The organism is Botryobacter ruber, from assembly GCF_003347595.2.
In the GTDB taxonomy this organism is placed as follows: Bacteria; Bacteroidota; Bacteroidia; order Cytophagales; family Hymenobacteraceae; genus Pontibacter; species Pontibacter ruber_A.
Genome location: NZ_QCZK02000041.1, coordinates 1 through 57,671 on the forward strand (window position 1 = coordinate 1; position 57,671 = coordinate 57,671).

The following is a 57,671-nucleotide window of genomic DNA, read 5'->3' on the forward strand; positions in this document are numbered from 1 at the left end:
CAAGCTCGTTTACCTGGTGGTGATGAATGTAGAGAAAAAATGGACGATGCCACTGCCTAACTGGGCCTTGACTTTCTCTCAGCTTTTTATCATGTTTGAGGAAAGACTCAGGACCCACCTGAGGGTTTGACTTTTTTGATGTTAGGCTAAAGCCGTAACATCAAAAAAGCCATTAAAAAAATGAGTGACACAGTTTCGTTTACACTCCCGACAAAAGCTGCATGAAAGGTAGTTTTTGTTCTGCTGCCCCTGCCACCACAGCCTCTGCTCTTTGCGGCTTTGCAAGCTGTTACACTTCCAGCAAAAAGAAAGACGACTTGTATCCTTCCTGCACCAGCAGCGGCTTCGACACATTATAAACTTTTACACCGCTGGCTGTTTCGCCTTCTATGGTCCCGATGTGGGCATGTCCATGAAAAGCGGCGACAACCTCTCTCCTGTCGAGCGGTTCGGCCAGGCGGGAGGAACCCAGGAACGGGAAAATATTTTCCGGCTCACCAACTACGGTGGCTTTGATGGGGGCATAATGCATCACCACCACTTTCTTTATATTACTGTGTTCACTGTCTAACCGGGCCAGGGCCCCGTCCAGTTTCAGCGATTCGTCTACGGCTTCCTGCACGAAGGCTTTCATGGCGTGTTCCCCGAACATCGACAGCATGCCCTGGTCGAACCCGCCGCCAAATCCTTTTACGCCGGCTATGCCCACGTTTCCGATCACGACACTCTCGCCATCCAGCAGGTGCATGTTACTTTCGGTAAGGGCTTTTACGATTCCCTCCTGCTGATCTTTGTCGTAGTCGTGGTTGCCCAGTACCCCTACTACCGGAATGGAGCAGGCCCGCAGTTCTTCGGACAGCACTTCCGCTTCTGCCACCCGGCCTGTGTCGGTCAGGTCGCCGCAGAGCAAAAGCAAATCGGCCTGTTCCGAAACTTCCTTAAAAAAACCAGTCCAGTGCCCGCGGTCGGTTTCACGTACATGAATATCGCCAACAGCGGCTATTCTTGTTTTCCCTTGAGGGTTCGCCTTATGCTCCATGTTGTTATATCGATTTCATTGTTACTACCTTGTAGTGCCATTCGGTACTGTCAGGCTCATACTGTGTCTGGTCGATCAGGGGGCCGCGGCAGATTTTCTCTAACGAGGTGGGGGCATCAAACTGCTCCTTTGCCCGCATCAGCAGCTCGTCAAAAAGCCAGCGCGGAATAATGTCGCGTTCGGAGGGGTACACGAACTGGAAATTGAGCAGCTGGGCCAGGAGCAGTTGCCAGTGCTGTTCCAGGTGCAGCCACAGGCGTTTCCAGTCGAGCTTTTTGCCATAGCGCAGCAGCGTGTGGTTGATGTCGGAGCCATCGTAGCGCTCACGGTTCTGCACATAAATTTTACACCAGATCAGCTCTTCAGCCGCAATGTAGCGCACTTTAAAATCGAACAGTTCTCCTTTTACAGAATTCTTAAACCAGTTTTCGTCCACAGGGCTCAGGCCGCTTGGGTTGTTAAAGATCATATCGATAAAATGATCTCCTTTTTTGGCTTTCGCCAGCCAGCGCGCATCCGTCAGTTCTGTCTCGTAGCCGTTATCGGAGAAAACTTTCATGATCCGGGGGCAGTCGCCCGCTTTGCAGAATATGTCCAGGTCTTTGGTATCGCGCTGTATGCCTGTATACAGCCGTAGTGCATAGCCACCTCCTACCAGGTAGGGCGCCTCACTGGCATTCAACAACTCTAAAGCTTCACAGTTAAACTTATGCGATGCTTTCTTTTCTTTTTCAGTTTTAGGTAGCATAATCTCTTTCCATGCGTTGCTTCAGGCGCAGGTAGTCCTGCTTTTTTCGCTCTTTTCAGATTTTCCTCCGGCACAGACGCAGAAGCAACTTGTCGTTTATAGTTAAATTGTTATAAAGCCGGAGTAGAAGCATTTACTTGGTTGTGACCAAATTTGTTGTTCCTACCTGTAAATATGGTTATCCCTCAGCAATTACCGTCTTAACTTCTGAAGAGGGTATCAAAAACGCACCTTACCTGCCTTGTTTAAATCCAAAATACCACATGAATCACTTTGTCTGCCCCAGCTCTTCTGCTGCAGTGGCGGGTGCAGCGCCTGTAGCCTATAGCGTACTTTTGCCGCCTTCAGCACCCGGGCTGCAGCGGATTCCGGGTTTTATGTAAACACTGTGCCGGCACCCGCCGTTAATAGTGGATAACAACACCTTATTATAAACTCTAAAAAACAAACTTATGAACAGATACCAGCCAGACCAGTACCGGCAAGAGGAATACGACTTTCATACACGCCGCTCCGAACGCTACCGTCATCCTGCGCAGGCTTCATCCGGTTATCAACGTTATCAGTTTGATGACTATGGCGCTTCTGCACGCGGCGGTTACGGCAACGAAGGCAATTTTGGCACCTTTGGCAACCAGGGAAATGAAATGGGTGGCTCGCGAAATACAGGGTACCGCGATACGGGTGGCACGTACGGCTCGTCGCGCAACTACGGCAACATGGGCAGCTACGGCGGCGCACAGGGCTTTGGCTCCACCCGCGCCGGCTACTCGTCGCAACGGCGGCACGACGATGGCCTGAACCATTCCTTCGACAGCGGCCACGGCTCCCTCGATTTCGACGACAACCCCTACCGCAATTTACATGGGCAGCAACGCGACTGGGACCGTCAGCGCGACTGGCAACAGGAGTCCCGTAACCGCAACCAGCATCCTGACTACGACAGTTTCCACAGCAGCCAGAATGACTACCGCGACAGAGACTGGAACAGCGACAGGGACCGGATAGACTGGAACAGCAGCAGAGGCTACAGAGACACGGGCGGCAGCAACCGCGACAGAAGCGACTGGAGCAGCAACCGCGACAGAGGCAATTGGGATAGAAACCGGGACTGGAGCAGCGACAGAGACAGTGGTGGCTGGAGCAGCAACCGAAACCAACGCAGCGACAGCGATCTCTATGGCACCTACACCTCCCGCAGGTTCCAGGACAGGCCGCAACGAGGCTATTATGACGAAGACGATTCTCCTTCGTACAGCTACGGCGGCGATCGCGGCAACTACATGGGCAGCGGCTACAACAGGGTAACCCGCGGCGACTACAGCTCTTCGGACGGCAACTATGGCTCGCTGGGCTGGTTCGATAGCAGCAGCAGGCAAGAAAACAAACCTTATGGCATGAGCGGCTACTACTCCGGCGGCTATGGCCCTGACAGGTTTTAATTAAAAATTGTTCAGGAAAAGCGGTGTGATCTATGTTCATACCGCTTTTCTTTTAGCTGCTACAAAATTACACCAGCAGCTGCCTTTGGGCAGGCACACCCGACAGGTGCTCCAGCCACTCCCCTTCCAGCGTCAGGTAGCCTTTCATCAGGTCGGCGGTCAGGCACGAGTGCACGGGCAGAATGTAGATCAAATCGCCCACACTATACTTCCGCAGCTGCTCATCCGAAGCGCGCACCACCCCATGCTCCTGCGACAGCGACACCACCTCCATCTCCTCCAGCGGCGCAGACCAGCCCTCCGGGTGCAGCTCCACTACCTCCCCGTACATTAAAGAGCTGTCTTCGAGCATAATGGCTTCTTTTGAAAAGTGCACGCTGCCGCCATAGATAATCAACTCCTGCCTTTCGGGGTGCAGGGCCACCACCGGGCAGGCCACACACACCGCTATATCCTGGTAAGCGCAGGAACCGATGCGCTGCTGCATGAGGTCGTAAAACACAAAATTGCCGGGCCTGATCTCATCTACCCCCGAGAGGTCTTCCAGGATGCTGCAGGAGGGCGTATCGCCGGTAGATAACTGAATTTGCGGAAACAGGCTATTGTAACGGCGGCGAAGCTGTTGCAGCAGGTAAACGCTGGTATTGTGAATGGTCTGGATGGCCTCCTTATCCGTCTGCTTATAGGTATGCCCGTCGTGCGACAAGAAACCCTGGAATACAAAACGTCCCTGGCTGGCGATAAACGCCATGAGCTGGTCCAGGTCCTGGTAGTTGTGGGGCAGCACGCCCGTGCGCCGGTAGCCGGTATCAATCTTAATCCAAATGTTGACTGGGTGCTGCAGCTGGCGGGCGAGCGCCTGTAGTGTTTCGATGTTAACCGCAATCAGATGCAGCTTAATGCTTCGGGCAAGGGCATTGATCGTTTCGATTTCGCGGATGTTTGCCGGCATGGCCACCATTATATCCTGCCAACCATGCTGGGCAAAATACACGGCCATTCGCAGGGAGGAAACCGTAATGGCCTCCACCCCCTGCGCCCGGAACCACTCCCCCACCTGCGCCGATTGGTGTGTTTTGAAATGCGGGCGAAGCCGAATCCGGTTCCGCCTGGCCTTTTCTGCCATGCGTGTTATATTGTTCAGGCACTTTGCTTTATCGAGCAGCAAAGTGGGTACTGTAATATTTAACATAGTTCAATTCGAATCAATGTAGACGATCTTACTCCTCATACGGAAAAAACAGCCAGACAAAGAACAGCCAAATCAAATACGAAGGACCGCAAAGACCTGTAGTAAGCTGAATTTTGCTTACAGCTGCTGCCATCAAACCCGCTGCTGGCCTGTTATTCCCTGTTTACACTTCTCAAACTTCTGCTTCACCTGCCACCATTCCTTCTGCTCCTCCCGCCCAGGTGCAGCGGGAGTGGTGACTGTGGCTGCAGAAAAATTTTCCGGCGATCTGCGGCAGAATATCAGTTATACCACTGACTTATGTCATTTCCTGCCGGGCATAAAGGCCGGAACTTTGCAATAAGATAAGTTCGAAAACTGTTTTCATTACAAAATAAAGAAAAAAATGGCTTTGTCCCTTCCTATACTTACACCTGCCGACCTGCTGGCCAAGTACGATGTACCCTCGCCACGGTACACCAGCTACCCCACCGTACCCTACTGGGACGAAAAGCCGCTAACGCAGCAACAGTGGTCGCTGCACGTGCAACAGGCATTTAGAAAGACAAACAGCAGCCAGGGCATCAGCCTGTACCTGCACCTGCCGTTCTGCGAGCAGCTCTGCACCTATTGCGGCTGCAACAAACGCATCACGAAAAACCATGCGGTGGAATCGCCTTACCTCCAGGCCCTGCTGCAGGAGTGGGACCAGTACCTGCAGCTGTTCGGCGAGCGCCCCCGCATTGCCGAAATGCACCTGGGCGGCGGCACCCCTACCTTCTTCAGTGCTGCGAACTTAAAATACCTGCTGGAAAAAATCCTGGAGAAAGCCGACGTAACACCCGATGCCGAATTCAGCATAGAGGTGCATCCCAACGCCACCAACACCGAGCAGCTGGAGGTGCTGTATGAACTGGGCTTCCGGAGGCTGAGCGTTGGCATCCAGGATTTTGATCCGCGTGTGCAGTTCGTGATCAACCGCATGCAGACCTTTGCCAGGACAAAAGAAATATTCGATGCCGCCCGGGCCATTGGCTACACCTCCATCAACGCCGACATAATTTACGGCCTGCCCTTCCAGACAGCCGACAGCGTGCGCGATACGGTGGAGAAACTGAAAGTACTGAAGCCGGAGCGCATCGCCTTTTACTCCTATGCCCACGTGCCCTGGAAAAGCAAGTCGCAGCGCCGCTACTCCGAAGCTGATTTGCCGTCTGCACCGGTAAAAAGAGGTTTATACGAGCTGGGGAAGGGGCTGCTGCTGGAGGCGGGTTACGCCGAAATAGGCATGGATCATTTTGCACTGCCTACCGACGAACTTTTCCTGGCTGCGCAGAACGGCACGCTGCACCGCAACTTTATGGGCTACACGCCCCGCCACACGGAGCTGCTCATTGGCCTGGGCGCCTCCAGCATCTCCGACACCGGCACCGCCTTTATGCAGAATGTAAAAGAAGTAGAGGCTTACGAGGAAAAAATTGGCGCCGGGGAACTACCCATCCTGAAAGGGCATGAACTGACGGAGGATGATTTGTTTTTCCGGGAACAAATCAGCAACCTGATGTGCCGGTTTCAGACCTCCTGGCACAGCGCCGATTTACCTAAAATGGCAGATGCCCTGATACGACTGCACCCGTTAGCTGCCGATGACCTGGTGTTCTTCAGCAATAAACAAATAAAGATTTTACCAGCTGGCAGAACGTTCCTGCGCAACATTGCCATGTGCCTCGATGCGCGCCTGTGGGAAAAGCAGCCGTCTACGCCGGTGTTCAGCAGATCGGTGTAGGTGCACAACAGGGTTTATCAAATTCCAAAGCCGTGAATGTATTGCCTGTGTACAACAGTAACAGGAAATAAATGCACGGCTTTTTTTCTAAAAATATCTCTAAAAACAGCACCGCTCACTTGAATCTTAACTTTTATCTACTAAGCAGGCAGCAGAAGTAAAGGCTACATGCCGGATAAATCAAAATATTACCGTACCTTTGCAGTCCATAAGACTTACCCTAACTTATGGCTTCTACTAAATACATTTTTGTTACAGGCGGTGTAACGTCCTCCCTTGGTAAAGGTATCATTTCCGCTTCTCTTGCAAAATTGTTACAGGCAAGAGGATTATCTGTAACTATCCAGAAATTTGATCCTTACATTAACATCGACCCGGGCACGCTGAACCCGTACGAGCACGGCGAGTGCTACGTAACCGAAGACGGCGCTGAAACCGACCTCGACCTGGGGCACTACGAGCGTTTCCTGAACGTGCCAACCTCCCAGGCTAACAACGTAACCACCGGCCGGATTTACCACCACGTGATCACACAGGAGCGCCAGGGCGCTTTCCTGGGTAAAACTGTGCAGGTGGTGCCGCACATTACCGACGAAATCAAACGCCGCATGCTCCTGCTCGGCGAAACCGGGGAATACGACATCGTTATCACTGAAATTGGCGGTTGCATTGGCGACATTGAATCGTTGCCGTTTGTGGAGGCCGTGCGCCAGTTGCGCTGGGACCTGGGCAACCACGAATCGCTGGTAATTCACCTCACGCTGCTGCCTTACCTGAAAGCAGCCGGCGAACTGAAAACAAAACCAACCCAACACTCGGTTAAAGCCCTTTCCGAAGCCGGTGTGCAGCCCGACATCCTCGTGTGCCGCTCCGAGCATCCTATCCCGGCGGAAATGCGCAAGAAAATTGCCCTGTTCTGCAACGTGAAAGTAAACTCGGTGATCGAATCGCTGGATGCCGAAACTATTTACGACGTGCCGCTGCTCATGCGCAAAGAGAAGCTGGACGAGCGTGTCATCAACAAGCTGAAGCTGCAGCCACGGTCCGAAGACCCCAACCTGGAAAGCTGGAAAGAGTTCTTAGGCCGCCTGAAAAACCCGACCGAAGAAATTACCATTGCCCTGGTGGGGAAATACGTGGAGCTGCACGATGCCTATAAATCCATCAACGAAGCGTTCATACACGCCGGCGCCTTCAACGAGTGTAAAGTAAACATCAAGTGGCTGCAGTCGGAGCACATCACCGACGACAACGTAGCCGAATTCCTGCGCGGCATGGATGGCGTGCTGGTAGCGCCCGGCTTTGGCGAGCGCGGGTACCAGGGCAAACTGGAAGCGATTCGCCACGCCCGCGAAAATTATATTCCGTTCCTGGGTATCTGCCTGGGCATGCAGTGTGCCGCTGTAGAGTTTGCACGTAACGTGCTGGGGCTGCAGGGCGCCGCCTCTACCGAGATGAACCCCGAAACACCACACCCGGTGATCGACATGATGGCCGAGCAGAAAGAGATCACCCAGAAAGGCGGTACCATGCGCCTCGGAGCTTACCAGTGTGAACTAAAAAAGGGTTCAAAAGCTTATGAAATATATGGGAAGGGAAAAATCTCGGAACGCCACCGGCATCGCTATGAGTTCAACAACAACTACATAGCTCCTTTTGAAGAAGCCGGTATGGCTGCCTCTGGCGTTAACCCGGACACGGGCCTGGTAGAAGTGATCGAACTGCGCAACCACCCTTGGTTTGTGGCGGCACAGTATCACCCGGAACTGAAGAGTACGGTGCTGAACCCGCACCCGCTCTTTGTTCATTTCATCCGGGCATGCATGCGGTACTCAAAATCTAAATAAGCATTTACACAAATCAATACTTTTTAAATGGATAGAAATCAAGCGATAGGCTTTGGACTGATTGCCGTGCTGCTGCTGGCTTACACCTTCTTTTTCAGTGGAACTGACAAAGAAACCAAACCTGCACAGCAACCGACAGCCCAGGTGGAGCAAACCACTGCGCCTGCACCGGCCACTGCCATAGATGATTCCGTAGCACAGGCCAACCGGGCAGCTGCACTGGGAGCTTTCAGCACAGCCGCTACCGGCGAGGCCCGTACAACTACCTTAGAGAACGAAAATATCCGCGTTACTTTTAGCACCCGCGGCGGCCAGGTAGAAGAAGTACTGCTTAAAAATTACAAAACGCACCGGGGCAATCCGCTGATCCTGTTCGACAGCGAAAGCAGCGAAACCGATATCTCCTTCACCACCAACGACGGCAAGACAGTTAAATTTTCGGATCTGTACTTCACGCCTTCCGAGGTTCGAAAAGATGCTTCCGGCAAAACACCTGCGCAGGTACTTACGCTTCGGGCAACTGTGGGCGAAGGTCAGTACATCGACCAGGTGTACACGCTGTTCGAAAACAGCTTCCAGTTAGGCTATAAACTCGATTTCAAGGGGCTGAACAACATGGTAAGCGGCAATACCCTCACCCTTACCTGGAATGACCGCCTGAAGCAGCTGGAGCGCGATATCAAGCAGAACCGCGCCAAGTCCACCATCAACTACTACACCGAAGAAGATGGCTTTGATAAACTATCTATCTCCGAAGACACTGAAACGGAAACGCTGGAAAAACCTGTAAAGTGGGTTGCCAACAAGCAGAACTTCTTTACGGCGGGCATTATCGCTACCAACAGCTTTGCCGGCGCCAGACTCGAAGCCGCCACCAATCCAGCCGATTCGGTGATCGTGAAGTCGCTTTCTTCGCAGATCCTGATTCCAACGCAGGATGTGCTGTCGGGCAAAGGAGACTTTATGTTCTACTTTGGCCCCAACGATTATAAAATCCTGAAGAACATCGGCAACGATTTTAACAAGAACCTGGACCTGGGCTGGGGCATTTTCTCCTGGGTAAATAAGCTGCTCATCATCCCGGCCTTCGACTTCCTGGAAAACTTCATCGGCAACTATGGCATCATCATTATCCTGCTGGTGCTCTACATCAAAACCATTCTGTTCCCGCTGACTTACAAGTCGTACGTGTCGATGGCGAAGATGAAGGTGCTCAAGCCGGAGATTGATGCCATTAAGGAGCGCAACGAAGGCGACATGCAGAAGACGCAGGTAGAGACGATGAAGCTGTACTCCGAAATGGGCGTAAACCCGATGAGCGGCTGTATCCCGATGCTGCTGCAGATCCCGATCCTGTTCGCGATGTTCAATTTCTTCCCGAACTCCATCGAGCTGCGCCAGGAGGCCTTCCTGTGGGCCGACGACCTTTCTACCTACGATATTTTTGCCCGGCTTCCGTTTGAAATTCCGTTCTATGGCAGCCATGTGAGTATGTTCACGCTCCTTATGACGGCCTCCACCATCCTGTATACCTGGTCAAACAACCAGGTAAACACCATGCAGGGGCCTATGAAGTTCTACAGCTACCTGATGCCGGTTATTTTCATGTTCGTGCTGAACTCCTTCCCGGCAGGCCTTAGCTTCTACTACTTTGTTTCCAACATCGTAACCTTCGGTCAGCAGGCGGCCATCCGCAAGTTCGTGGACGAAAAGAAAGTGCGGGCCAAGCTGGAAGAGAACAAGGAAAAGAACAAAGACAAGAAATCGGGTCCTTCCTTTGCCCAGCGAATGCAGGACGCCATGCGGGCAGCACAAGAGAAAGAAGCTGAAAAAAGAGCCCGGAAAACAAAAAAATAAAGACAGTTCATCAGTGCCCAGAAAGCCTTTCCGTTAAATGGAAAGGCTTTTTTTATTGGCTTTACTGCCGCTGATTCCGTATCTATTCCTACAAAGTTGCGCCATGAAAACAAACCTGACCACACCCGGATGCCTGCTATTGGCCTGTACCCTCTTCGCCTGCCAGTCCGGCGACAGCGACGACAAATCCCTGGGGAGCACCCACCCCAAACTGGAGAAGCAGCTGCGAAAAGATTCTGTCAGAACGCCTATCTCCTCGGACGAACGGCCCGACCTCTACCAGCGCTACCGCATCACGATGGAAAAATATGAAACCAAAAGCGACTTTAAAGTAGAAGAAAAGTATACCGGAGAACTGGCGCCGCTGGATGAAAAAAGTCACCCCGAAGCCACCAGGTACAAATCAGCCTTGCTGAAAGGCATGGAAGCAGGCATAAACTTTGCCGACAAGTACACAGTAGTAACGGTAGGTTGCGGCACGGCTTGTCAGTACCATTATGTGGTAGACAGGCAAACCGGTAAGGTAACCGATAAAATACAGAGCAGCGCCGGCGCCAGGTACAGTGTGAACAGCCGCATTTTCATCATCAATCCGCCGGATGCGGCTATTAATTACGAAGAGTGTACCTACTGTACCCCGGAAGCTTTTGTGATTGAAAACGGAAAATTCAGAAGGATTTCGGAAGAAGATTTGTAGAAGGATGTGTTTATGAAACAGGCAAAATTCTATTTCACCTCCGTCAGCAGGCTCCTTTGCTGTTTGCTGCTTGCAGCTCTTGCCGTTGTATCACTTATCGCTTGCAGAACGATGGTTCCGGAACAGAACCTGCAGCCACAAACAGGCGGCAAACAGCTGCTCCTGCTGTACCAGAAAACACCCTGCTACGGCACCTGCCCCGCCTTCGATGCCCACATCTACACCGACGGGACAATCATTTTTAAGGCCTGGGCGCATGTTCCCTTCACCGACACGTTGGCAAGCAAGCTAACCCCAAAGGAGCTGGAAAGACTGAAGCGGGACCTCAACCACCTGCCTTACCAGGGCTGGCGCACCACCTACCTCTCCCAGCGTACCGATCAACCCTCGACTATTACTACCTTTTATGAAGCAGGCCGCGAAGCTAAAAGCGTGAAGCACCAGGAAGGCGGACCGGAAGATCTCCAGCTGTTTCAGAAAAAAATGGATGCGCTGTTACTAGGTGTCATCAGCCGAAGTACAGCAGCGAAGGAGTAATCCAGTATAAAAAAGCTTTCTGCACCAGCCACCACTCCCACTGCTCCTTCAAATAGCCCAGTTGCTTCTACTCTTTTAGTAGCTGGTACGCTATTTTATCCCCAATAAAGTAGATACCATGTTTGTTTCCAGAGAACCCTTGCATTACCACTGAAGCTTCGAAATCCTTACTGCCTGGCTCCGTTTGCTGTGGCAGGTCATTCAACTTTAGAAAAGTGGCTTGAGCAGGGTTTGAAATGCTGATCAGATATAGCAGCTGTTTTTCTTCATCCAGCAAAACCAGCTTGTCTAAAGCAGGAACTAACTCCATTGGAACAGAATAATCCAGTTCGTTAGAAAAGCCATCGTACCGATAACCTGCCAGTTTCTTTCCTCCTGTATCATAAATAATAAGATTGTCAGATGTATTATCCCGCTCTTCGTGCAGATATTTAATTGTGTGAAGTTTGCCGTTATATGTTTCCTGTCTGGTCCTCATTTCAGATTTAGTCACGATATCTGTAATCGCAACAAAACTGCTATCGGTCAGGAAAGAGGTTACTACCATATTGTCCCTTCCAAATTTGATGCTTTCACCGTTAAGGGAATATAGGGTAGTACAGGTTAAGATATGATTTCTGTCATCTGAAAGTTGCAGACTACTGCAGCCACTTCCGCCGGAGCCACCATAAAAGTCTTTCAACACAAGATTTCCAGTTTCATCCAATGCAAAAAAAGCGATGCCTCCATAATCACTTTCATTAGCAACAAGCCATAAATCAAAAACAGCCCAGCCATTCGCTGCAACTCCAATTGGAACAGGTACAGATGGATAGCTTATTTTAACTGTGTAGTCACCACCCATGCCCATAAAGTCCTTCTTGGTCAGCATACGGTTGTAGAGTAGTTTCCCATTCTTACTGACCTTAACCTGATAGGCGTTGTTATGATACTTTTCTACATGAACTGTATGAGGAATGATTGTTGAGTCTGTATATACTTCTGTAAAAGCAGTATCACCCAAACTAAAAGCAACCACATCTACTTGGTAGCTATCAGAGCCGTAACTAAATTTTTTGCTTGTTTCCTGCTTCTCTGTAACTACATTATCAACATAAAAAATAGTGTCCAGCTGATGAGAAGCATTCTTTTCGATTGATGATACGATAGGCTCACTGGCAACAGAAGTTTTTTCACTGCCACAGCTCAGAAGAAAAAACACCAGGAAAATAGGAATCAAAAATTTCATGTAGAGATTGTGTTAACCAGACACAATCTCTACAACAAATATTAAATTTCCAACAATTATTCTTCACCATCCAGATTCAGGAAGTGATTCGTATTTAAAGACAAAAAAAAGCTTTCTGCACCTGCCACCACTCCCGCTGCTCCTGCAACTACTAATAATTCAGCAGTTCCCGCATCGCCGCTGCTACTTTATCGGCATTTGGCAGCATCATTTTCTCCAGCTCCACGCTTAACGGGATAGCTGGCAGATTCGCAGCGCCCAGCGTAAACACCGGCGCATCGAGCTGCTGGAAACAGGCTTTTGAAATACGTCCGGCCAGCGACTCGGCAAAGGAGTTCATCAGGGGCTCCTCTGTAAGCACCAGCACCTTGCCATGCCGCTGCACAGAGGCTGTGACCGCCTCAAAATCGAGCGGGTTGAGCGTGCGCAGGTCCAGGATTTCGATGCTGCCATTAAACTGTTCGGATGCCATTTTGGCCCAGTATATTCCCATGCCGTACGTTATAACCGTAAGGCTATTGCCGTTGCGCACCTGCTCTTCACTGGCATGCTGGGCAATGTGCGCCTTGCCCAGCGGTATAATGTAGTCTTCGCTGGGTTCCACCCGTTTGGCGCTTTCAGTACCAGGCAGTTTGGACCAGTACAGCCCTTTGTGCTCCAGCATCACCACTGGGTTCGGGTCCAGGAAAGCGGCTTTCATCAGGCCTTTCATATCGGCGGCATTGGAAGGATACACCACCTTCACCCCCCGTATGTTGAGCAGCGTAGATTCGATACTGCCGGAGTGGTAAGGGCCGCCGTAGCCATAGGCGCCGGTTGGCACCCGGATCAGCGCCTGCACCGGGAACTTTCCGTTGGTGAGGTAATAGCTCTTGGAAATCTCGCCTGCCAGCTGGTTCAAACCGGGCCACATGTAATCGGCAAACTGTATCTCCACAATGGCTTTGGCTCCCACAGCAGCCATGCCCGCTGTGGAACCGATAATATAAGCCTCCTGTATGGGAGTATTGAAAACACGATCGTCGCCGTACTTTTTAGCCAGCAGGGCGGCCTCGCGAAAAACGCCGCCCAGTTCTCCGCCCACATCCTGGCCATACAGCAATGCTTCGGGGTAAGTTCTTAAAATATCATCGACGGCATGCAGGGCCGCATCCACCATATTCGTTTTTTCGACACCTGCCGGTTTGCGCTGGCCTTGCTCTTCCGTTACCGGGGTGGGGGCAAACACATCTTTATCAAAAGAAGCAGGGTCAGGATCAGGCGCATCAAGCGCCCGCCGGAAATCGGCAGCCACCGCTTCGCGTGCCTGCTGCGCTATACCGTTCAGCTCCTCTATGGTCACGCCCGAATCGAGCAGCACCTCCCGTAGCTTCGGCAGCGGATCCCGCTCCCGCTGTTTCTGAAGATCATCGCCCCGGTACCATTCCTGCCGCACACCGGAAGTATGGTGGCCCAGCAGCGGGCAACGCGCGTGTACCAGGATAGGTTTGCGGAGCTTGCGGGCATAGTCAAACGCGACCTGCATGCCCTCATACGCCTCCACAAAGTCAGTCCCATCTAACCGAAGCCGTTCCATTCCTTTAAAGCCTGCTGCATATTCATACGCATCCATGGCGCGCATTTCGCTGGCTTTGGCCGAAATACCCCATTCGTTATCCTGCACCAGGTAGACGATGGGCAGCTTCTTAAGCACGGCCATCTGGAAAGCCTCTGCCACTTCGCCCTCTGTTACGGCACCGTCGCCCATCGAACAAAGCACCACCGGCTTTTCCTCTCCCTTCAGCAGCCCCTGCGACTCCAGGTAGGCAATGCCGTGCGCCATGCCTGTCGATGAAATAGCCTGCATGCCGGTCGCGGCACTCTGATGTGGAATGGTCGGGAAACCTTCGCGTTTCAGGGAGGGATGGCCATAATAGTTACGGCCTCCGGAAAAGGGGTCATCTGCTTTGCCCAGCAGCTGCAGCATCAGTTCATACGGCTGCAGCCCGATACCCAGCAGAATGGACTCGTCGCGGTAATAGAGGGCGGCATAGTCGTACGGCTTCAGCTGCAGGGCAGTTGCCAGCTGTATGGCTTCGTGCCCCCGGGAGGTAGCATGTACATACTTACTGCAGATGGCTTTATTATCTTCATAGGTGGCTGCCATTGTTTTGGCAGTTTCCATCAGGCGGTATGCTTTTTTCAGAATAGCCAGCTCTATTGTTTGTGCCTCCATCATTACTTTATCCATATGCAGCTGCTATGTTCGGTTGTGCCTCTAAATTACAAATTTCTGTCTTCTTTCTAAAATACCTTTACAATTCGGTAGAACAGGGTTAATTAAGTATTTTTGTGTCCATCCAAAAAAACACAGCAATTATGTTCAGAGAAGAAGTGGAAGCATTTTTCCGGAAGTTCCAGGATGATTTGTGCCAGGCCCTCGAAACCTGCGATGGCGGCGCCACCTTTAAAGAGGATATCTGGGAACACGAACAGGGCGGCGGCGGACGTTCGCGCGTGATCGAAAACGGAAATGTGCTGGAGAAAGGCGGTGTCAACTTCTCTGCCGTGCAGGGGCAGCTCTCGCCCCAGTTCCTGAAGATGCTCGAAATGCCCGACCCCAACTTTTTTGCGACAGGCGTTTCGGTGGTACTGCACCCGCACAGCCCCATGGTGCCCATCACGCACATGAATGTGCGCTATTTCGAAGCAGGCAACGGCAAAGCCTGGTTTGGCGGCGGCATCGACCTGACACCTATTTATGTGGACCTGAAGCAGGCCAGGGAGTTCCACTTGGCGCTGAAAGCGGTTTGCGACAAGCATCATCCCTCCTACTACCCCGAGTTCAAGAAGTGGGCCGACGACTATTTCTACAACGTGCACCGCCAGGAGACCCGCGGCGTCGGCGGCATCTTCTTCGACAGGCTGATGGCAACCGACGAAATCTCACTCGAAGAGCGATTTGCTTTTGTGAAAGATGTGGCTTATGCCTTTGCTCCTGCCTATACCGCCATCGTTAACCAAAACCGGGACCTGCCTTACACCGAGCAGCAGAAACAGTGGCAACTCATCCGCAGGGGCCGCTACGTAGAGTTTAACCTCGTCTACGACCGGGGCACCAAGTTCGGCCTGATGACCGGCGGCCGCATCGAATCTATCCTGATGAGCCTGCCACAGCATGCTTCCTGGGTTTATAACCACCAGCCCGAACCCGGAAGCACCGAAGAGCAGACGCTGCAGTACCTGAAAAAAGATATCGACTGGGTAAACCTGGAGGCATAGGTATGGTAGAGGCTTTAGAAAAGCTGGACCAGGAAATGTTCCTGTTCCTCAACAACCAGCACAGTCCCTTCTGGGACGCCATCATGATTTACACCTCCAACAAGTATTTCTGGATACCCTTTTACGTCCTGCTCATTGCCTACATCATCTACCGCTACCGCCGCCAGAGCATCCCGATGCTGGTCATGTGCGTGATCGCCATCGGCCTGGCTGACTTTATCGCTTCCGGCATCTTTAAACCCTACTTCGCCCGTCCCCGCCCCTGCTACGAAGAAGACCTTTCCGGTTTGGTAAACATTGTGCAGGGCTGCGGCGGCCAGTTCGGGTTTATGTCGTCGCACGCCTCTACGGGGTTTGCGCTGGCCGTTTTCTTTAACCTGATCCTGTCGGACCGCTACTTTATTTTCAAGATCGTGCTGGTGGCCTGGGCGGTGGTGGTATCGTACAGCCGCATTTACCTGGGCGTGCATTATCCCGGCGATATTATTGGCGGTGCGGTTCTGGGTTCTGTACTGGCTTTTGGAAGTTCAGTAGGATACAAATATGTAGTGAGCAGGTACAGCTTCTTTCATCAGCAGTAGCTTATTTGCCTGAACCGCTGATTTTTTTGTCTGAACCTTTGATTTACGGTGATTAAAATGATTTCTATGATTTTTTATTTGTCTGAATCAGGATTCACAGAATTTTAGAATTTTCAGGATTAGGTTTGTCTGAACAAGATTAAGAAGATTTAAGGATTAACAGGATTGGATTTGTCTGTGGTTCGTGCAGGAGACGCGGGCACCGGGTCTCCACAGCTATACCCTTAACCTTTCGCTTTTCTGTTACAGCAGAGTTGAAAATCTTCAACCCCTACAAAAATTCCAAAATTTCTACTTCTCTACCTCTCTACCTCCTAAATTCTTAAACTCCCAAACTCCTAAACTTCCAAACTCCCAAACTCTCTACCTCTTCAACAGCCTTGCCACGTACTTGCCGATGATGTCAAATTCCAGGTTTACGGTATCGCCGGGTTTTACCTGGTGCAGGTTGGTGTGCTCGTAGGTGTAGGGAATAATGGCGACAGAAAAGCGGTCGGGTTGTGAGTTGACAACGGTCAGGCTGATACCGTTCACGCAGATGGAGCCTTTCTCAACGGTTACGTTCCCGGTGCCGGCATCGTAGTGGAAGGTAAAAATCCAGCTGCCACCCTGCTCTTCCACCGATTCGCACACGCCCACCTGGTCTACGTGCCCCTGTACTACGTGCCCGTCGAAGCGGCCATTGGCCTGCATGCAGCGCTCCAGGTTTACCTTGTCGCCCTCTTTTACGAAGTTCAGATTTGTCTTTTTCAGCGTTTCGTCAATGGCAGTAACGGTATAGTTATTTTCGGTGAGTGCAATCACGGTCAAGCAGATGCCGTTGTGTGCGACACTCTGGTCGATCCGGAGCTCCGGCGTAAAGGGGCTGGAGATGGTAAAGTGCTTGTTGGTGCCCTCTTCCCGTATCGCTTCTACGGTTCCGAGGGCTTCTATAATACCTGTGAACATCTTTCTGTAGCTTTTGTATGTGGTAAAAATAGCAGGTTTCACGCTAACAATAAATCCGGGAGCAGAAATCATTCCTGCGGGAAAATATATATTTATTTATCCGGCTTCCTTATTTTCGCAAAAACTAACTTCCGGGACTGGTTTACAGTATTAAAATAAAGAATAAACAGAAGTAATAGCGATGCAAACAGACTTGTACAGACATAAAGGAATGCGACGGGCGCTGGTAAAGCAGTTGCGGGAAAAAGGTATACGGGATGAGCGTGTGCTGGCGGCAATAGAAGCAGTGCCCAGGCATTTCTTTTTTGAAGGTGCTTTTCTGGAGCAGGCCTACGAAGATAAAGCTTTCCCGATTGGCGAAGGGCAAACCATATCGCAGCCCTACACGGTTGCTTTCCAGTCGGAGTTGCTCAAACTGAAGCCAACCGACAAGGTGCTGGAGATTGGTACCGGCTCCGGCTACCAGTGTTCTGTTTTGCTGCAGATTACCCCCCATGTCTACACCATCGAATACAACCGGCCCCTGTACGAAAAAGCGAAACGTTTTTTCAAGGCGCACCACCTGCACCCGCATACCTTTCACGGCGACGGCTCCGAAGGCTTGCCCGGCTATGGACCTTATGATAAAATTATTGTAACCGCCGGTGCCCCGGGTATCCCCAAGAGCCTGGTAAAGCAACTGAAGCCTGATGGCATTCTGGTTATACCGGTTGGAGACGAAAAATCGCAGAAAATGCTGCGTATTACGCGAACCGGCGAAAACGATTTTACGAAAGAAGAGTTCTCCAATTTTAAATTTGTACCCCTCCTTGGAAAATCAGGCTGGGACGCCGGTGTGTAGCTTTTATAGAACAAAGTGTTTCCGTTCATACATAAAACAGCAAGTATTACACGGGCAGTTTCGGGTTGAGCTATCCCTAAAAGCCGGCCTGAGTTGGCGTATCGGGCTTAATAACAAATGATAGTTTACGCAAACAATTTTTTCCATTGCCTTTATGCTCGTATCTTTGCCTCAGAAACTGCTCTACCACGTTACTACACTACAAAATGCGAAAACAGAAAAAAGTTAAAGACTCCTATGTGATCATGACCGAGTTGGTACTGCCCAACGACACCAACACCCTCAACAACCTGATGGGAGGTAAAATGATGCACTGGATGGACATTGTATCAGCTATTTCGGCTCAGAAATTTTCTAACAGGATTGTGGTGACGGCCTCTGTAGATAATGTTTCTTTTTCTGAAAGCATCAAACTGGGCAACGTGGTTACGCTGGAAGCAAAAGTAACACGCGCTTTTAATTCGTCCATGGAGGTTCGGATTGAGGTGTATGCCGAAGATATTCCAAGCGGCAGAAGAGCCATGTCGAACCAGGCCTACTTTACGTTTGTGGCGGTAGACCAGCTGGGCAACCCAATTGATGTGCCCGAAGCCATTCCTGAAACCGAGGAAGAAATGAAGCATTTCGACGGTGCCCTGCGCCGCCGGCAGCTGCGCCTGGTGTTAGCCGGTCGTATGAAACCGAGCGAAGCCAATGAGCTGCGCTCCATATTTGATATCAAAGACGACGAAATAAAAGCATGACACCCTTAGCGGCAGACCAGCAGAACAGCGAATTCTTCAGAAGCTTTTTCACGGAAACACTTTACCTGCTTCCGGACGAGGAGGCTTTTGCTGTTGCGCAGCCTGCCACTGAACGTACTGTGCCTGCACCAACGGCTCCGCCGACCGCTCAGGAGCAGCCTGCACCTGCCTCACCACCAGCCACCAAAGCCTCTGCTGCTCCGTTTGATATTATCGGCAGCAACGGGAAAGGCGTCGTGGTGCTGGTAACGCTGCCGGATGCCGCTTTCCGGGCTTTGCCGCAGCAGGAATTCCTGCGTAAGATTCTGCAGGCAATCGGCCTCTCTCCTGCCGATGTTGCCTTTGTCAATAACGTTTCCGGGCAGGTGGCACAGTTCGAAGCCCTGGAGGCAGCCCTGGAGGTAAGTTACATCATCAGCTTTGCCAGCCGCATCGATACGCAGCATCCGCACGAAAAATTCATGCTTTACAAGCCGGTGGTGGTAGACCAGGTGCCAATCGTTTTCTCGCAGTCGCTGGCGGTGCTGGACACGGACCAGGAGCAGAAAAAGCTGCTGTGGAATGCGCTCAGGCAGGTGTTTTTATAAGCTTAAAATCCCTGTCCCCCTTACTGTTTGCGGTGCCTTTTTCAGGCTACACCCACTTCCCGTTCACCATCGTTCCCAATAATGCAGCACTATCAGCTGTATACACCATAGCAGCCAGTAAATAACCGGGACTTGCCTGCTCCAGGGCAGGATGCTTCAGGTCGTAAACTGCCGCATCCAATGGTTTGCCCACCGAGAAGTAACTTTCCGAGGCTGCTCCCATGGCTTTTCTGCCAGAAACTAAACTGCTGTGTATCATTAAAGAAGCCCCATCGGCAAACGTATTGCGCTTATGCGATTGCAAGCGCTGGGTGTAGTCCAGCCAGCGGAGGTCTTCCAGCGGGTTCAGACTTACCTGGCTGTCGGTACCGATGGCCCAGGAGCCGTTGTGGCGGGTGAAAGCCTTCAATGAAAATATCCCGTCTCCCAGGTTTGCCTCCGTGCCCGGACAGAGAATGACAGTTGCACCCGATGCTGCTAAACGGCTCGTTTCGCTTTCCGTCATGTGCGTGCAGTGCACCAGGTTGAGCCGAGGACCAGCCTCCAGGTTATCCAGCAGCCACTCCACCGGACGCTGCCCCAGCGCTGCCACACAGTCATCCACCTCCTTCAGCTGCTCGGCGGCATGCAAATGGAAAGGCAGGTTTTCGGGCCCATCTGCGTAAGTTGTTTGTATAGCAGCCGCATCCACAGCCCGGAGGGAATGCACTCCAAAGCCCAAGCCGGCGTTTTCATACCGGCTGACGGCTATGCGGCTGCTGTCCAGTAGTTTAAAATAAGCATCGGTATCGTGGCAAATGAAGCGGCGCTGCCGGGGGGCAGGTGCTGTGTTGAAATTCCCTTTCTGGTAAAAAACCGGGATAAGGGTAACTTTGATGCCTGCTTCTGCAGCTGCTTCGATCAGCCGCTCCCCCATTTCCGCCAGGTTGGCATAAGGCTGGCCGTTCTGGTCGTGGTGCAGGTAATGAAATTCACCCACATGGGTGTAGCCATTGCGGAGCATCTGCTTGTACAGCCTTACCGCCACCTTTTTCATTTGGGAGGGGCTGTAGGATAAGGCGCAGGTGTACATGGCTTCGCGCCAGGTCCAGAAATCATCCTCGATTCCCTCCTGGTGTGTTTCGGCTCTGCCGGCCATGCCGAACTGGAAGGCATGGGAATGGGCGTTCTGAAAACCAGGCAATGCTGCTCCTTCCACCATTTCCACTGCGGCTTCTGCTGGCGGTTTTTCAGTTGACAAATACTGCACCAGCCCTGCCTTGTCCACCCCGACGTAGGCTGGACTTAGCCACCCGTCATGGAGCAGCAGGTAACGGAACCTGTAAAACTTGAGCTGGTCAGGGTGTGGAAGCATGGAGGATGGTGGTTAAGGCTGTGAAGGTTTGACGAAGAACCTGCTGCACTTTCCGGGCTCGGGCGGCATCGTATTCGGTTTCGCCGGCCTTCATGTACAACTCTTTTGGCATCTCCAGCTGCAGCGCATATTGCTGCTGCTCAGGTTGCCCGAAGTGACGGGTGATATAGCCGCCTTTGAACAAATAGTCCTGCCGTACCTCAAATTCACCAGACGAAAGTGCATCCATAGCAGCAGAGACAATGGTGGCAGGTGCAGAAAGGCCGTCAGCCGTGCCCAGCAGCAGGTCCGGGAAAGGATGCGGGCTAATGGTGGGCACTAGTCTCCTGATGGAATGGCAATCCCAGAGCAGCACCTTTCCGAACTTCACCTTTGTCGCCAGCAAGAGCTCCTGCAGCTTCTGGTGGTACGGATTATAGTACAGGCGTTTTCTTCTTTCCCGTTCCTCCGGTCGGACCTGCCTTCTTTCGTCGTGGTAAATAGGGCGTCCCAGGAAATCCGTGCAGGGGCAAAGGTCGGTGATGATGCGGCCATCGTGGTATAGCGGTGCGTTATCCGGATTCCGGTTCAGGTCGATTACCCAACGGCTGTAGACTGCTGAGATAACGGTAATGCCCATTTCCTGCGCAAACGCATACAGCTGGTCGACATACCAATCCGTGTCATCGGGCGGCAGCAGCTCCGCCTTGTACTCCGGAAGGATATCGCCCGGAACTCTGGTTCCGCAGTGTGGAATGCTGAAGAGGATGGGAGAGCTGATTGCTGCTGGTCCGGTTATGTTGAAAGCATCCATAGGAAAGAGGTTAAATCAAATCATCCAGCACCTGCTCATCTACTTGGTGCGGCAGGGTTACCTGCAGTAGAGGCGTCCTTTGCATTTCGCGTTTGATGGCAAAAGTTGCTCCTTTGTTGCGCGCCCAGCTTCGCCTGGCAATGCCATTGTTCACATCGAAAAAGAGCATGTTCTTCAGTTTTTCCTCCGCCGCCTCCGAACCATCCAGCATTAATCCAAATCCACCGTTTATCACCTCGCCCCATCCTACTCCCCCGCCATTATGGATGGACACCCAGGTGGCGCCCCTGAAGCTGTCGCCGATTACATTCTGTATCGCCATATCGGCGGTAAACCTGCTGCCATCGTAAATGTTGCTTGTTTCGCGGTAAGGCGAATCGGTGCCGCCAACGTCGTGGTGGTCGCGGCCCAGGACAACCGGTGCCGATATTTTCCCGGCGCGTATGGCCTGGTTAAACTGTTCCGCCAGCCTGGCCCTTCCTTCTGCATCGGCATACAAAATCCTGGCCTGCGACCCTACCACCAGCTTGTTCAGCGGAGCCTCCTCAATCCATTTGATATTGTCCTCTAACTGCCGGATAATCTCCTGCGGTGCCGTCTGGTGTATCTCTTTCAATACACTTAGCGCCAGCTGGTCCGTCACAGCCAGGTCTTCAGGTTTTCCTGAGGTGCAGACCCAGCGGAAGGGGCCAAAGCCATAATCGAAGCACATCGGCCCCACAATATCCTGCACGTAAGAGGGGTAACGAAAATCGGTGCCATTGGCTGCCATCACATCGGCCCCTGCCCGGCTTGCCTCCAGCAGAAAAGCATTTCCGTAATCAAAAAAGTAAGTGCCTGTTGCCGCATGTTTGTTGATGGCCGCCACCTGCCTCCGGAGCGACTCCTGCACCTTTTCTTTGAACTGTTCCGGTTGCGTTACCATCAGCTGGTTCGATTCCTCAAACGACAAACCCACGGGATAGTAGCCTCCCGAAAAAGGGTTATGCAGGGAAGTCTGGTCGGAGCCAATGTCAATGTAGATCTCTTCTGCGGCAAAACGCTCCCATACATCCACCACGTTGCCGATGTATGCCAGCGAGACACGCTCTTGTCCTGCTTTTGCTTTCCTGGTGCGGGCAATCAGCGCCTCCATATCCTCTATGATCTCGTTTACCCAGCCCTGGTCGTATCGTTTTTGTGCTGCCTTCGGGTTTATTTCGGCGCAGACCGTGATGCAGCCTGCGATGTTGCCTGCTTTGGGCTGGGCGCCGCTCATTCCGCCTAAACCGGATGTCAGGAACAATTTACCGGCAGGCGTGGCCTCTTCTTTTAAGGCTTTTCGGAACGCATTCATCACAGTAATGGTAGTGCCGTGTACAATGCCCTGCGGCCCGATGTACATCCAGGAGCCAGCCGTCATCTGGCCGTACTGGGTAACGCCCAACGCACTGAACTTTTCCAGATCCTCGGGCCTGGAGTAATTTGGAACCATCATGCCGTTGCTGATAACCACCCTGGGAGCTGCAGGTGTGGAAGGAAACAGGCCCAGCGGATGGCCGCTGTACAGGTGCAGCGTCTGGTTTTCTGACAGCTGGGAAAGGTACTGCATAACCAGCAGGTACTGTGCCCAGTTTTGAAACACGCTCCCGTTACCGCCATAGGTGATGAGTTCGTGCGGGTACTGCGCTACAGCCGGGTCGAGATTGTTTTGGATCATGAGCATCATACAAGCAGCCTGAACACAATGGGCCGGGTACTCCTTCAGCGGGCGCGCATACATCTCGTAATCCGGCCTGAAGCGGTACATGTAGATTCGCCCGTATGTCTCCAGCTCCTCCATGAACTCCGCTGCCAGCTCCCGGTGCCACTCCTGCCGGAAGTAGCGCAGGGCATTCTGCACACTCAGCTTTTTTTCTTCCGTGCGCAGCACCTGCTTCCGGTTGGGCGCATGCGACACCGTAGCGTCATGAGGCCGTTTGGGAGGTAGTACAGCCGGAATTCCCTGCCTGATCTGTTCTTTGAAGTCCATAGGCTATTTCCTTCGGATTAGGTTATTGAACTGCCCCTTTTCCAGACAGAAACCGGCTTCAGCTTTCCCTGCTGGTACAGGATTTCCTTGTAGTCGCTTACCGGAAACAAAACAAAATCAGCCAGGAGGCCCGGTATCAGCCTGCCCCGGTCGTACAGGCCCAGGGCCATGGCCGCCCGGTAGGTGATACCGGCAAAAACCTCGGCATCGGAAAGCTTTTCGTAGGCGCCTAAAATGGAAGCCAGCGTGAGCAGATCGCCCATAGGAGCAGAACCGGGATTCCAGTCGCTGGCAATGGCCAGGCAGGCGCCTTCATCCAGTAATTTACGTGCCGGTGCAAAGGCACCTCCGAGCCCCACCGAAGCGCCAGGCAAGGCAACAGCCACGGTATCGCTCGCTGCCAGCAGCTGAATCTCCTTGTGGGTACTGGCTTCCAGGTGGTCGGCGCTAACGGCACCCACCTCCACAGCCAGTGCACTTCCGCCTGTCGAAAACTGGTCGGCATGCACGGTTAGGGAAAACCCTTTTTGCTGCGCATGCAGAAAGTAAGGCCTGATTTCTTCTGCCGAAAAAGCTTCTTTTTCAACGAAGGCATCCACGCGGTGGCAAAGGTGCTCGTTTGTCAGGATGGGCAAAAGCATTTCCTCCGTCTGCTGCAGGTACTCCTGCCTGCTTCCGGCGAAGTCTTTTGGCAAGGTGTGGGCAGCCAGGCAGGTGCTGATCAGGTCGGCTTTCACCCGGACATCTGCCTGCCGGATAGCCCGCAGCATTTTCAGCTCCTCCTCTACCGAAAGCCCGTAGCCGCTCTTCACTTCGATGGTTGTTACTCCCTCCTTCAAATGCCGCTCTGCCCGTTGTTCTGTCAGGTTCGCCAGTTCCTCCCGGGTGGTAGCGCGGGTTTGGGTGACGGTATCCCAAATGCCTCCTCCTGCGGCTGCAATTTCCTGGTAGCTCCTGCCTTCGGTACGTAAGGCATAATCGTTGGCCCGGGTACCGGCAAAACAGATGTGGGTATGGGCATCGATCAGCCCGGGCAGGCACACGAAGGGCTCTGTCAGCATGGTTGTAATGGCTCCAACGGCTAAGGCTTCTTTCTGTAAGGCATCAAACGGTGCAATTTTATGGATCTTTTCACCCTCGATCAGCATCCCCGCATCCAGAACCGGTTCAATCGCTTTTCCGGGAATACTCCCCTTGAGAGGAAGTTCTTCCAGGGTGAGTAGCTGGGAAATGGGACCAATAAATTTAAAATTGCTTTCCATGATGCCTGCAGGTTAAGAGGTGGTGTATGGTTTATCGGTTACCAACTCTTTTGGATATCCGACGGCACGTTCGTTATGCGGAAAATCATCGGCTGGTAGCCTCCTTTACTTTATGGAGGTACGGCAGCGGCTCTTTAGCGTTTTCAGGACAAGCCCACAATTATCCGGGATTGATTATTAAATTAAACCACCTGCCCTAGACGTACAGCAGAGGCTATGGTGGCAGGTGCAGCAGAACAAAAACAGCAAGCCTGAATGCTGCCAGAGATAAACTGCACTGAAATTCTGCCGGTCAGACAGCCTGTAAAATGCAAAAGCCCCGGCATATTATTGCCAGGGCTTCCCGTTTCTAAAGCTAATATCTTTACTGCAGCAGGCTCTCCAGTTTCTCCTCCAGGGCTGCTCCGCGCAGGTTTTTAGCGATGATCTTGCCTTCCTTGTCCAGCAGGATGGTCTGCGGGATAGCGTTTACACCGTAGAGCTGGGCGGCGCTGCTCTGCCAGCCTTTCAGGTCGGATACGTGGGGCCAGGTGAGGTTATCGGCCTGAATGGCTTTTTTCCACTTATCCTCCGACTGATCCAGCGACACGCCGAAAATTTCGAAGCCTTTGTCTTTGTACTTGTTGTACATGCGCACCACGTTCGGGTTTTCCTGGCGGCAGGGGCCGCACCAGGAGGCCCAGAAATCAACCAGCACATACTTACCACGCAACGACGAGAGCGACATCATATCGCCATCTGGTGTAGGCAAGGTAATGTCGGGCGCTACCGCACCCACCGCTGTGCTGCGCAGCCCTTTCAGGCGCTCGTTCAGCATCGCGGTATATTTGGAGTCGGGAAGCTTTTCGGTGTAGAGGGTGGCCATGCTGTCGGCGAAAGCGAAATCGTTGTTCGGGTCGACCAGGTTCAGCGTACCGAAAACCGATACCACCGATCCCGGATGTTTGGCCAGGAAGGCTTTCTTCTCTTTCTGCAGCTCAAAATACTCTTCCCGGATATTCTCTGCTTCGTCTGTTTTGCCTTCTGCCATAGCCTGGTTAAAGCGCTCCCCGAGTGCCTGCTCTTTTTTGGCAGACTCCTGTACCAGCGTATTCAGCTCCTGGAAGAGTTTGGAATCTTCAGAGCCTTCTATTTTAACCGGGTTTGCAATATTGTTGGCATCGGCAACCACCTCAATTTTCTTGTTGTCCACCACCAGGAAGAAGCCTTTCTGACGGTCCAGGCCTACCTGGTAAAAGGTTGGCTCTTTTACGGTGCCTTCAAATTTGAAGCTGCCGTCTTTGCCTATTTCAGAGGTATCGCGGGCAATGAACTGGCTTTCGCCAAGCTCAAATAAATAGATGCTGCCATTCTCGGGCGCATTCTGCAGTTTACCAAGAATTTCAAAAGAATTGCTGCCATTAGCAACCTTCTTGTTTCCCTGGCAAGCTCCCAGCAGTGCCACAGCCGAAGCCAGCACCACAAACTTACTGAATCTCATTTTCATTTTTTATGCATTTAGTCCTTCACGAAGCAATTGGTTAGCCACCTTCGGGTCAGCTTTTCCTTTTGTCTTCTTCATGATATCTCCCATAAACATGCCAATTAAGGACTGCTTACCGGCTTTATACTCTGCCACCTTCTTCGGGTTGGCAGCCAATACCTCAGCCACTACCTTCTGCAGCGAATCGCTGTCGGAGTCCTGCAGCAGGTTACGCTCTACAGCTACCTGGTGCGGCGACATGCCCGGGTGCTCTAACAGGTACGGGAATATCTTTTTAGCAGCTACCGAATGGCTTACTTTGTTCTCATCCACGAGCGCCACGATCTCGGCAATGCTTTCGGGCTGCAGCGGGAAATCCTTCATGTGCAGCTGCAGTTCGTTCAGGTACGATTTTACCGGTCCCATTACCCAGTTGGAAGCTGCCTTGTAATTTTTGGTGTGCTTGCAAAGCTCCTCAAAGTATAACGCAATTTCTTTGGTATCGGTTAGCACGGCAGCATCGTACTCGGGCAAACCAAAGTCGTTTACGAACTTATTGTAAAGCGCCTGCGGCAGGCTTGGCATGCTGGACTGGATGCGGTTGAGCCACTCCTTCTCGATAACCAGCGGCGGCAGGTCCGGCTCCGGGAAGTAACGGTAATCGTTCATGGTTTCTTTGGAGCGCTGACCGGAGGTGGTGCCGGTGTTGGCATCGAACCCGCGGGTTTCGCCTTCTACCTGTCCGCCTGCTTCGATGATCTCGATCTGGCGTTCGATCTCGTGCTCAATGGCACGCTGCACGTTGCGGAAGGAGTTCATGTTTTTCACTTCCACTTTGGTACCGTACTTGTCGGCACCTTTCAGCATCACGGATACGTTGGCGTCGCAGCGGAGCGAGCCTTCTTCCATGTTGCCGTCGCAGATTTCGAGGTAGCGCACCAGGCGGCGGATCTCCACCATATAATTGTAGGCCTCGGTTGAATCGCGCAGGTCGGGCTCCGACACGATCTCGATCAGCGGTACGCCGGCACGGTTGTAGTCTACCAGTGTTTCTGTTTCGCCGGGCAAGTGCATGGACTTGCCGGCATCTTCTTCCATGTGAATGCGGGTGATGCCGATGTGGCTGTCTTCGCCGTTTTCGTTTTTCACCACCAGGTGACCGTTCACGCAAATCGGTGTTTTGTCCTGCGTGAGCTGGTAGCCTTTCGGAAGGTCAGGATAGAAGTAGTTTTTACGGGCGTACACGTTGTGGCGTGTGATGTCGCAGTTGGTGGCAAGGCCCATTTTCACGGCCATCTCCACTACTTTCTTGTTAATGCGCGGCAGCGTGCCCGGGTGCGCCAGCGTGATAACGCTCAGGTTGGTATTGGGCAGTCCGCCGTATTCTGCAGAATCGGAAGAATAGGCTTTGCTCTCGGTGAGCAGCTGGCAATGCACTTCCAGGCCTATCACGGCCTGGTACTTATCTCTGATCTCTGGATTCATGTGTTTTTGTTTCGTCTTGTACTATAGCTAAGGCTGTAGTGGCAGGTGCAGTACACTTACAAACCTCAACCTTGTCGGTTTTTCTATCACTACTGCGGACAAGTCCTTCTTTGAAGGGGGTAGGGGGATGATGCACGGGCTGTGAAGTTATTCTTTTATACGCTAGTGCGAGCTTGTAGCTCGTACTACCATACCCTCTCCTTTAAGCTTAACTGTTCACATTTACCTGTAATGTAGTACGAGCTACAAGCTCGCACCAGCAATTATTTCCTGCAGGTGTAAGGCATCCCCCTGCCCCCTTCAAAGGGGGACTTGGATCGCAGTTATTTTATTTCACTAACTCTGTTTTTAATAACTCAATTGCTTTGGCAGGTACAGCCTGTAAGCCAGCTACGTCTTTGCCGCCTGCTGTGGCATAAAACGGCTGACCGCCGCCGCCGCCTTTTATCTCTTTGGCGAGTTCGCGCACCAGCTGGCTGGCATTCAGTCTTTTATCCGACACCAGTTCATCCGATAGCATAACGGCTATCTGTGGCTTTCCATCTATTTCGGCAGCCAGCACCAGCGCCATGTTGTCCAGGGACTGGCGCATGTCGAATGCCAGCTTCTTTAGATAGTCTGCTGTACTTACCTCCACTCGCTCTGCTACTACGTTTACGCCTTCTACCTGCTGCGCTTTCTGCACGAGGCTGTCTTTGAGGCTGGTCAGCTGCTTCAGTTCGAATTGTTCGAGCTGCTTCTGCAGCGCCTTATTTTCTTCCTGTAGCTTTTCTACGGCATGGGCGGTGTTGCTCTGGGTGCTGAGTACCTGGCGAACGGCATGCAGCTCATCGAGCTGGCCCTGCACAAACTCCTCGGCAGCTGTAGCGGTTACCGCCTCGATGCGGCGCACACCGGCAGCTACCGAGCTTTCCGAAACGATTTTGAAGTAGCCAATCTCGCCGGTGTTGTAAACGTGCGTGCCACCGCAAAGCTCTACGGAATGCTCCCGTCCAAACGAGATCACCCGCACAAAGTCACCGTATTTTTCGCCGAACAGGGCCATGGCGCCCATGTCGCGGGCGTCGGCAATAGGGATGTTGCGCTGTTCTTCCAGCGGAATGGTTTCGCGGATGCGCTCATTTACGATGGCTTCCACTTCGCGCAGTTCGGCATCCTCTACCTTGGTGAAATGCGAAAAGTCGAACCGCAGCACCTTCTCATTTACCAGCGACCCACGCTGTTGCACATGGTCGCCTAATACTTTTCTTAAAGCAGCATGCAGTAAGTGGGTGGCTGAGTGATTTTTACGTATGAAATTCCGGCGTATCGCATCAATTTCGCTGCGGAAAGGCGCCTCCACGTTCTGTGGCAGCTTGGAGGTGATGTGCAGGATCAGGTCGTTTTCCTTGCGGGTATCCAGCACCTCTACCTGCTCCGTGTCCGAAAGCAGGTACCCTCTGTCGCCCACCTGTCCGCCGCTTTCGGCGTAGAACGGCGTTTTGTCCAGCACGATCTGGTATTCGCTCTTGCTTTTTGTCTTTACCTGCCGGTACTTAACAATATGGGATTCAGCGGCATGATAGTCGTAGCCGATAAATTCCGTCGGCACGTCGGGCTGCACGATTACCCAGTCGCTCTGCTCGGTAGCGGAGGCGTTGCGGGAGCGGTTTTTCTGCTGCTCCATCTCCACACCGAAACCAGCTTCGTCAACTTTCAGGCCTTTTTCACGGGCGATCAGGGCGGTCAGGTCGAGCGGGAAACCAAAGGTATCATACAGTTCGAAGGCTGTTTTGCCGTCGATGGTGTTGTTGTTCTCTTTGAACTTATCCTCCAGCATGTCCAGGCGCTTGAGGCCGTTCTCCAGCGTGCGCAGGAACGCATTCTCCTCTTCCTCGATCACGCGCTGCACAAAGCTCAGCTGTGCTTTCAGCTCCGGGAACACGTGCGCCAGCTGCTCGGCCAGCACCTCGGCCAGCTTGTACAGGAACGGCTTCTTGAAGTTGAGGAACGTGAAACCGTAGCGAACGGCACGACGCAGGATGCGGCGAATCACGTAACCCGCTTTGTTGTTCGACGGCAGCTGCCCGTCGGCAATGGCAAAGGCAATGGCCCGGATGTGGTCGGCGATCACACGGATAGCGATGTCGGTCTTTTCATTCTCGCCGTAATTTACGTCGGCCTCAACGGCGACAAAACGGATAAGCGGCTGGAAAACGTCGGTATCGTAGTTGGAGCGTTTGCCCTGGATGGCCATACACAAACGCTCGAAGCCCATACCCGTATCTACGTGCTGCGCAGGCAGTTTTACAAGCGAACCGTCGGCGAGGCGGTTGAATTCCATGAAAACGTTGTTCCAGATTTCGACTACCTGCGGGTGGTCGTTGTTCACGAGGTCGCGGCCAGGCACCTGGGCTATTTCTTCCTCGGAACGCAGGTCGATGTGGATTTCGGAGCAGGGACCGCAGGGGCCAGTATCGCCCATTTCCCAGAAGTTGTCTTTCTTGGAGCCGAACAGGATGCGGTCTTCGGATACCATGGTTTTCCAGATAGCAAAAGCTTCGTCGTCACGCTCCAGGTTCTCTTTGGCATCGCCTTCGAACACCGACACGTACAGCCTGTCTTTGGGCAGCTGATACACCTCAGTGAGCAGTTCCCAGGCCCACTCCAGCGCTTCCTTTTTGAAGTAATCGCCAAACGACCAGTTGCCGAGCATTTCGAACATGGTGTGGTGGTAGGTATCGTAGCCTACTTCTTCCAGGTCGTTGTGCTTGCCGCTCACGCGGAGGCACTTCTGTGTATCGGCCACCCGCTTGTTGGGAGCAGGTTTGTTGCCCAGGAAGTAGTCTTTGAACTGGTTCATGCCTGCGTTGGTAAACATCAACGTAGGGTCATCTTTCACCACGATGGGTGCCGACGGAACGATCTGGTGTTCCTTGGATGCAAAGAAGTCCAGAAACTTTTGTCTAATCTCAGCTGAGTTCATGTATGGTTATCAAGCGTTTAGCTAATTAATGCTATACTTGTTGTTTAAGAAAAAAAATAATCTAATTTTTGCCTTACAGAAAATCAGTTTTCGGGGCTGCTCTGCCAGGCGCATTAATGGCAAAAGTAGCATATTTTACCTGTAATCAGTAGTATTAATCCGAAAATTGTATTGTTCTGCATCCGGATAAAGAACAGCAGGTATGCCTTATAAAGATAAAGAAATAGAGAAACAGTATTACACTATAGGCGAGGTAGCTACTATGTTCGAGGTCGCGCCTTCGCTTATCAGGTTCTGGGAAACCGAGTTTGAACAGCTGAAGCCCCGCAAAAGCAAGAAAGGCAACCGCCAGTTCACGCCCAAAGACATAGAGGAACTGCGCACGATTTACCACCTGGTAAAGGAACGCGGCTATACGATTCAGGGGGCGAAGGAGGTGCTGAAGAACAAGGCTGTGCAGACCAAAGATAAAATCGAGATTATTCAGTCGCTGGAGAAGGTGAAGGCGTTTTTGGTGGGGGTTAAGGATCAGTTGGGGAAGGGGTAGGAAGCTACTCAAATATTGTCATCCTGTAAAGGATCTTGTTGGAGAACAGCAGTACAACCTGCTACTGATTCCCTTTACTACTGTTGATGTAGAACAACAGGCTGTGCTGTTCCATCGTAAGCTTTCCTGTTCTTTTTGTCTTGATACAAAAAGAACCAAAAAAATCAAGACGAATTTGAACTCGCTGAACGCTCAAACAAAAATTCGTCGTTTATGCACCTGGCTGGCGGCGGTGCTTCGTAGCCGGAGAAATTTTTGGTAATATATTCCTGGAGAAATTACTCCGCATTATCTTTTCATGTCTGAGAATTCTTTATATGAAGTAGCGCTCACACTGCTACCGGGTGTTGGCAAACTGACAGCGCGGCTGCTGGTGAGTTATTGTGGGTCGCCGAAGGCGGTGTTCTCTACGCCTCCGGGGAAGCTGATCAAGATTCCGGGATTGGGTGAGGGAACGGTGCGGAATATGGTGGCGGGCTTTAAACAGGCGCTTCTGGAGGCAGAGGGTATCCTGAAGCAGGCGGAGGCGCACAATGTGCAAATATTATTCTATACATCAGCCGATTACCCCGACCGGCTTAAACAAATAGCCGATGCTCCTGCCCTGCTTTACTACCGGGGCCATGGCCACCTGAACCGCCGGCGCATCATCAGCATCGTAGGCACGCGCAAGCCTACGCCCTATGGGCAGAGCGTGACGGAACGCCTGGTCGAAGAACTGAAGCCGTACAAGGCGATGGTAGTGAGCGGACTGGCTTACGGCATTGATATTATCGCGCACCGGGCTGCGCTGCAGGCTGGACTGTCGACTGTGGGTGTGATGGCTACTGGTCCGGAAACCGTTTACCCGGCCTTACACCGCAAATATGCCGAGAAGATGCAGGAGCAGGGCGGCCTGCTGACGGAAAATATCTTTGGCACCAAACCTGACGCGCCCCGTTTCCCGGCAAGAAACCGAATTATTGCCGGCATGTCGGATTGTACCGTTGTGGTGGAAGCAGCCCTGAAAAGCGGCACCCTCATTACGGCCGACATCGCCCACAGCTACGACAAAGAAGTGATGGCCGTACCGGGCAACCTGACTTCTCCTGTTTCGGAAGGCACCAACCACCTCATCAAAACAAACAAAGCAGCCGTGTATACGTCGGTGCAGGACCTGGTGGAGCTGCTGAACTGGGACCTGGAAGACGAAGCGCAGGTACGCAATGCAAAAAAAGCCCTCCTTAATACCGATGATTTTACACCGGACGAGCTGCGGGTGGTACAGGTACTGCAGCAAAGCAAAGAAGAGCACATGGACAATTTGAGCTGGAAAGCACAGGTGCCCGTAAGTCAGCTGGCGTCCCTCCTGCTCACACTGGAGTTCCGGGGCATTGTGAAGGCCATGCCGGGGAAACGCTTTGCGCTGGTGGGCTAATAAATCTAAGCTCCCCAAACAGCTGGAGCATTACAGAGACAATAGCAGAGCAGCAGAGGCTGTGGTGGCAGGTGCAGCAGACTTTTTTAGTAAAGGAAGCAGTAACATGTACCTGCAACTAAAGGAAAAAGAAACAGCCGCCTCCCTGTTCAGCAAAGCAAACGGGAAGGCGGCTGTTACATGCATCCGGCGGCAACAGTATTACACTTTTATGCCGATAGACTTCAGGTAAGACTGGCTTTCTTTTGCGCAATCCAGCGGAGTTTTATCTTTTTCTGGCACCTCGTCCAGCTCAATAATTCCCCAGCCTTTAAACTTAATTTCCTGCAGTGCCCTCACAACGCCGGGTATAAACAGGTCGCCCTGGCCCAGCTCAACAAATTTGTAGGCGCCGGCTCCCTGGTCCGGAGTAGCTTTCACATCCTTCAGGTGCAGCGCGGCAATCCGGTTTTTATATTGCCGGATGGCCTGTTCCGGGCTGCCGCCACCCTGGTGGTAATGCCCCAGGTCCAGCAGCAGCTTTACATTTTTTTCGTCGCAGCTATCCATGATAATATCCACCTCCTCCGGCGTCTGGCCCAGCTGGTGCATGTGGTTGTGGTAGGTGGTCTGCACGCCATAGTCGAGCGTACGCTTCCCGATTTCGTTGAGCAGGCGCCCGTATTTTTTCAGATCGGCAGCGGTGGGCGCACCTTCCTGAGGGCGGGAGGAGTTGGTAACCTGCATGTACTGACCGCCTAATTCCTCCACAAAACGGGCATTGGTCAGATGCTGTTGAATAACCTTTCTGTCGTTGCCGGTGTTGATGTTGGCATCGCCGCTGGAGAACATGCACAGCTCCAGTTTATGCCTGTCCATAATATCCCATAGCGCCTCCGGCCTTTTACCATACTGTTTCATCACATCAGCCCGGAGTTGTATTCCCCTAAAACCAAGTGAAGCGATATCTTTGATAGCCTGTGTGTTATCGCCGCCCCAGGTAATGGCGGCATAGCCGATTTTTAAACCAGGCACTACCTTTTTGAAAGCGGCACTCCCGGCCCCGGTCCATGAAATTAAGGGAAGCGCTAATGCTGCCATGCCAGCTTTGGCAATAAACTGTCTGCGTGATATTTCTGACGACATAAAGAAAAAGGGACTTTAGTATATGGAACAAAATTTATAGCGCTCAAAGGCCGATTCGCGGGAACCAACCCAATCATCCCCCACACAAACTACTAACACACAATATTTTATCCCGAAAGTAACACCACAATTATCAAATTACAAACAAACATTCATTATTCTTTAAAAGTTATAATTAATTGACATTCATTGGTATAAACTATATAACAAACTGCTGTTTTTATAAACATTTTAGGTAAAATTGAAATATAAAACAGCAGGAATTAAGGTATTTGCCCTATTCCTGACCAACAGGTTGCACCCTGTCTTTAAACCTGGAGCAGCAAAAAAGGCTTTTGAGAGCATGTGCCGGAATAAACAGGCGCGCCATTGCTGCAGTAGTTGTAATTCCAGGTTATCCTTTTTACTTTGGCCTGTAAACAGACTTATTCATACTACAATCCGCCAACATGCACCTGCTTTACAACGGACAGCTCCTGCAAGAAAAGGACCTGCGCTTACCACTCACAAACCGGGCGTTCCAGTACAACGATGGATTCTTTGAGACTGTGATAGTAAAAGACGGGCAACTGCGCTGCTGGCAGGACCACCAGGACAGGCTTCAGGCCGCAGCCCGGGCGTTGCAGCTGGCGCTACCGCAGGCTTTGCAGCAGCCGCTCCTCCTCCAGGAACAACTGCAGCAACTAATCCGGCAGAACAACGCCACGGCGTATGGAAGGCTGAAACTGAAAGTCTGGCGAAGCGGCGCCGGCTTGTATACCCCCGAAACCACTACTGCAGACTGGCTGGCAACTGCAGCGCCTGCCACCACACCCACTGCTGCCCCACTTCGGGTGGGAAGATGCCGGGGAGTACGCACCAGCTTTTCTCCCTTCTCGTTTTTTAAAGGCCCGAATGCGCTGCTGTATGTAATGGCCGGCTTGGAAAAAAAAGCAAAAGGCACCGACGACATGCTGTTGCTGAGTACCGAAGGACATGCTGCAGAACTGGCCTCGGCCAACCTGTTCTGGATAAAGGAAGGCAGCCTCTACACCCCCGCCCTTGGCACCGGCTGCGTGAACGGCATTTTGCGCCGCAACATCCTGCGTTGGTGCAAAGCTGCCGGAGTTACCGTACAGGAAGAGTTCGCAACACCAGATCAACTTGTAGCAGCCGATGCTGCATTTGCAGCAAACGTGACCGGCATCAGGAGTATTGCACAGGTAGAGGAAATGGTTTTTAATCCGGAGCACCCGCTGGTAACGTGGCTGCAGCAACAGGTTGATTCCCTTTAACCCTTGTTGATTGTATTAACCCGCTAACTTTCTTTCCTTTATAACAGCGGCTGTGGTGGCAGGCGCAGCAAACCTGTTTCAGTAATTTTCCTGCCATAATTTATTTTGCGGGGCCCCTATTCTCCTGTAAAATAGCATTATCCCCGCTCCGGTAGCCGCTCCTCTAACATTTTTCTAATAATATCTGTTGATTATTTGGTGCAACAATAATTTTCTGTATATTCAGATTCCCAAATATTAAACCAGAGCTTGTAGATGTACGAAACCAATCCTTTAGGTAAACTGAGTTTAAAAGAAAAGATAGAATTAAAGATTGCTGAAATAGATGCTGTGGCAAACGATTTGCCTGGCGTGGTTATCATTCATAATCTGCAGAATGAGCTGACGCCGGAGTATTTGTCGCCGCGGGGAGAACGTTACCTGGGGATAAGCAATGAAGAGCTCAGGCGGATCGGGAACGAATACAACTACAAGTACTTTAACCCCGAAGATGCAAATGATTATGTGCCGAAGGTTTTCGGCCTGATGGAACGAAACGACGAAAATGAAATCGTTTCATTCTTTCAGCAGGTGCGTCCTTCGGAAAATGATCCCTGGACCTGGCACCTCAGTACAATGAAAATACTGATGCGCGACGATGAAGGGGCTCCGTTGTTGTCTATCACCTTTGCCGCACCTATAGATCCGCTCCACCACGTTACAACCAAGGTAACCAAGCTGCTGGAGGAAAATAATTTCCTGCGAAAGAACTTCCATAAGTTCAGAATGCTGTCGGACCGGGAGCAGGAAGTGCTGCGTGCGCAGGTGCTTGGCAAAAGTGCCTCCGAAACCGCTGAAGAACTTTTTATTTCTGTGGCAACCGTAGAAACCCACCGCCGCAACCTGAAAAAGAAGTTAAAGACCAGCTCTTCCTTCGAACTGACACAATACGCCCGCGCTTTCGACCTGATTTAACGTATCGGGCCACCTGCCGTACCGGTTTTTTTTCGTGCTTCGCTCCTCTGGCCACGGTTGTAACAACACCTGCAGCAGGAACTTCCCGGACCGGGAGCAGCGGGTATGGTGGCAGCTGCAGCAAAGAAAAAATAGCTCTTTAAACGCGCGATTCCTGTAGCTGCACCGCTTCTCTTTTCAGCAAGGTTTTCCCTACCTCACGCTAAACCGGGAGCAGCCTGTTTCCGTGGAACTTCTGTATTCCGTGTAACCCTGCATGCACAAGTGCTGTTAATAACCAACTGTGGCAGCGCCATAACAACAAGGCTTTGTAGCTAAACTGTAAAAGGCGTAACAGCTGCTAAACTGAAAAGAAACAGAAAGATGAAACAGAAATTTAAACACCATTACCTGAAGACATTGGGATTGGGAGCAGTGGCAGGTTTCCGGTCGATGTCGGCAACGGCCATACTGAGCAACGAGTTAAGCCAGATGCCGGAAGAATTACTGGAAGAAAGTCCGCTGCGCCATCTGCAGGCGGGGCCGGTGGCCCTGGGATTAAAATTCCTGGCGGCCTCCGAAATTGCCGGCGATAAACTGCCTGATATACCAGACCGCATCGGGTTGCCTTCGTTGCTGACGCGTACTGCTGCCGGCGCCCTGGTGGGCGCCACCATTTTCACAGCCAACCACGACACCACCTGGAAAGGAGCAGCACTGGGTGGCCTGGCAGCAGTCGCTGCCACTTACGGCAGTTTCTATTTACGCAAAGCACTAAACCAGAATGCCCACCTTCCCAATGCCGTGAGCGGTGCATTAGAAGACATCATTGCCGTAGCCAGTGGCCTGGTTATCGCAAAGAGCTAATACCAAATAGTAAATAACCTATTCCATAAAAATTACTCCTTTTATCACCCCTTCGGGATGACAACGGGGAGTGGTTTGTGGAACTGAGTAAATACTATTGGGTATAAGAAGCAAATAAATTACTTTTAATTATTAAAAGAAGAAAGACTGTGCCCTCTGCTGGTCATGGTCTTTTTTCTTTTAAAAAACAAAGCAGGCTGTTGCCATCAGGTGATGGATTTGTGATCTACAGTGGCCTCTACCGGAATGTTTTCTTTTTTCTGGCCCAGGATGAACCGGATGCCTTTGTCGTAACTGAAGTAGCTCCTGACCCAGTGCAGCAGCACAAACAGCCGGTTCTGGAAACCGACCAACGACATCAGGTGGATAAACATCCAGATCAGCCAGGCAAAAAAACCTTGTGTTTTATAGTCTTTGTGCAGTAACCGGAGATCAGCCACGGCATGGTTGCGGCCAATGGTGGCCATCGAACCTTTATCGCTGTACACATAGGCTTCCAGGGATTTACCATCGAGCATGCGTAGAATGTTTTTCCCGAGCAGTTTGCCCTGTTGTATGGCGGGTTGTGCCATCATGGGGTGCCCGTGCGGATCAGACTCCGTTACCATAGCCGCCACATCGCCAATGGCAAAAATATTTTCGTACCCCGCTACTTTGTTATACCTGTCCACCAGCAGGCGACCGCCTTTCAGGATACTCTCCGGGCGGATACCTGCTACGGGAGCCCCAGCTACACCTGCTGCCCAGATCAGGGTGCGCGTGATCAGTTTTTCGCCTGTGTTTAAGGTTACCGTGTAGCCGTCGTAGGAGACTACCCGCCTGTTCAGCATCACATTCACACCAAACGTTTCGAGGTACTCCTGCGCTTTCTTACCCGCTTCATCCGACATCCCTTTCAGCAAACCCGGTCCGCTCTGAATCAGGTGAATGTCCATTTGTTTAAAGTCGAGTTCTTTGTAGTCGCAAGGAAAAACGTGCCGGCGCAGCTCACTCAACGCACCGGCAATCTCCACGCCGGTGGGGCCGCCGCCAACTATTACAAAGTCCATCAGGCTGTTGATCTGCTCCTCGTCGTCGAGCTGCAGGGCTTTTTCGAAATTGCTGAGCACTGTGTTGCGGAGGGTAACAGCATCTTCGATGCTTTTGATCGCGATGGCATTGGCCTCTATCTGCTCATTCCCATAAAAATTGGTAGTGGCACCGGTTGCAATTACCAGGTAATCGTAGCGCATTAGCCCGATAGATGTTTCTACCTCCTGGTTGGTGGTATCTACGCCCTGTACCTCGGCCAGCCGGAAATAAAAGTTTTTCTGCTCTTCGAATATTTTACGGAAAGGATAAATAATGGAATCAGCCTCCAGGCCGGCAGTGGAAACCTGGTATAACAGCGGCTGGAAGGTGTGGAAATTATGCTTATCGATCAGCACTACCTGCACTTCGGCAGGACACAGTACCTTTGCCAGCTCCAATCCGCCAAAACCACCTCCCACGATCACGACCCGCGCTTTACCTGTTTCCGGTATTCTTGCTTGTGTTACCATTTTCGCATTTTTTCCTATGGTACGGAATACCCTGGCCGCTGTTCAACAGCAGAAGCAGGAAGTGCAGGCGGTAATGCAGCAAGAGGGGTAAAAAGGAAACCGGGCTCAGCCCGAATTACGCACCGGAAAAAGCAGCTGAAAAGCAGACAGCGCTGCTTACATACAAGGATGGGAAAAAGAAAAAATACATACCGGGGTAAGTCAAGAAGTAAGTGCTTGTACACCTACTCTTAACTTCCGATACTGCGCAGTAAAAAACTATTGCTTTACTGCATGAAATAACTGCAAAGGCTTTGGTTTATTTTACAAGGCCATTGAGCAGAATAGTGGTAATAGTTTCTTCGAGGGCTTTGGCAGAAACGCCACGGTTTGGACGGTACCAGAGCTCTACCCAGCGAACAGCAGAAAGAATGGTGAACAGGGCAACAGAAACATTTACATCATGAAACTCACCGGCAGCCATACCTTGCTCAATAATGGCGGCAAACCGCTTCTCATAGCCTCTCCTGATGTCCTTAAATTCCTTGAGTTTATCATCAGGGAGGAACTTCCAGTCGTTATTTGTTACAGAAACAGCAGCCCCGTCCTCGATGATCATCCTGATGTGCAGCCTGATGAGCGCCTTCAGTTTATCAATAAAAGAATCTTCGCTGCTTTCGATCTTAGACAGCTGCGAAACATAGGTATTTGCTATATGAAAACAGATGATCTCCAGAATTTCATCTTTCGAGCGGATATGGTTGTACATACTTGGTGCCTCCATACCCACTTTCTCCGCTAAATCGCGCATCGAGGTGCCGCTGTACCCTCTCTCCTTAAATAATTTAGCCGCTTCTTCAAGTATTATATCACGTTTACTTGTTTTGATTTTTTTAGCCATACAAGACAGGTGCTTAACTATTCGTATTAAAAAAGTCGATTTTTAAACAAAATGTAAAAATATAAAATAAATGACAATATAGCGCTTTTACAATGAATTTTATTCAAATCTTTTGTTGCCCCCCTACATTACCCTATAGCAACTTACAAAAAGCAACAATTATTATAGCCTTTTACACAAAATTCCGTAACAAGTTCTGAATATCGAGGTTTTTATTCCCCAATTAAGCCTGAAACTAAGCCCTAGCTGTTCCTGCGGTTAAGCTAAAATACTTTTAAAGTGATCAATCGCTGCTTAGCAAACATAAAGGCTTTCAGCCTCAGATGACATGAAAATCAGTTTTTAACGCTGAAAATTTTTAAAATTTACGATTCTGAAGCATCTTTAAAGCAGGAAAAACAAACTGTAATGATAATAGAAACCCGCGCTTATGCCCGTGCAGCTATTCTTGGAAACCCTTCGGATGGCTATTTCGGGAAAACCATATCCCTTATTGTTAAAAATTTTGGTGCCCGCATCCTGCTTTACCAGTCGCCGGAGCTTGTAATTGAGCCGCAGCAGCAGGATATGAACCAGTTTAAAAATATATACGACCTGCACGACCAGGTCAGCCTGACAGGCTACCATGGTGGTGTGCCTTTGGTGAAAGCGGCAGTAAAAAAATTCTGTGAGTTCTGCACCAAACAGGGCATAACGCTTCCGAATAAAAATTTTACGGTACGTTACAGCTCCTCCATCCCGCGGCAGGTGGGCTTGTCCGGCTCCAGCGCCATTATTATTGCCACGCTCCGGGCCCTGTCGGATTTTTACCAGGTAGAGATCCCGAAAGTACTGTTCCCCAGCCTGGCCCTGGCGGTAGAAGAAGAGGAACTTTGCATAACCGCCGGCCTGCAGGACCGTGTGATCCAGGTGTATGAAGGGGTGGTTTACATGAATTTCGACAAAGAGTACATGCAGCAGCACAAGCATGGTATTTACGAAGAGATGGATCCTGCCCGGCTTCCGAATCTTTTTATTGCCTATAAAACAGAGCTGGGCAAAGTATCGGGCAAAGTGCTCAACAACGTACGCGCCCGCTACGACAAAGGCGATGAATTTGTAGTGAACACCCTGGCCAGTATTGCAGAGCTAGCCGAACAAGGCAAAGAAGCTATCCTGAACGGAAACCACAGGCTGCTGCACGAGCTGATGGACGAAAATTTCGAGCTGCGCTGCAAGATCATGAACATCAGCGACAGCAACAAGGAGCTGGTGCAGACTGCCCGGAATTTAGGTGCATCGGCTAAGTTTACCGGCTCAGGAGGCTCTATCATAGGTATGTACTATGGCAACGAGATGCTCAATAACCTGGTAACGGCCTTTAAAAAGATTAATGCCCGCGTAATTAAACCAACCATTGCCTAAGCCTGTAAAATCTAAAAACGAACGACCAGGAATCAATAAATAAGATCAACACGAAAAAAACTGACACTGATGATAAGAAAAGCTGTTATACCCGCCGCCGGACTTGGCACCCGTTTCCTGCCTGCTACCAAAGCGCAGCCAAAAGAAATGCTTCCGATTATAGATACGCCTACCATCCAGTACGTGGTGCAGGAAGCCGTTAATTCAGGTATCGAGGATATCCTGATTATAACCGGAAAAGGCAAGAGAGCTATTGAAGACCACTTTGACCGTAACTTTGAGCTGGAAGAGCGCCTGTTGCAGAAGGAGGATGAGATGTATAATGAAATCATGAAGCTCTCGGACATGGCGAACCTTTACTTTATCCGGCAAAAAGAAATGGCAGGACTGGGAGATGCCATTATGTACGCGCGTCAACACACCGGCGACGAGCCCTTCGCCGTGCTGCTCGGCGATACCATCATCGATTCGGTGATGCCGGTTACCCAGCAGCTGATGGACATGTACAACCAGTACCAGTCATCTATCATCGCGGTAGAAACAGTGCCTGCCGACAAGGTTAACCGCTACGGTATTGTAGGCGGAAAAAGGATAAGCGACTCTATCCTGCAGCTGGACCAGTTTGTAGAGAAACCGACCATAGAAGCCGCTCCTTCCGACCTGGCCATTGCCGGACGCTATATTTTAACGCCCGGAATTTTCAGAGCGCTGGACGAAACCCCGAAAGGCAAAAACAACGAGCTGCAGCTGACCGACGCACTCACCAATCTACTGAAGCGTGAAAAAGTATTTTCGCATACGTTCGAAGGCAAGCGCTACGACATCGGCAACAAACTTGACTTCCTGAAAACGAATGTAGAGTTCGCCCTGAAACACACTGAATTTGCTACACCTTTCCTTAGTTTCCTGAAAGAGATTGTAGCCACTTATAAGGACTAACAGCACACAAAAGGCGCAGCGCCTGCAAATTCCGGCACTGCTCCTTTTTTTATGCTTACCTGTACGTGCTGAATTATCCTTGCCTGATCAGCTGTATATCCGCATTCAGCCTGACATCGTCGCTGACTACTACCTGTCCGGCTTCGGTTACGGCATTCCAGGTCAGGTTAAAATCTTTCCGGCTGATCTTGCCTCTTACCGTGAAGCCCGCTTTTGTCTGCCCGTACGGGTCCACAACGGTACCGCCATACTCTACCTCTACCGTTACGGGTTTGGTAACACCCCGTATCGTCAGGTCGCCATGCAGGTTGGCGGTGTCTTCGTCTACTTTCTCGTACTTCCTTCCCTCAAACCGGATCTGGGAGTAATTTGCCGCATCAAAAAAGTCGGCAGAGCGCAGGTGCGTGTCGCGCTGGTCGTTGTTGGTATTGATGGAGTCTACATCGGCGGTAAACACAATATCCGAGGCTCTTTCAAAATCATCACCTTCTGTTTCCACCTCCAGGTTGAATTTACTGAAATACCCGGTTACGGTGGTGATCATGAGGTGCTTCACCTTAAATTGAATTTCGCTGTGCGCCGGATCAATAACCCATTTTACTTTTGCCATGGCTGTTTGTTTTCGTTAAGTGTAACTATTAAATGTACCTACCTGTATTGTATCGTTTTGGGTAGAAAAAGGTTTGCGTTATCAGGAACAACCTCAGCAGAATAAGCAAGGGCTTTGGTACCGGCAGTAATAAAACAGCTTTCGATGCCTTTGTTTCAGGAGCAGTGGGTATGGTGGCAGTGGCAGCAGAACTTTTTAACCGCCTGAAGCACAAAGAGAGCTACTGCTGTTGCCACCATACCCATTGCTCTTCCCTTTTTTGAAAAGAGGAATCGCGTACCTGCCTTCTCTCCTCCAGGATCCCCGGACGCATCATCAAATAATTTGTAGCCGGATTTTACCCGGGCCTATGGCACTTGCTATTTTTAAATTAATTTTGTTTCAGTCCGAAATCAGGCAAATTGCTAAATTCTAAATCAAAACCTTACCTGCTCCACGTATACGGTAGAGCAACTGTCAACCTACATCTATGAGTGAAAAAAACGACCAAAGCACCGAACACCGTTTAATACTGCGCCAACTGGAACTCAGGGACTACAACGAAATGAAGGAAATTATGGACCTTGTCTATTCCAACATGTCGGCCTGGACCCGTAAGGAATTTTCTACGCTCCTGAAGAAATTTCCGGAAGGCCAGATTTGTATTGAGGACAAAGGGAAAGTGATAGCTGTGGCCCTGAGTATCATAGTAGACTATGCAGCAATCGGCGACAAGCATACCTATGAGCAGATAATTACCAAAGGAGCTTTTAAAACCTACGACCCGGAAGGCGACACGCTTTATGGCCTAGATGTGTTTGTGCACCCGGAGTACCGGAACCTGCGCCTGGGCCGCCGCCTCTACGATGCCCGCAAGGAAATATGCGAAAAGCTGAACCTGCGCGCTATTATTGCCGGAGGCCGAATTCCAGGCTACAGCGAATATGCCGACAAACTCACACCGGCAAAATACATCGAGATGGTCCGGAACAAGGAACTGTCGGACCCGGTACTCTCTTTCCAGTTGAGTAATGACTTCCACGTACGCAAAATCCTGAAAGGCTACATGCCCGACGACAAGGAATCGAAGGCCTATGCCACGCTGCTGGAGTGGATTAATGTGTACTACGAAGAAAAGGAGAAGCTGATCGGCGGTAAAAAAACTGTCGTGCGGATCGGGATAGTGCAGTGGCAAATGCGGGCTGTAAAGTCGCTGGACGATATGATGCAGCAAATCGAATTCTACGTGGATACGGTCAGTTCCTACAAATCGGACATCGTAATGTTCCCCGAATTCTTCAACGCCCCGCTGATGGCGCTTTCCAACGAGGATACGCCTTCGGAGGCAATTCGCAGCATGGCGGAGTATACAGAGGAGATCAGGGAGCGCATGATCCACCTGGCGCTGTCGTACAACATCAACATTATTGCCGGCAGCATGCCCGAGTACTACGATAACAAGCTCTACAACGTATCGTACCTCTGCCGCCGCGACGGCACCTACGATAAGCAATACAAGCTGCACGTTACGCCCGACGAAACCCACTACTGGGGCATGCGCGGTGGCCATAAGCTGAAAATATTTGACACCGACATTGGCAAAATCGGCATCCTGATCTGCTATGATGTGGAATTCCCGGAGCTGGCCCGCATGCTGTCGGAAATGGACATGAAAATTCTGTTTGTTCCGTTCTGGACCGACACAAAGAATGCTTACCTGCGTGTGCGCCTCTGTGCGCAGGCGCGTGCCATCGAAAATGAATGTTACGTAGCTATTACCGGCAGCGTGGGCAACCTGCCGAAGGTGGAGAACATGGACATCCAGTACTCGCAATCGGCCGTCTTCTCCCCTTCCGACTTTGCTTTCCCGCACGATGCGGTTGTAGCCCAGGCCACGCCCAACACCGAAATGACCCTGATCGCCGACCTGGACCTGGACCTGCTCAAGGACCTGAATACCGCAGGCAGCGTCCGCAACCTCCGCGACAGGCGCAAAGACCTTTACAACCTGAGCTGGGTGCTGCGTAAGGATGATTAAGGCATTGCGAATGGACGTTAATGTAAAAATCCCGGCAGGTTCTGATACCTGCCGGGATTTTTGCTTACTGCAGCAGCCACCATACCTTCTGCTGTACCTGTTACCTGCATTAAATGCCTCTTCTTCTTTTCTCCAGTATACCGGCTACAATCAGCCCGGCCAGCAGCCCAAGCAGTCCGGAAATTGTTAAATATACTTCAGGTTTAGGACCGGCAGGCTTCAGTCTTGGAACAAATCCATTTACAACTTCGAGGTTATTTAACCTGTCAAGATCCGACTCTAACATGACCTGCTCTTTATACATGCTCACACTTTCGCGATAAAGGTTAGTCGGATCCACGGCCTCTCCATACACAAACCCATTTACAGGTCCCTGTGGTGCTACTATAGATGTTTTCACGCTGTCGATAGAGCCTATATCGCTCTTTAACTTGGATATAATTTTCCGTACCTGATTTTCCCGGATTTGCTTCTGCTTCGAAAAAAACTTATTTGACTCCAGGAAATTGACCAGGGCGGGCTCCATGGTAGAAAAAAGCTCGTTATTGTAGATAGACAGATCTATCTGGAACGGCGAACCAGTCAGTATACTATCGTCACTTATTCTGCCTTCGTCGAGATTAGTTACCTTCAGGCTCCTGATTTCAGAAGCCGCCTCCGGACTTATTTCCAGCCGGGAAGCAATGGCTGCGTGATTTCCATCATCAACCATATAGGAAAGCCTTTTAAGCTGGTCTTCCACAAACTCGTTCCTGATGTTGTACAGCATCAGTGTCATGGTAGAATTATAGTAAGGCCTTTGCTGCAGGTAATAGGCATAGCCAATACCTAAACCTGCCAGTACAAAAATCAGGACCAGCAGCGCATGCCTGCGCGCCAGCCTGGCCGATTGAACCGTTCTGTATTTCAACCGGTCAATTCCGCTCCCTATCTTTCTGAATACCAACCGCAAGTCTATTTCATCATGCGTTTTCTCCGCCTCCCTCCGATACTGGTATTCTTTCTCCTTTAGTTCGTTCATATCCATCTTTAATAGGGCAAATATACTTTTATTTGATTTTTTATAAACAATAATCCGGGAAACTTTTTAGGTTTTGCAGCGCAGCATGAAAGAAAATTTCATTCACTTCGACAGAAGCAGCAGAACCCGGAGCGTTTACCTGGCGGTTCTGGATGATGATGGACAAAACAGCAACCTCTTTAGCAGCCAGGCTACCACCATACAATTACTAATTTGAAATAAATTTATACTATCTTGCCTCTTAATTCAGCATACATTAAAGCAAACGTTATAGCCGGTTTAATTATTGGCCTTTTGCTGCTAACGCCTGGCTGACAAACACAACAGCAGGTGACTGCATGCTGCTTATGGTGCATAGGCTGCATAAGCAACAGTAGTAAAATAGGGTGCCGGGTTCGATTCATTCCTTTTCCCATTAATATATACATGGTTCATAAAGTATTAAACATCCTGAATTTTTTTGGTTTCGACCCTCGTATAGCCTTACAAAACATACAAGGGTTAGGGTGGTATTACAGGGATCTTAAAAAAGTAAAGCAACAGCTCTCGCAGCGTAACGATTTTGAGATAAAAACATTCCGACCGATACTGCTCGATAAAACATCAGAAGGCGGTACTCTTTCAGGTCATTATTTTCATCAGGATTTGTTTGTGGCGAAACAGATTTTTAAAAATAATCCGACGAAGCATGTGGATATAGGCTCCCGAACAGATGGTTTTGTAGCCCATGTTGCCTCTTTCAGGGAGATTGAAGTTTTCGACATCCGCCCCTTGGTCAGTACCGTTGGCAACATCAGGTTTGTGCAGGCTGATTTTATGGAGCCAAATCCTGCCCTGAAAGATTATACCGACTCCATCTCCTGCCTGCACGCAATCGAACACTTTGGCTTAGGCCGCTATAACGACCCTATTGATGTTGAAGGGCACCTGAAAGGCCTGAACAATATTTACAATGTCCTGCAGAAAAACGGCAGATTTTATTTTTCCACGCCCATTGGGCCGCAGCGTATCGAATTTAACGCGCATAGGGTGTTCAGTCTTTCCTACCTGCTCAGCCTTTTCTCGGCTAACTATACAGTAGAAAATTTTTCGTACGTAGACGACAAAGGCAACATGCACGAGCATGTTCAGTTAACAGAAGAACTGATCGCTTCCAACTGCGGGTGCACCTATGGCTGCGGCATTTTTGAACTGGTAAAGAAATAGGGTATACCTACCAAAGCCTCAGCGTGCATCCTGCGGAGCAGCATTTTTGCGAAGCATCTGGCGGCTTCTGTCCCCCGCAAGGATAATCCAGCTTTTGATAAGTTCTAGACCGATAAATACCGTGCAAAAAGCAATAGACGTTTTCCGCTTAGTCCGGAATAAATTGTTCAGGTCCAATTTTTTAAGAAACCTGTTTATCTATTCTTCAGGCGCGTTATTCTTAAAAGGAATCTCTTTTTTTCTTATTCCGCTTTACACGAAAGTCCTGGCTCCGGCCGAATATGGCTTTCTGGAGCTGTTAAATACCCTTATTACAGTACTGAGCATACTTTTTTCTTTTGGACTGGCGCAGGCAGTGTATGTGGAGTACTACCACCTAAATCCTGCCAAAAGGAAAGAAATGGTGGCTACTGTAATTGGCACTTATTCTTTGCTGGGCTTTCCGTTGTTTCTGCTATCAGGTTTTGCACTTTTCTATTTTGACTATCTCCTGTTCGAGCAGCCTGTAAGTTTTCTAATTGCTTTGCTAACCATTGCCAGTAGCTTTCTGCTTTTTTACCAGAACCTTTTCTTTTCTATCCTTCAGATTTCTAAGAAAGCCTTAAACCTGACGCTAAACAAGCTGTTTTTAGGCTTGCTAACAGCAGGTCTGAATATTTACCTGGTCTATTACCTGAGACTTGGTGTTACAGGAATACTGTTCAGCAATTGCAGCCTGCTCCTGCTGTCGCTGGTTTATCCCCTGTTTTTATTTATAAAAAAAATCAGACCCGACTTTTCTAACTTCACTTTGGGAAAGTCCCTCCATTACATCAGGACTGGCCTTCCTTTTATAATCTCTTCTCTTTCATACTGGGTTCTGTCCGGAGTAGACCGGTGGCTGATCGGTTTTATATTAGGTGAGCGCAGTGTAGGTCTATTTTCTGTAGCATATAAATTTTCGTCTGTGTATGAGCCATTGCTCATAGCACCTGTCCTTGGGGTTTACACCCCCTATATTTTTGAACGTTTTGCCAATAATAATTTCAAGCAACATAAAACCAGAATGACTCTTGCTGTATCAGGGCTGTTTGTACTGCTCGCCTTCCTTAGTTATATACTGGCAAAAACATTTATCGACAGAAGTTATTATGGTTCCCTGGTACTTATCCCTTTCCTGGTAGGGAGTTTTGCCTTTTATTTTCTGGCACAGCTTATCAGTTCGCCAATCTTGTTTTTAAAAAAGTCTAAGGCACTGGTTGTAAATATTATAACATCAGGCCTACTAAATGTTCTTTTAAATGTCATTTTTTTAAAGCATTTCGGCCTTATTGGAGCCGGAATGGCTGCATTATTCAGTAACTTTGCATGGTTTTTACTTTCTACTGCACAAAGTAGTTATATTCTGAGACAGAAGAGACAAGTTAGTTAATTCCGGCGCATAGGCTAATACTTTATTGGCCGAACAATAACAAACGTGGTTAAGCAAATATTAAAAAAAGTTCTTCATAAGTTAAGACCTGAAACAGACACCAGGTTCCACAGCTACTGTGCAACACTTGAAAAGCTGGTAAACTACAGGAATGCTATTGCCCAGCCGATAGAGGAAGGTACTACGGTTAGTATAATTATTTTCTCAAAAGACCGGGCTATACAGTTACATGCACTTCTAAGCAGTTTCTTTGAGCTAGTTACCGGTCAGGCCACGATCCGGGTACTCTATACAGTCTCTGATGCTGCCCATGGCCATGCGTATGAGCAGGTGGCGGCTTTGTTCAGGAACCATCCTGTAACATTTGAGAAAGAAAACAGCTTTCGGAAAGACCTGCTAAAATTGCTGGACACGATTAACACAGAAAAGCTTTTTTTTCTGGTAGATGATATTGTTTTTACCGAGCCGTTTGATTTAACAGAATTTGTAAAATTTAATCCGGACTACTTTGTACCTACGCTTCGGCTGGGCTTAAACCTTAACTTCTCATATACCCTGCAGCAACGACAGCCCCTGCCGTCATTCAGAACCCATATGGCTGCTGGTTCTGAATGGCTGATGTGGCAGTGGAAGGACGGGGCGCTGGACTGGGGGTATCCGTTGTCAGTAGATGGCCACTTGTTCAGGACAGCCGAAATTAAAATCATAATACAGAACTGTCAGTTTAGAGCACCTAATTCGCTGGAAGAAGCCCTGCAGGATTATATGCCGGTATACGCCGAACGCCTAGGAATTGCATGTAAGAAATCGCTTATCATGAACATCCCCTGCAATAAAGTACAGCTTGAAAATAATAATATAGCCGGCAACCTTTCATCGCAGGAACTGCTTCTGCAATGGCAAGCAGGCTTTCAGCTTGATTTCAGGAAACTCCGTCATTTTAAGAACACAAGTGCACATCAGGAGGTAGAGCTTACATTTATTAAAAGATCAAACTTTGCTTAGTCAGATGTCCACACCACAGGTATCCGTCATAATGCCGGTCTATAACGGCGAATTTTATATTCGGGAAGCGGTGAAAAGCATCCTGTGCCAAACTTTTCGAGATTTTGAGCTGATTATTGTAAACGACGGCTCTACAGATGGAACTGCAGCCATTATACAGGAACTTAGCCACGATAAAAGAATTAAAGTTATTAATAACCCTGCCAACCTGGGCTTAACCAGCACCCGGAACAAAGGCATAGCAGCCTGCAGCGGAGCCTATCTTGCCATGCTCGACAGCGATGATATTGCCCTGCCGGAAAGGTTGGAAAAGCAGGTGAAATTCCTGGATTCAAATCCTGATTTTGGTTTGGTAGGATCTTATGTTGACCTGATCGACAGCAACGGGGTTTATTTGGAAACACAGAAATATGATGCTGCTCCTGAGTTTATTCCTGGCATTCTGCTGTTTCAGAATTACTTTGCCCAATCGGCAGTTATGGTACGCAAAACAGCCCTGCCTCCCGTAGCGTACCGTTCTGAGTACCCGCTTGCAGAAGATTATGATTTATGGACCAGAATTTCAGTCAAACATAAAGTAGCTAACCTAAAGGAGGTATTAAGCAAATACAGAATTCACCAACGCAATATAAGTAAGACAAAAGCAGAAGCACTTGCGGCCAACCTGAAAGGAATTGCTGCCGAACAGCTGACGCAACTGGAAATTTTCCCTTCGCCTGATGAGCTGGAACTTCATACACGCATTGGCCAACTTGATATACCATCGTGTAAAGAGTTTATTAAAGCCGCAGAGCAATGGTTATTAAGGATACTTCTGGCTAATGAAAAAACTAAATACTATCCATCAGCTGCTTTTAGAATCGTAGTTGCACATAAATGGTACGAAACCTGTAAAGTTTCCGGCCAGGGAATATGGGCATACCGACAGATTCTGTGCTCACCCCTTAGCAGTGCTGCACAGTTTTGTAAGCTGATGAGGTCTAAACTAAAAGGGAGTTCAATCTTTAGCTTTGATTGAAAGCCATTGCTTATGCAGAACATGATAATAGAGCAGCCCCTTATTACAGTTATTGTACCTTGTTATAATTATGGGCATCTGGTTACTGAAACCTTACAAAATCTTAAGGAGCAATCATATCAGGTTTGGGAGTGCGTTATTGTAAATGATGGTTCAACTGATAACACAATAGCAATAGTATCAGAATTTATTAAGGGAGATTCACGTTTCAGGCTTATATCACAGCCAAACAAAGGGCTCTCAGTTGCCCGTAACAGCGGTATTAAAATCGCTAGAGGAGAATATATCCAGTTACTTGATGCCGATGATTTGCTTGAAAAACACAAATTTAAAGTACAGGCAACTTACTTGGCCAATCATCCGGAGGTTGATTTGGTTTATGGTAATGTAAAATATTTTTACTCTAATGAGCCTGCTATATATTATAAAAACGTTTCCGGAGAGCAGCTGGAATGGATGCCAAGAGTTTCAGGCCAGGGTGATGACATTCTGGTGCCACTGTTGAAAAACAACATAATGCCAGTAAATTCGCCGCTCATCCGTAAAAGAGCCTTTGAAATTGCCGGTACATTTGACGAAACGCTGCTACTAATTGAAGACTGGGACATGTGGCTCAGGTTTGCCATGCGAGGCATTCGGTTCCAGTATCTTGAGCTGAAGCAGACTGATGCCCTGGTGAGAATGCACAGTGTTAGTATTAGCCAGGACAAATGGAAAATGAGAATAAATGAACTGGAGTTAAAAGAACGCCTTCATCAAGGAGAGATGAGCCAGTTACACAAGCAAGTGCTGGCAAAGGAAAAGCAAAAGGTTTGTTTCCTGTTATTTCGGATTATCCTAAAAAATGCGGCTAGCGGACAAATAAGTACGGCACTCCACCGGCAAAGCCAGCTCCTCCGCAAATGTTTCATTATGGATATATTGAAGTATGGAAGCAGGAAAGCTCTGGCTAAAATTGGACTAACATTTAATGATCAGACATAAAAGTCTACCGGGAGATACATCGATATGAAATACAACCCGCTCATTTCTGTTGTAATGGCTACCTACAATGGCGAAAGATACCTGGAAGAGCAACTGGAGTCGATTTTCAACCAGACGTACCAGAACCTGGAAGTTATTGTATGCGATGACCTTTCTTCAGACAATACACAGCAGATACTGGAGAAGTATGCCTCCCATTTCCGCTTATGCTACACTATAAACAAAGAACGCCAGGGAGCGGCGCAGAATTTTGCAAGGGCCATAACACAGGCAACGGGAGACTACATTGCTCTGGCAGACCAGGATGATGTCTGGCTCCCCACAAAACTGGAAATTAGCCTGCATAAGCTACAGCAACTGGAGGCATCGAACGGGAAAGACAAGCCTGCCCTGGTTTTTTCTGACCTGCGTGTAGTAGATGAAAAGTTAGCTGCCATAAGTCCTTCCTACTGGCAGTTCATGCAATTAGTCCCCACAAACCATCAACTGAACAAGGTTTTAGTTGAAAATGTAGCCACGGGCTGTACCATGCTCCTCAATAAAGTTACTGCAAACCTTGCCTTACCCATTCCACCGGAAGCCCTAATGCACGATGTATGGATCTTGCTGACTGCTACCTGTTTCGGAAAAGTAGCCTATCTGGAGGAACCCACCGTACTCTATCGGCAGCATTCAAATAATGTAATCGGAGCACGTTCCAAATCGGTTGTTCAGAAGCTAAAAAGTGGATATATAAAACTTAAACAACAAAATGCAGGCCTGCTACAACCTGAAATAGATCAGGCTAAAGCATTTTATACCAGATACCAAAAATTAGTATCAAACCGACCCAAGGCAGAAGAGACACTGACAGCTTTTATCTCATTAAAAGAGAAGGATTTTATTTATAGGAAGGTCCTGATCCTGAAATACGGCTTTTATGGCAGTACGTTCCGTAAAGCGTTGAACGTACTGCTACGAGCTTAGCGTAAAATCTCTTATATTGCATAGATTATTAATCTCCTGCAGTATATATGCCTTCAGTGCCTAAAGTTTTTATTATTTTATTAAATTATAAGGGGTGGGAAGATACCATTGAATGCCTGCAGAGTTTACAGCAGTTGGTTTACAAAAACTGGTCTGCAATTGTAATAGATAATAATTCCCCAAACGATTCCGTCAAGCATCTGACAGATTGGGCTGTAGCCACATTCAGTAATAATCCTGCTGCATTTACTTTGATGGATGACACCGGAATACTTGAAAAAAAAATAGCTCCGGAAACTGTCGTTACTTTAATTCGCTCGAGTCATAATAGCGGCTTTGCAGCAGGCAACAACCTAGGTATCAAACTGGCACTTCAGCAAAGTGACTGCGATTACCTGTGGCTTCTCAACAACGATACCACAGTGGCAGCAAACAGCCTTACAGAACTTGTGCATAAAGCTGAAAACGCCTGCCTACACAAACAAAAAACAGGAATATGGGGCTCTAAACTCCTTTATTACCACCAACCGGATACACTGCAGGCAGTGGGCGGAAAGTTCAGCCTGTCTACATTTCGTTCCAGCCACATTGGTGAAAACCAGAAAGACGAAGGGCAATTTGACATTGAAGAAGTAAAGCAGGATTATGTAGTAGGAGCCTCCATGTTTGTAAGCAGAGCCCTGGTTGAAGATGTGGGCTTATTAGATGAAAGCTACTTCCTTTATTTTGAAGAACTTGACTGGGCTACCAGGGCAAGATTATGCGGATATAAACTTGGTTTCGTTTCGTCTAGCAAGATATTTCACAAAGAAGGCAAGACAATTGGGTCTAGTTCAGAAGGCCACAAAAAAAGCGGCTTAGCTGATTTTCATGGGATTAGAAGTAAAATAATTTATATTAAGAAATTTTATCCCCAAAAATTACTACGGCTTTACATATCACTTATAGCATCAGTAATTTTACGCATAGGAAGATTACAATTTAAGAGAGCGAGAAAAGTTATCTTACTTATTCTAAAAACCAATTGATTAATGGCTCTATCAACTAGAATTTCATTTTCCAATCTTACTGTTAAGACCCTTGTAGTAGTGTTACTGCTATACGGTTTTATCACCAACTTTTTATCCTTTACATCAATAAATCTTAGCACATTACTGACCGACTTTCTTTTTCTCCTGATGCTTGCTCACCTGTTACTGGTGCTTGCCTATAGTTATCTGTTTGGGCTAAGTTTGAATAAATATTATTTTTTTTATACAGTTTTCTGGTTACTTCTGCTGCTCTTAACTACACTAAAACTTATCTTTTTGGATGAAAATCCATTTCCAGAACGTGTATTAGGTTTAAGAAACAATCTTATATACAGCACCTTATTAATATATTTACCACTCATGATCAAAGATGAGGGTCAGATTAAGAGCATTTTTAAAATTTTTTTATTTTTCAGCCTGCTCCTGGTTGGCTTTTCAATTATACAATTTGTTTTCTCCTCACAACTGCCCCGTTCTTTGCTTGTGCTTAGAGGAGAAGGGCGCTTTGGCTTTTTTGGAACCGATATTGTAAGACCAACGGCTTTACTGGGCAATACGATTATTTATGCAAGTTTTACAATTATCCTCTTCTCCTATTATTTATCGAAGTACATTTTCGAGTGGCGTAAAAAGTACCTGTTGGTCTTGTTGCTAATAACTGCTGCCAACATTCTAACATTTACAAGAGCGACTCTGGTGGGTATTTTAATCGTCTTGTTGGTTATTTTGTATCTGCGTTATGCCCGTTTTTCCATTAAATTTCTGATGAAAGGTTTTTTTACAATAGCCTTGCTGGTAACGCTCATTCTTTCAGCAGGCTATTATTACAGAGACACCTTTCTAGTGCAACGCGTTATAGGTAAAGAGGCAAGTTCTAAGATGTCTACTAACGTGCATATTATTCAGATTATAAATTCAATTAAGTACCTGCAGAAAAAGCCATTAGTTGGTGCAGGAGTTGGAACTCAAGGCCCAAGTGGAAACGATGAAAAAAAAATTATTACCGATGGTTTTTGGTTTCAGCTGTTTTTAGAGAATGGCATGTTATTAGGTTCATTGTATTTGCTCTTTTACATCAGCTGTGTAATTTTTGCCTTCAGAACCTTTTACAAGACTACAAATCTACCCCTTAAACAAATCTGTATGTCCTTTGTAGCAATAAGTGCCTATTTTTATTCGGCCAATTTTATTAACTCTGCTTTGGCAGGCCGTGTTAATTTTGTCCTTTACTGGCTCTTTTTTGGTCTTCTGTTAGCACAGTACTTGATAGTTAAGAAAAACAGCAGGCGGCTTATATAAGGTAGAAGCGCTTGAATTTGACCCTATTAATAACTTGCCAAAGTTTGAATCTAATTTATATATGATAATTCGCTCAAAAGCACCGTTACGACTTGGTTTAGCAGGAGGCGGCACAGATGTTAGCCCGTACAGCGACGAATTTGGTGGTGCCATATTAAACGCGACCATAACCAAATTTGCATATGCCACTTTAATTCCGCTGAAACAGGATCAGGTTATATTCAAATGCTACGACATAGGCCAAAATTATTCTTTTAGTGATGTAGATGTATTTGACATGAGTGATGGGAAACTTACATTACTGAAAGGTATACATAACCGGATAAAACGAGAATTTAATATTAAAAAGCCACTTAACTACCAACTCGAAACCTTTGTGGAGGCTCCTCCCGGTTCTGGTCTAGGCTCTTCTTCCACCTTGGTAGTGGCCATTGTGGCTGCCTTTGCCGAATGGCTGGGCTTACCTTTGGGTGAGTATGATATTGCCCAATTAGCTTATAGTATTGAGCGTGAGGACTTAGGCCTATCTGGCGGAAAACAAGATCAGTATGCTGCTACATTTGGAGGCTTTAATTTCATGGAGTTTTATGCTGACCGGGTTGTTGTTAACCCTCTGCGGATAAAAGAAAAATTCATTCATGAACTGGAGTTCTCAATGCTGCAATATTATACAGGAACTTCTCGCCTATCTTCTAAAATAATAGATGCCCAAGTTACTAACGTGACATCAAAATCTGTTAAATCTATTCAGGCAATGCACTCTTTAAAGGAATTAGCCTATAATATGAAGGAAGTTCTGTTAAGGGGAAAGTTAAATGAGATCGGAAATCTCTTGCATGAAAGCTGGATTTCTAAGAAAAATATGGCTGACGAAATCAGTAATCCAGTAGTTGATGAGATTTACAATGCAGCGATTAGCAATGGAGCTTTAGGCGGTAAAATATCAGGTGCCGGTGGAGGAGGTTATATGATGTTCTATGTTAGCAGCAGTGCTATTTATAATGTAATGAATGTCCTAAAAGAATTTGGTGGACTGGTAGAAAGAGTAAATTATTATGACAAGGGTGTTATAACTTGGAAAGCCCGTTAAAAATAAAATCGAAAATAATTTCCGGATTTGAGGAAAATCTTTCATTACAAGAAGCTCTTCTTAATAACTCAGAACTTATTTAGCTGATTGAAAAGGTTGCAGGGCGGATGGTTTCTGCTTTTCGTTCAGGTAGAAAGGTATAATGGAGGCAGCGCTGCTGATGCTCAGCACTTGGCTGCTGAACCATACGGACAAATTTACTTTGATAGGGAGTCTTTAATTGCTGAAGCGCTGCACGTTAACACTTCCTATCTTACTGCTGTCGCGAACGATTATTCTTGTGACCTGATCTATCCAAGGTTAATTAAAGCCACAGCCCAGCAAGGAGATATTTTAGTGGGTATATCTACATCTGGAAACTCCACAAACTTTGTTATTGCTTTTAGAGAAGCAAATAAAAAAGATGCTTACCATTGCCTTTAAAAGGGCAGACGGTGGATTGTTGTGTTCGGAGGTTGGAATGTTAGTGAATGTGCCATTAATGGATATTCCTAGAATTCAAGAGGCGCATATCATCATAGGTCATATTATATGTGAAATAGTAGAAAATGAGTTATTTGGAGAATTCAGGAACTAAAGAGGCTATCGTATTAGCGGGTGGTCTAGGCACAAGGCTTCAATCAGTCGTAAAAGACTTACCAAAACCAATGGCGGAGGTTGCCGGTCGGCATTTCTTGGATTATATACTTTTTTCCCTGGCTAAAAACCAGGTGAAGCAGGTTGTGCTGGCAGTAGGCCATTTAAATGAAGTAATTCAAGAACATTATTCTGACGAGAAAAACAGATTTGGGCTTCGGATTAGTTACAGCATCGAAAAAGAATTGCTTGGTACAGGAGGCGCCATTACTCAAGCAGCAAATCTTATTGCAGGCGAATCCTTTTTTGTTCTAAACGGTGACACATATTTTGATATTGGGTTACGAACATTAGAAAACTTTGCACAACAAAAAGGGGCCAAAGTGGCACTCGCTCTAAAACAGATATCATACTCCCAACGATATGGCCAAGTTATTCGTGACGAAACGGATAAAATTATCTCATTTAAAGAAAAAGATTCTGGCTATGCACCGTCATTAACCATCAACGGCGGCGTTTACTATTTGCATAGAAGTGCCTTAACTGAATTCGAACTGCCAGCTAAATTTTCGTTCGAGTTGGACTTCTTGCAGCAGCACATCAGTAGCCTTCAGGCATACGGAAAGGTATTTCCTGGAACCTTTATCGATATTGGGATACCGGAAGATTATCAGACGGCACAAACACTCCTGCAAAATGTTATACAATCATAAGTTCGACACGTTGTTTCTCGACAGAGATGGCGTTATAAATGTAAAAATCGACAATTCTTATGTTCTTTCTGAACAGGACCTGGAAATTTTGCCTGGTATTCCGGCTTTTATGGCCTGGGCTAAAAAGCATTTCCGGTTGATTCTGGTCATTACGAACCAGCAATGCGTAGGCAAGGGGTTATTAAGCTTGACTGCTTTAGATACAATTCATCGCCTGATAAATCAAAAAACAGGCAGTCTGATTGATGATTTTTTTGTTTGTCCGCATCTTGTGCAGGACCAATGTGGCTGCCGAAAGCCAAATGAGCAATTGTTTCTGAAGGCTGCTGAAAAATACAATGTTGACTTCGCCAACTCTTGGATGATCGGTGATGCAGAGACAGACATTATCCCTGCAAAAAAGCTAGGTATCAAAACAATATTCTTCTCCACCCGAACCAGCCAAATCGCTGACCTAACCATTCCAGATTCCCATACTCTTCTTGCTGAGGCAGATCAGCTATTCACCCCCAGATAAATTTATCAGGTGTTATAGGGTGAGTCTCTCCAGTTTTTGCTCAAGTATAAAGTCAATTTAGGAGCAGTAGGTATGATGGCAGTAGCAGATTTAAGAAGTATTGCATTCTTGCATCCGGGTTGCCCTGCAGGTGGTAGCTTAGCAGATTATCTGCTAACTTGCACAGACTTTAATCCTGTTACTGTATTTGTATTCGTAACTGACTAGAGAGAACTTGTTTTAGAGTAACAACAACCATATGCATACGCTAACCATTGACGCCCGCATGATTGAAGCATCAGGCATAGGCAATTACCTGCAGAACCTTATACCTTTTTTTATAAAGAAATTTAACACATACTTAATAGGCAACCCCGAATTGCTTTCAAAATACAGCTGGGCAGAAAATGCCACTATCATTCCATGTGTTGCTCCTATATACTCTCTTAAAGAACAGATAGAACTGTCCATAAAAATTCCTAAATGCGATATATTCTGGTCGCCGCATTACAATATCCCATTGCTCCCGATAAAGGCCAAAAAGCGGCTTGTTACTATGCATGACGCTTATCATCTGGCCTACAGGCACACATTCCCGCTGCCTCAGCAGCTTTATGCAAAAGTTATGCTCAAAGCCGCCGCAACCCGTTCGGATA

At 49.0% G+C, this 57,671-nt stretch carries 50 protein-coding genes and 1 pseudogene (1 of these 51 running past the window's edge); 33 read left to right on the forward strand and 18 right to left on the reverse strand.

What is annotated here, in order from left to right:
* Positions 1–130 (forward strand): annotated as a pseudogene (locus tag DCW36_RS23065) (IS256 family transposase); the annotation flags it as partial.
* Between the two features lie 159 nt (positions 131–289).
* Here the strand turns inward: DCW36_RS23065 and DCW36_RS12860 are convergent.
* Together DCW36_RS12860 and DCW36_RS12865 are read right to left on the reverse strand one after the other, a co-directional pair.
* Positions 290–1,039: a metallophosphoesterase family protein gene (locus DCW36_RS12860; RefSeq protein WP_114778845.1), complete on the reverse strand. Its 750-nt coding sequence runs from the start codon at positions 1,037–1,039 to the stop codon at positions 290–292.
* Between the two features lie 4 nt (positions 1,040–1,043).
* Positions 1,044–1,787, reverse strand: coding sequence for a nucleotidyltransferase (locus DCW36_RS12865; RefSeq protein WP_114778847.1), 744 nt, complete (start codon positions 1,785–1,787; stop codon positions 1,044–1,046).
* Between the two features lie 452 nt (positions 1,788–2,239).
* Here DCW36_RS12865 and DCW36_RS12870 point away from each other — a divergent pair, with 452 nt between their 5' ends.
* Positions 2,240–3,229: a hypothetical protein gene (locus tag DCW36_RS12870; RefSeq protein ID WP_114778849.1), complete on the forward strand. Its 990-nt coding sequence runs from the start codon at positions 2,240–2,242 to the stop codon at positions 3,227–3,229.
* A 67-nt stretch (positions 3,230–3,296) separates the two neighbouring features.
* On the opposite strand, the gene DCW36_RS12875 is transcribed toward DCW36_RS12870, so the two are convergent.
* Positions 3,297–4,421 (reverse strand): alanine racemase, encoded by a 1,125-nt coding sequence (locus tag DCW36_RS12875; RefSeq protein ID WP_114778851.1) that lies wholly within the window; start codon positions 4,419–4,421, stop codon positions 3,297–3,299.
* A gap of 385 nt (positions 4,422–4,806) precedes the next feature.
* Here DCW36_RS12875 and hemN point away from each other — a divergent pair, with 385 nt between their 5' ends.
* The 5 genes from hemN to DCW36_RS12900 all read left to right on the forward strand — a co-directional run bounded on the left by hemN (position 4,807) and on the right by DCW36_RS12900 (position 11,124).
* A complete protein-coding gene (gene hemN, locus DCW36_RS12880) occupies positions 4,807–6,186 on the forward strand; it encodes an oxygen-independent coproporphyrinogen III oxidase (protein ID WP_114778853.1) in 1,380 nt (459 codons plus the stop codon).
* Positions 6,187–6,413: 227 nt separating this feature from the next.
* The gene (locus DCW36_RS12885; RefSeq protein ID WP_114778855.1) at positions 6,414–8,033 is read left to right on the forward strand and encodes a CTP synthase; all 1,620 of its coding nucleotides are present in this window, start codon (positions 6,414–6,416) and stop codon (positions 8,031–8,033) included.
* Between the two features lie 27 nt (positions 8,034–8,060).
* On the forward strand, positions 8,061–9,890 hold the full coding sequence (gene yidC / locus DCW36_RS12890) for a membrane protein insertase YidC (protein ID WP_114778857.1): 1,830 nt from the start codon (positions 8,061–8,063) through the stop codon (positions 9,888–9,890).
* 103 nt (positions 9,891–9,993) lie between these two features.
* Complete coding sequence (locus DCW36_RS12895; RefSeq protein ID WP_125185174.1) at positions 9,994–10,587, forward strand: hypothetical protein; 594 nt, start codon at positions 9,994–9,996, stop codon at positions 10,585–10,587.
* A 111-nt stretch (positions 10,588–10,698) separates the two neighbouring features.
* On the forward strand, positions 10,699–11,124 hold the full coding sequence (locus DCW36_RS12900; RefSeq protein ID WP_114778861.1) for a DUF6438 domain-containing protein: 426 nt from the start codon (positions 10,699–10,701) through the stop codon (positions 11,122–11,124).
* 67 nt (positions 11,125–11,191) lie between these two features.
* Here DCW36_RS12900 and DCW36_RS12905 read toward each other — a convergent pair whose 3' ends face one another.
* Together DCW36_RS12905 and DCW36_RS12910 are read right to left on the reverse strand one after the other, a co-directional pair.
* A complete protein-coding gene (locus DCW36_RS12905) occupies positions 11,192–12,352 on the reverse strand; it encodes a hypothetical protein (RefSeq protein WP_114778863.1) in 1,161 nt (386 codons plus the stop codon).
* Positions 12,353–12,503: 151 nt separating this feature from the next.
* Positions 12,504–14,582, reverse strand: coding sequence for an alpha-ketoacid dehydrogenase subunit alpha/beta (locus DCW36_RS12910; RefSeq protein WP_114778865.1), 2,079 nt, complete (start codon positions 14,580–14,582; stop codon positions 12,504–12,506).
* 128 nt (positions 14,583–14,710) lie between these two features.
* Here DCW36_RS12910 and hemF point away from each other — a divergent pair, with 128 nt between their 5' ends.
* Entirely contained in the window at positions 14,711–15,613 is a 903-nt protein-coding gene (hemF, locus tag DCW36_RS12915; RefSeq protein WP_114778868.1) for an oxygen-dependent coproporphyrinogen oxidase, read from the forward strand.
* Between the two features lie 2 nt (positions 15,614–15,615).
* Complete coding sequence (locus tag DCW36_RS12920) at positions 15,616–16,194, forward strand: phosphatase PAP2 family protein (RefSeq protein WP_114778870.1); 579 nt, start codon at positions 15,616–15,618, stop codon at positions 16,192–16,194.
* Between the two features lie 363 nt (positions 16,195–16,557).
* Here the strand turns inward: DCW36_RS12920 and DCW36_RS12925 are convergent, their stop codons facing one another.
* On the reverse strand, positions 16,558–17,142 hold the full coding sequence (locus DCW36_RS12925) for a riboflavin synthase (protein ID WP_114779240.1): 585 nt from the start codon (positions 17,140–17,142) through the stop codon (positions 16,558–16,560).
* A 181-nt stretch (positions 17,143–17,323) separates the two neighbouring features.
* On the opposite strand from DCW36_RS12925, the gene DCW36_RS12930 reads away from it, so the two are divergent.
* The 3 genes from DCW36_RS12930 to DCW36_RS12940 all read left to right on the forward strand — a co-directional run bounded on the left by DCW36_RS12930 (position 17,324) and on the right by DCW36_RS12940 (position 19,313).
* Positions 17,324–17,983 (forward strand): protein-L-isoaspartate(D-aspartate) O-methyltransferase, encoded by a 660-nt coding sequence (locus DCW36_RS12930; protein WP_114778872.1) that lies wholly within the window; start codon positions 17,324–17,326, stop codon positions 17,981–17,983.
* A 206-nt stretch (positions 17,984–18,189) separates the two neighbouring features.
* On the forward strand, positions 18,190–18,726 hold the full coding sequence (locus DCW36_RS12935) for an acyl-CoA thioesterase (protein WP_114778874.1): 537 nt from the start codon (positions 18,190–18,192) through the stop codon (positions 18,724–18,726).
* On the forward strand, positions 18,723–19,313 hold the full coding sequence (locus DCW36_RS12940) for a hypothetical protein (RefSeq protein ID WP_114778876.1): 591 nt from the start codon (positions 18,723–18,725) through the stop codon (positions 19,311–19,313). Before DCW36_RS12935 ends, DCW36_RS12940 begins: the two co-directional genes overlap by 4 nt.
* A 46-nt stretch (positions 19,314–19,359) precedes the next feature.
* Here DCW36_RS12940 and hutF read toward each other — a convergent pair whose 3' ends face one another.
* The 7 genes from hutF to alaS all read right to left on the reverse strand — a co-directional run bounded on the left by hutF (position 19,360) and on the right by alaS (position 30,645).
* The gene (hutF, locus tag DCW36_RS12945; protein WP_114778878.1) at positions 19,360–20,667 is read right to left on the reverse strand and encodes a formimidoylglutamate deiminase; all 1,308 of its coding nucleotides are present in this window, start codon (positions 20,665–20,667) and stop codon (positions 19,360–19,362) included.
* On the reverse strand, positions 20,651–21,460 hold the full coding sequence (locus DCW36_RS12950) for an N-formylglutamate amidohydrolase (RefSeq protein ID WP_114778880.1): 810 nt from the start codon (positions 21,458–21,460) through the stop codon (positions 20,651–20,653). The genes hutF and DCW36_RS12950 overlap by 17 nt, the downstream gene beginning before the upstream one ends.
* Before the next feature lie 10 nt (positions 21,461–21,470).
* Complete coding sequence (locus DCW36_RS12955) at positions 21,471–23,471, reverse strand: urocanate hydratase (protein WP_114778882.1); 2,001 nt, start codon at positions 23,469–23,471, stop codon at positions 21,471–21,473.
* A 17-nt stretch (positions 23,472–23,488) separates the two neighbouring features.
* The gene (hutI, locus tag DCW36_RS12960) at positions 23,489–24,733 is read right to left on the reverse strand and encodes an imidazolonepropionase (protein WP_114778884.1); all 1,245 of its coding nucleotides are present in this window, start codon (positions 24,731–24,733) and stop codon (positions 23,489–23,491) included.
* 364 nt (positions 24,734–25,097) lie between these two features.
* Complete coding sequence (locus DCW36_RS12965; RefSeq protein ID WP_240676170.1) at positions 25,098–26,219, reverse strand: TlpA disulfide reductase family protein; 1,122 nt, start codon at positions 26,217–26,219, stop codon at positions 25,098–25,100.
* Positions 26,220–26,222: 3 nt separating this feature from the next.
* A complete protein-coding gene (gene gatB, locus DCW36_RS12970; RefSeq protein ID WP_114778886.1) occupies positions 26,223–27,680 on the reverse strand; it encodes an Asp-tRNA(Asn)/Glu-tRNA(Gln) amidotransferase subunit GatB in 1,458 nt (485 codons plus the stop codon).
* 328 nt (positions 27,681–28,008) lie between these two features.
* Entirely contained in the window at positions 28,009–30,645 is a 2,637-nt protein-coding gene (alaS, locus tag DCW36_RS12975) for an alanine--tRNA ligase (RefSeq protein ID WP_114778888.1), read from the reverse strand.
* Between the two features lie 202 nt (positions 30,646–30,847).
* Between alaS and DCW36_RS12980 the strand changes: the two genes are divergently transcribed.
* Positions 30,848–31,192, forward strand: a complete 345-nt coding sequence (locus tag DCW36_RS12980; protein ID WP_114778891.1) for a MerR family transcriptional regulator — start codon at positions 30,848–30,850, stop codon at positions 31,190–31,192.
* A gap of 298 nt (positions 31,193–31,490) precedes the next feature.
* The gene (gene dprA, locus DCW36_RS12985) at positions 31,491–32,609 is read left to right on the forward strand and encodes a DNA-processing protein DprA (protein WP_114778893.1); all 1,119 of its coding nucleotides are present in this window, start codon (positions 31,491–31,493) and stop codon (positions 32,607–32,609) included.
* 201 nt (positions 32,610–32,810) lie between these two features.
* On the opposite strand, the gene DCW36_RS12990 is transcribed toward dprA, so the two are convergent.
* Positions 32,811–33,734, reverse strand: coding sequence for a sugar phosphate isomerase/epimerase family protein (locus DCW36_RS12990; protein WP_114778895.1), 924 nt, complete (start codon positions 33,732–33,734; stop codon positions 32,811–32,813).
* Between the two features lie 449 nt (positions 33,735–34,183).
* Here DCW36_RS12990 and DCW36_RS12995 point away from each other — a divergent pair, with 449 nt between their 5' ends.
* The 3 genes from DCW36_RS12995 (at position 34,184) to DCW36_RS13005 (ending at position 36,808) form a co-directional block, all read left to right on the forward strand.
* Complete coding sequence (locus DCW36_RS12995) at positions 34,184–35,008, forward strand: aminotransferase class IV (RefSeq protein WP_114778897.1); 825 nt, start codon at positions 34,184–34,186, stop codon at positions 35,006–35,008.
* A 255-nt stretch (positions 35,009–35,263) separates the two neighbouring features.
* Positions 35,264–35,962, forward strand: coding sequence for a response regulator transcription factor (locus tag DCW36_RS13000; protein WP_114778899.1), 699 nt, complete (start codon positions 35,264–35,266; stop codon positions 35,960–35,962).
* Between the two features lie 363 nt (positions 35,963–36,325).
* Complete coding sequence (locus DCW36_RS13005; protein ID WP_114778901.1) at positions 36,326–36,808, forward strand: DUF4126 family protein; 483 nt, start codon at positions 36,326–36,328, stop codon at positions 36,806–36,808.
* A 206-nt stretch (positions 36,809–37,014) separates the two neighbouring features.
* Here the strand turns inward: DCW36_RS13005 and DCW36_RS13010 are convergent, their stop codons facing one another.
* A complete protein-coding gene (locus DCW36_RS13010) occupies positions 37,015–38,349 on the reverse strand; it encodes an NAD(P)/FAD-dependent oxidoreductase (RefSeq protein ID WP_114778903.1) in 1,335 nt (444 codons plus the stop codon).
* A 298-nt stretch (positions 38,350–38,647) separates the two neighbouring features.
* Entirely contained in the window at positions 38,648–39,229 is a 582-nt protein-coding gene (locus DCW36_RS13015) for a TetR/AcrR family transcriptional regulator (RefSeq protein WP_114778905.1), read from the reverse strand.
* Between the two features lie 408 nt (positions 39,230–39,637).
* Between DCW36_RS13015 and DCW36_RS13020 the strand changes: the two genes are divergently transcribed.
* Both DCW36_RS13020 and galU read left to right on the forward strand, forming a co-directional pair.
* Positions 39,638–40,633 carry a mevalonate kinase family protein gene (locus tag DCW36_RS13020; RefSeq protein ID WP_114778907.1) on the forward strand — a complete coding sequence of 332 codons (996 nt, stop codon included), beginning with the start codon at positions 39,638–39,640 and terminating at the stop codon, positions 40,631–40,633.
* 69 nt (positions 40,634–40,702) lie between these two features.
* Entirely contained in the window at positions 40,703–41,572 is an 870-nt protein-coding gene (gene galU, locus DCW36_RS13025; RefSeq protein ID WP_114778909.1) for a UTP--glucose-1-phosphate uridylyltransferase GalU, read from the forward strand.
* A 73-nt stretch (positions 41,573–41,645) separates the two neighbouring features.
* On the opposite strand, the gene DCW36_RS13030 is transcribed toward galU, so the two are convergent.
* Entirely contained in the window at positions 41,646–42,182 is a 537-nt protein-coding gene (locus DCW36_RS13030) for a YceI family protein (RefSeq protein WP_114778911.1), read from the reverse strand.
* A gap of 469 nt (positions 42,183–42,651) precedes the next feature.
* Between DCW36_RS13030 and DCW36_RS13035 the strand changes: the two genes are divergently transcribed.
* Complete coding sequence (locus tag DCW36_RS13035; protein ID WP_114778913.1) at positions 42,652–44,199, forward strand: carbon-nitrogen hydrolase family protein; 1,548 nt, start codon at positions 42,652–42,654, stop codon at positions 44,197–44,199.
* Positions 44,200–44,308: 109 nt separating this feature from the next.
* Here the strand turns inward: DCW36_RS13035 and DCW36_RS13040 are convergent, their stop codons facing one another.
* Positions 44,309–45,220 (reverse strand): chain length determinant protein, encoded by a 912-nt coding sequence (locus DCW36_RS13040; RefSeq protein ID WP_114779244.1) that lies wholly within the window; start codon positions 45,218–45,220, stop codon positions 44,309–44,311.
* Between the two features lie 426 nt (positions 45,221–45,646).
* Here DCW36_RS13040 and DCW36_RS13045 point away from each other — a divergent pair, with 426 nt between their 5' ends.
* From DCW36_RS13045 to DCW36_RS13105, 13 genes are all read left to right on the forward strand, one after another.
* Positions 45,647–46,426, forward strand: coding sequence for a DUF268 domain-containing protein (locus DCW36_RS13045; RefSeq protein WP_114778915.1), 780 nt, complete (start codon positions 45,647–45,649; stop codon positions 46,424–46,426).
* Between the two features lie 121 nt (positions 46,427–46,547).
* Complete coding sequence (locus tag DCW36_RS13050; protein WP_164891125.1) at positions 46,548–47,837, forward strand: lipopolysaccharide biosynthesis protein; 1,290 nt, start codon at positions 46,548–46,550, stop codon at positions 47,835–47,837.
* Between the two features lie 45 nt (positions 47,838–47,882).
* A complete protein-coding gene (locus DCW36_RS13055) occupies positions 47,883–48,842 on the forward strand; it encodes a hypothetical protein (RefSeq protein WP_114778919.1) in 960 nt (319 codons plus the stop codon).
* A 4-nt stretch (positions 48,843–48,846) separates the two neighbouring features.
* Positions 48,847–49,860: a glycosyltransferase family 2 protein gene (locus DCW36_RS13060; RefSeq protein ID WP_125185176.1), complete on the forward strand. Its 1,014-nt coding sequence runs from the start codon at positions 48,847–48,849 to the stop codon at positions 49,858–49,860.
* Positions 49,861–49,872: 12 nt separating this feature from the next.
* Positions 49,873–50,844, forward strand: coding sequence for a glycosyltransferase family 2 protein (locus DCW36_RS13065; protein ID WP_114778923.1), 972 nt, complete (start codon positions 49,873–49,875; stop codon positions 50,842–50,844).
* Positions 50,845–50,868: 24 nt separating this feature from the next.
* Positions 50,869–51,810: a glycosyltransferase family 2 protein gene (locus DCW36_RS13070; RefSeq protein ID WP_114778925.1), complete on the forward strand. Its 942-nt coding sequence runs from the start codon at positions 50,869–50,871 to the stop codon at positions 51,808–51,810.
* Between the two features lie 47 nt (positions 51,811–51,857).
* Positions 51,858–52,838, forward strand: a complete 981-nt coding sequence (locus DCW36_RS13075; protein WP_114778927.1) for a glycosyltransferase family 2 protein — start codon at positions 51,858–51,860, stop codon at positions 52,836–52,838.
* Between the two features lie 3 nt (positions 52,839–52,841).
* A complete protein-coding gene (locus DCW36_RS13080) occupies positions 52,842–54,140 on the forward strand; it encodes a hypothetical protein (protein WP_125185177.1) in 1,299 nt (432 codons plus the stop codon).
* Positions 54,141–54,174: 34 nt separating this feature from the next.
* Positions 54,175–55,230, forward strand: a complete 1,056-nt coding sequence (locus DCW36_RS13085; protein ID WP_205702928.1) for a GHMP family kinase ATP-binding protein — start codon at positions 54,175–54,177, stop codon at positions 55,228–55,230.
* Between the two features lie 87 nt (positions 55,231–55,317).
* On the forward strand, positions 55,318–55,653 hold the full coding sequence (locus tag DCW36_RS13090) for an SIS domain-containing protein (RefSeq protein WP_240676171.1): 336 nt from the start codon (positions 55,318–55,320) through the stop codon (positions 55,651–55,653).
* Positions 55,654–55,778: 125 nt separating this feature from the next.
* Complete coding sequence (locus DCW36_RS13095) at positions 55,779–56,519, forward strand: nucleotidyltransferase family protein (RefSeq protein WP_114778932.1); 741 nt, start codon at positions 55,779–55,781, stop codon at positions 56,517–56,519.
* A gap of 10 nt (positions 56,520–56,529) precedes the next feature.
* Positions 56,530–57,036 (forward strand): D-glycero-alpha-D-manno-heptose-1,7-bisphosphate 7-phosphatase, encoded by a 507-nt coding sequence (locus DCW36_RS13100; RefSeq protein WP_164891127.1) that lies wholly within the window; start codon positions 56,530–56,532, stop codon positions 57,034–57,036.
* 238 nt (positions 57,037–57,274) lie between these two features.
* Positions 57,275–57,671: the 5' end (the start) of a glycosyltransferase family 4 protein gene (locus DCW36_RS13105; protein WP_205702929.1), read on the forward strand. The gene runs 722 nt beyond the window's last position; the window shows 397 of its 1,119 coding nt (coding positions 1–397); the start codon lies at positions 57,275–57,277; its stop codon lies beyond the right edge, outside the window.

Bases quoted from the DNA above. Each gene is read 5' to 3' on its own strand.
- DCW36_RS12860 (WP_114778845.1), bottom strand. From the start codon at position 1,039: ATGGAGCATAAGGCGAACCCTCAAGGGAAAACAAGAATAGCCGCTGTT.
- DCW36_RS12865 (WP_114778847.1), bottom strand. From the start codon at position 1,787: ATGCTACCTAAAACTGAAAAAGAAAAGAAAGCATCGCATAAGTTTAAC.
- DCW36_RS12870 (WP_114778849.1), top strand. From the start codon at position 2,240: ATGAACAGATACCAGCCAGACCAGTACCGGCAAGAGGAATACGACTTT.
- DCW36_RS12875 (WP_114778851.1), bottom strand. From the start codon at position 4,421: ATGTTAAATATTACAGTACCCACTTTGCTGCTCGATAAAGCAAAGTGC.
- hemN (WP_114778853.1), top strand. From the start codon at position 4,807: ATGGCTTTGTCCCTTCCTATACTTACACCTGCCGACCTGCTGGCCAAG.
- DCW36_RS12885 (WP_114778855.1), top strand. From the start codon at position 6,414: ATGGCTTCTACTAAATACATTTTTGTTACAGGCGGTGTAACGTCCTCC.
- yidC (WP_114778857.1), top strand. From the start codon at position 8,061: ATGGATAGAAATCAAGCGATAGGCTTTGGACTGATTGCCGTGCTGCTG.
- DCW36_RS12895 (WP_125185174.1), top strand. From the start codon at position 9,994: ATGAAAACAAACCTGACCACACCCGGATGCCTGCTATTGGCCTGTACC.
- DCW36_RS12900 (WP_114778861.1), top strand. From the start codon at position 10,699: ATGGTTCCGGAACAGAACCTGCAGCCACAAACAGGCGGCAAACAGCTG.
- DCW36_RS12905 (WP_114778863.1), bottom strand. From the start codon at position 12,352: ATGAAATTTTTGATTCCTATTTTCCTGGTGTTTTTTCTTCTGAGCTGT.
- DCW36_RS12910 (WP_114778865.1), bottom strand. From the start codon at position 14,582: ATGGATAAAGTAATGATGGAGGCACAAACAATAGAGCTGGCTATTCTG.
- hemF (WP_114778868.1), top strand. From the start codon at position 14,711: ATGTTCAGAGAAGAAGTGGAAGCATTTTTCCGGAAGTTCCAGGATGAT.
- DCW36_RS12920 (WP_114778870.1), top strand. From the start codon at position 15,616: ATGGTAGAGGCTTTAGAAAAGCTGGACCAGGAAATGTTCCTGTTCCTC.
- DCW36_RS12925 (WP_114779240.1), bottom strand. From the start codon at position 17,142: ATGTTCACAGGTATTATAGAAGCCCTCGGAACCGTAGAAGCGATACGG.
- DCW36_RS12930 (WP_114778872.1), top strand. From the start codon at position 17,324: ATGCAAACAGACTTGTACAGACATAAAGGAATGCGACGGGCGCTGGTA.
- DCW36_RS12935 (WP_114778874.1), top strand. From the start codon at position 18,190: ATGCGAAAACAGAAAAAAGTTAAAGACTCCTATGTGATCATGACCGAG.
- DCW36_RS12940 (WP_114778876.1), top strand. From the start codon at position 18,723: ATGACACCCTTAGCGGCAGACCAGCAGAACAGCGAATTCTTCAGAAGC.
- hutF (WP_114778878.1), bottom strand. From the start codon at position 20,667: ATGCTTCCACACCCTGACCAGCTCAAGTTTTACAGGTTCCGTTACCTG.
- DCW36_RS12950 (WP_114778880.1), bottom strand. From the start codon at position 21,460: ATGGATGCTTTCAACATAACCGGACCAGCAGCAATCAGCTCTCCCATC.
- DCW36_RS12955 (WP_114778882.1), bottom strand. From the start codon at position 23,471: ATGGACTTCAAAGAACAGATCAGGCAGGGAATTCCGGCTGTACTACCT.
- hutI (WP_114778884.1), bottom strand. From the start codon at position 24,733: ATGGAAAGCAATTTTAAATTTATTGGTCCCATTTCCCAGCTACTCACC.
- DCW36_RS12965 (WP_240676170.1), bottom strand. From the start codon at position 26,219: ATGAAAATGAGATTCAGTAAGTTTGTGGTGCTGGCTTCGGCTGTGGCA.
- gatB (WP_114778886.1), bottom strand. From the start codon at position 27,680: ATGAATCCAGAGATCAGAGATAAGTACCAGGCCGTGATAGGCCTGGAA.
- alaS (WP_114778888.1), bottom strand. From the start codon at position 30,645: ATGAACTCAGCTGAGATTAGACAAAAGTTTCTGGACTTCTTTGCATCC.
- DCW36_RS12980 (WP_114778891.1), top strand. From the start codon at position 30,848: ATGCCTTATAAAGATAAAGAAATAGAGAAACAGTATTACACTATAGGC.
- dprA (WP_114778893.1), top strand. From the start codon at position 31,491: ATGTCTGAGAATTCTTTATATGAAGTAGCGCTCACACTGCTACCGGGT.
- DCW36_RS12990 (WP_114778895.1), bottom strand. From the start codon at position 33,734: ATGTCGTCAGAAATATCACGCAGACAGTTTATTGCCAAAGCTGGCATG.
- DCW36_RS12995 (WP_114778897.1), top strand. From the start codon at position 34,184: ATGCACCTGCTTTACAACGGACAGCTCCTGCAAGAAAAGGACCTGCGC.
- DCW36_RS13000 (WP_114778899.1), top strand. From the start codon at position 35,264: ATGTACGAAACCAATCCTTTAGGTAAACTGAGTTTAAAAGAAAAGATA.
- DCW36_RS13005 (WP_114778901.1), top strand. From the start codon at position 36,326: ATGAAACAGAAATTTAAACACCATTACCTGAAGACATTGGGATTGGGA.
- DCW36_RS13010 (WP_114778903.1), bottom strand. From the start codon at position 38,349: ATGGTAACACAAGCAAGAATACCGGAAACAGGTAAAGCGCGGGTCGTG.
- DCW36_RS13015 (WP_114778905.1), bottom strand. From the start codon at position 39,229: ATGGCTAAAAAAATCAAAACAAGTAAACGTGATATAATACTTGAAGAA.
- DCW36_RS13020 (WP_114778907.1), top strand. From the start codon at position 39,638: ATGATAATAGAAACCCGCGCTTATGCCCGTGCAGCTATTCTTGGAAAC.
- galU (WP_114778909.1), top strand. From the start codon at position 40,703: ATGATAAGAAAAGCTGTTATACCCGCCGCCGGACTTGGCACCCGTTTC.
- DCW36_RS13030 (WP_114778911.1), bottom strand. From the start codon at position 42,182: ATGGCAAAAGTAAAATGGGTTATTGATCCGGCGCACAGCGAAATTCAA.
- DCW36_RS13035 (WP_114778913.1), top strand. From the start codon at position 42,652: ATGAGTGAAAAAAACGACCAAAGCACCGAACACCGTTTAATACTGCGC.
- DCW36_RS13040 (WP_114779244.1), bottom strand. From the start codon at position 45,220: ATGAACGAACTAAAGGAGAAAGAATACCAGTATCGGAGGGAGGCGGAG.
- DCW36_RS13045 (WP_114778915.1), top strand. From the start codon at position 45,647: ATGGTTCATAAAGTATTAAACATCCTGAATTTTTTTGGTTTCGACCCT.
- DCW36_RS13060 (WP_125185176.1), top strand. From the start codon at position 48,847: ATGTCCACACCACAGGTATCCGTCATAATGCCGGTCTATAACGGCGAA.
- DCW36_RS13065 (WP_114778923.1), top strand. From the start codon at position 49,873: ATGCAGAACATGATAATAGAGCAGCCCCTTATTACAGTTATTGTACCT.
- DCW36_RS13070 (WP_114778925.1), top strand. From the start codon at position 50,869: ATGAAATACAACCCGCTCATTTCTGTTGTAATGGCTACCTACAATGGC.
- DCW36_RS13075 (WP_114778927.1), top strand. From the start codon at position 51,858: ATGCCTTCAGTGCCTAAAGTTTTTATTATTTTATTAAATTATAAGGGG.
- DCW36_RS13080 (WP_125185177.1), top strand. From the start codon at position 52,842: ATGGCTCTATCAACTAGAATTTCATTTTCCAATCTTACTGTTAAGACC.
- DCW36_RS13095 (WP_114778932.1), top strand. From the start codon at position 55,779: ATGAGTTATTTGGAGAATTCAGGAACTAAAGAGGCTATCGTATTAGCG.